This window comes from Paenibacillus catalpae (assembly GCF_900112695.1).
GTDB classification, from domain to species: domain Bacteria; phylum Bacillota; class Bacilli; order Paenibacillales; family Paenibacillaceae; genus Pristimantibacillus; species Pristimantibacillus catalpae.
Window position 1 is genome coordinate 427,493 of record NZ_FOMT01000002.1, and the last position, 57,671, is coordinate 485,163.

Consider the following 57,671-nt stretch of genomic DNA (forward strand, 5'->3'; position numbering starts at 1 on the left):
CCCGAATCCGGCATGCCTGCTCGCTGCTGCGCAAGACAACCTTGCCCTTATCGGAAGTCGGTTATCGGGTAGGGATTGCGAATCCTTCGTATTTCAGTAAAATTTTCCGCCAAATCATGGGCGTAGCACCGCTAAATTATAGGCAGCATTTGATCAAATAGCAGTAGAAAGTGGAAATAATAGGGAAGTATTGCTACGATGATTATAGAACTCTATAGAACAGGCGGTGTCCGCGCGCATGAGCAAAGCACGAAAGGTTCAAATGTTTATCGCAACAACTCTGGACGGTTATATTGCAACAAACGAGGATTCGTTGGAATGGCTGTTTGAGGTGGAAGGCGAAGGAGATAACGGTTATTCGGAGTTTTACGAAAAGGTAGATACCGTGGTGATGGGGCGCCGGACGTACGACTGGCTGATGGAGCAGGACCCTGAGGAATTTCCTTATATAAAGAAAGAGTGTTATGTCTTCTCGAGATCGCTCGCCGGACAAAAGAATGAGTATGCGATTTATGTAGATGATAACGCCAACACGTTTGTAGAGCAGCTGCGCCACAAGGACGGCAAGAACATCTGGATCGTGGGCGGAGGTGCTTTGCTGGAAGACTTCCTGCAGCATAAGCTGATCGACGAGCTCTACATTACCGTTGCTCCGGTCCTGCTTGGCGGCGGGATTCCGCTCTTCCAGGGAGAGTATGGGCAGCAGAAGCTTAAGTTGCTCGGAACCAGAACATTTAATCAGTTTGTAGAGCTTCATTATGAGGTGAAGAGATGATACTTTTCCAAGAAAAAGAGATCAGTCTCCGCTTGCTCGAGCCGGAGGATGCGGGGCTGCTGGTCCGATGGCTGAGCGACCCGGTTGTGCTGGAGTATTATGAAGGCAGGGACAGGCCGCATGATGCGGAGCTGGTACAGAAGCATTTTTACGAGGATCGGGAAGAAATCACGCCTTGCATCATCCAATTCCAAGGCGCCGACATCGGCTATCTGCAATTCTATGAGATTGTGGAAGAGGAGAGGGAGACGTATGGTCTCTCGGACGATTCTGGTGTGATCTACGGGATGGATCAGTTTATTGGCGAGCCCGGCTATTGGAACAAAGGAATTGGCTCGGAGCTGATCAAGGAAACCGTCCGTTTTTTGACCGGAGAGCGGGGAGCACGGAAGATCGTCATGGACCCGCAGGCCTGGAACACGAGAGCGTTAAGGGTGTATGAGAAGAACGGCTTCAAGAAAATAAAGCTGCTGGAGAAGCATGAATGGCATGAGGGAGAATACCGGGACTGCTGGCTGATCGTGTATGACGCATAACACACTTGATGCCCATTTTTATAGTGCAAAATGCGCAAACGGTTGCTCAAAATTTTGTCATTTCTGTCGAAAAGTAAATTTCTTCTACCTCCCCATTGACTGTAAAGCGTTTTCATAATAGGATGGAAATAACTAATACATGCTGATAAATGCCTAATTTAAGGGCAATGCATTCCGGTTTTTGCTGAAAATGCCGGAACAACCCCGCTATCTCTTCTAACCCAAGGGATAGCTTTTTTTATCAGCAGGAAAGGAGTTTCTACGTCTATTTGTGCAATCGTTTGCTCATATCATATCATTTGTATGCTTATGTTTGCGAAGCAGTAATCGAACAACTAGCATAGCCAGAGCCAGATAAGTTGCCATTCTTTTAAGGAGGTTTACGCGCATATGATGAGGCATGTAAGGAGCAGGAAACAGACAAGAATATGGTCGCTGCTGTTGGCTGTCATGATGGTTATTCAGGTGGTGGGGCTGATGCCTAAACAGGTTCATGCGAGCGCGGTCAGCGGGACGTATGCCGAGGATGGAACGATTCATTTTGTCCTGCCGAAGTCCGCGGTCAGTATTACGGCCAAAGGTGACTTCAACAGTTGGGGCGATCCGGCTGTTGCGCTGACGGATGAGGACGGGGACGGTACTTATACCGCAGAAGTAACCGGTGACGAGCCTAACAAAGCTTACGGCTACAAGTTTCTGGTGAACGGCAACTGGCTGGATGATCCGAATCTGAGCGTTACTTCAGACGAGAACAGCATCATTCATCTCAGCTATATGCCGCATTTCAAGGTGGCGGGAAGCTTTGATGCCAATGCTTTTGTAGATCAGCATGAGATGGTGCTTAGTGAAGGCAACTATACGTTTGCGGCAGATTCGCTGGCAGACGGCACTTATACGTATAAATTTATTTCGGCGGCAGACGGGGTGCCAAACATTTGGTTCCTTGATCCTGTGAATAATGCGACTTCGAACGGGAACAGCGAAATTCTCGTTGGTGAACCGCCAGTTGACGCACCAAAGGCGGACGTGTTTGCGAATCAGCCCGGCGGCAGCAACAAATGGGTGGTAGTTGGCTCCTTCCAGGGCTGGAACAACGCTTCGACGGAAACCCGGATGAGCCATCTGGTTGGCGAGTTCTATGCGTATTCGACCGTGCTCGATCCGGGACGTTATGAGTTCAAGCTGGTACGCCAAGGGACATGGGATGGATACTCGGATAACGGCAACAATTATATTTTTGAACTCGCCGCTCGATCGAAGGTGAATTTCTATCTGAATGATGAGCTCGGACAAGTTCGGATCAGCGTGCCGGGGGCAAGCGGCATCTCGCAATATGTACCTGCCCTGGCTGCGGCGGAATGGCCTCGTCTTGTCGGAGATATTCAGACCCAATTCGGGGAGCCCGAGTGGGCACCGGATCAAGCGAACCAAATGTTCGTTGACTACAACTTCGACGGTTCGGTCTATAAGCTGCAGCGCACGCTGCCGGCCGGCCGTTATGAGATGAAGGTAATACAAGGCGACAACTGGTCGGTTAACAATTACGGAGCTGGAAGCGACAATTTCATTCTGACAACGCTTGATCCGGCTGATATTACATTCAGTACGGTGCTTGCAGAGCGTGCGATTGTGACGAACTACAAACCGGCGGACAGCCAGTTTGATGGGATGATTAAGCGGGATAAGCTGCTGTTTGACTCCCGGTCGGTTACTTACAAGAAGCCTTTTGGCGCTATTAAAGAAGGCATCGAGGATGTGACTCTACGTATTGCAACGGAAGCAGGCGACGCACAGGTTGTGCGTGTTGAACTGAGCAATCCGGAAGGCATGGCCTCGGCGTTTGATATGCACAAAGCCACTTCTTTTGATGACAAGGATTATTGGGAAGTGACGATTCCCGGAGCCGCGTTCCAGGGAATTGGCGTATGGGGCTATAAGTTTATCTTGATCGACGGAACCGCAAAGATCGAATTCGGCGATGACGGCTCACGAGGCGGCACGGGCACTACAGCAGACGAAGGCGTACTGCCTTACGATCTGACCGTCTATGATAAAGATTTTACGACGCCGGATTGGATGAAGAATGCTGTTGTGTATCAGATTTTCCCTGACCGGTTCTACGACGGGGAGAAATCAAATAACCGCGCGAAGACAGAGGACGGCTATCGCGGCCCTGTCGAAGGCGAAGAGACGACTGCGGGCGTAACCTCGAAAGGCGGTTATGAGCTGCAATACTTCGACGGCGGAGTGACGAATGATCCGACGCCGGATCAGGTTGAGGGCACATGGACTACGGCGCCGGAAAATCCGGACCGGATTACACCGGAGCAAAAGCCGTACTTCCCGGATGCCAAGTCTGACGGTGTCTGGACGAATGAGTTTTACGGCGGCGACATTCAAGGGGCATCACAAAAGCTCGACTACCTGAAGTCAATTGGCGTAAACGTGATTTACTTCAACCCGGTTGCCTGGGCAGCCTCGAACCATAAATATGATGCAACGGATTACGAGCATCTTGATCCGATGTTTGGCGAGCCGGTGTACAATACGCCTGGCGATCCAAGCTCCGGTCTGGATTACGAAGCAACAAGGGTTGCTTCCGACCGCGTATTTACGGATTTTGCGAAAAAAGCGCATGACATGGGGATCAAGCTGATCGTTGACGGCGTGTTTAACCATGTCGGCGATGACTCGATTTATTTTGACCGTTATGAGAAATATCCGGAGATTGGCGCTTACGAGTTCTGGGCGAAAGTGTATGACAAGGTCAACGACAATGGTGCAACGCTGGAAGCGGCGAAGCAGCAGGTCATTGATTCCTTTACGGCTCAGATTAACCCGGCGACAGGAGAGCATTATGCTTATCCGGAAGATTTTGATTTTACAACATGGTTTACGGTATCCAATGAAAAGCTAGACGGGCATTACAAATATGAGGGCTGGTGGGGCTACGATTCCTTGCCCGTCATCGATGCTCCGGCACCGGCAGCAGGCGATGACGAAGGTCTTGAAGGCAACCATGAATGGAACGTGCAGGGCTACCGCGACCTTGTCGTCGGCCATGATCTGACCGGCAAATCGGATGAAGAAGCTTCGGCTATGATGCAGGAAGCGAACTCGCAGCGTTGGGGCTGGATGGGAGCGAACGGCTGGCGTCTTGACGTAGCGCCTGACGTGTCGCCTGGTACCTGGCAGAAATTCCGCGAAGCGGTGAAGTCAACGGAAGGGCGCAAGGACAGTAACGGCGAGACCATTCCCGAGCCTATTATTCTTGGTGAAGAGTGGGGCGTCGCAACGAAGTTCCTGCTTGGGGACCAGTTCGATTCCGTTATGAACTACCGCTTCCGCGGTGCGCTTCAAAGTTTTATTATTAGCGGCAACGCCCAACAGTTTAATGATGCGCTGGAGTCGATCCGCGAGGATTATCCCGCTGAAGCCTGGCAAGTAATGCTGAACCTGGTCGACTCCCATGATACCATCCGCTCGATTACGAAATACGATAAGCCGGAATGGGAAGAGGAGCATTTGGCCATTGCGCCGGAGTCTTCCGACAAAGCATTGCAAATGCAAGCTTTAACGGCGATTTTCCAAATGGGCTACCCGGGCGCTCCAACGATATATTACGGCGATGAGGTTGGTCTGACCGGTACAAAAGATCCGGATTCCCGCCGTACGTTCCCATGGGAGCGTGTAGCCGGCACAAACGGTACGTATGAAGGCGTCGGGCGATATGCATCATTGTTCGACACGTATCAGAAAGCAGGAAGCGTTCGCGATAACCATGAGGTCTTCCGTACAGGCGAGCTGAAGACGGCTTACAATACGGGGGACGTGATCGCTTATGCGCGTAAAAATGACAGCCAGGGCGGCCTGGTTGTGGTCAACCGCGGTTCGTTGGACGCGACGATCGAGGCAGATGCGGCAGGCTTCTTGCCGGAGGGTCTGATGCTTGAGGATCAGCTGGGCAGCGGTATTGAAGCATCGGTCGCAGGCGGCAAAATCTCATTAACGGTAAAAGCGATGACTGGTCTTATGATGGTCTCTACTACAGAGCTTGTGCAGGTACCTCAAGTGAAAAATGTTCATGCTGCAGGCGGCAACGGGCAAGTGACGCTGACTTGGGATGCTTCGGCCGGAGCGACCGGCTATAATGTGTACCGAGCAGCGATTGAAGGCGGTCAGCTGCAGCTGGTTGGACAACAGGCCGATCCAGGCTGGACCGATTCGGATGTCGTCAACGGCAAGAAATATTACTACACCGTAACGGCTGTAACGGAGGACGGCGAAAGCCCGCTTAGCGAATACGCGGCGGCAACCCCATCATTCCCGGTCGAAAGCATAGCGGTGACGAAGCAATCGGAGGAAGTGACATTAGGCGTTGGCCACAAGACTTCCGAGATTGAAGTAACGATTGATATTCCCGGTCTGACTGATCATGAAGCTTATGCCGGCAAAGAAGCGCCAAACGTAATCGCACGCCTTGCTTTCTATAAGGATGGCGCAAACAAAGCGAATGCAGAAGATACAAAGCTTCGTTACAAAGCGGATACGGAAGACGGCAAAAAGGTATACTGGGCGGCTTTTGAACCAACGGAAGCGGGAACGTATCACTATTTTGCCAAGGTATCAACGGATAATGGCGAGTCATATTCGGAATCGGCTGATGCTGCCGTGACCGTCCGGGCGGACAGCTCGGATACTGCGGCTCCGATAGCGCCGGTGCTTGCGGATATTGCGGTAGAATCGAACCGCGTTCTGCTGAACTGGACGGAGGATGCCGAAGAAACGACGGTGGATCATTTTGACATTTACCGGAAGACTGCGGATTCGGATTTTGTGAAAATAGCTTCGGCCGCGAAGACAGCTGTGTCGTATGTGGACTTCACGATCAGCAATGATACGGCGTACACGTATAAAGTAGCTGCCGTAGACAGCGCGTATAACCGCGCTTTCTCAGGCGAGCAGTCCGTTACGCCAAAGCTGGTTATGGTCGATGTGAAGCTCCGCGTTCATTTGCCAAGCTACACGCCGGTTCAAGACGATATTTACTTGGCGGGCGATCTGAACGGCTGGAATTCATCGGGCAATAAGCTCAATGTTCCAAGCGGTGCCACAACACGTGATGTGGTGGAATACAGCTTCAAAATGATGGCCGGTAAAACCATTCAATACAAATATACCCGCGGTACATGGGAGACCGAGGCGTTCACCTCGCATACCCGAGTAGCGAATGATACCGTTGATGCCGGCAACTATGCGTATTCTTCGACGGATACGAATATGAGGCTGACGATTAAGAATCAGGGCGGCAATGCGATGGTTGTTGACGATTATGTGCTGCGCTGGGTGGATATGCCGATGATCGTCACGATGCCGCGTATCTCTTATGGCGAAGATATTTCCTATGAGACAAACGAGGAGTCGTTTACCTTGCGCTCGAATGTGCCGTACGGCGTGGACTTCACGATTAACGGGCAGCCATTAGCAGACGGCGCAATGGATGCTTACGGCAATGTGCTTGTAGAAAATATGCCGCTTAAGTCAGGCGTGAACCGTTTTACGCTTCACATTGAACCAAGCGCGGAGACGCTGGCGCAGGAGTGGTATACCGATAAAGGCCGTGCCAGCCAAGCGACCAAAACGATAGAGCTGGTCATTACGAGGGACGGTGGCGATGATGGAAGCGGCAACGGCAATGGTAACGGCACTGGTGGCAGCGGTGGAGTAACGCCGGATAACACGACTGTAACGGTGAGCGAGCAGCAGCTGAAGGATGCGGTCAAACAGTCTGGAGACGGCAAGGTTACGATTGCTGTTGAAGGGAAGTCGGAAGTTCTCTTGCCGGTGAATACAGCGGAGCTGCTTGGCGGTAAGCCGCTGGAGCTGAAGCAGGGAGATCTGACACTGCTTGTGCCAAGTGCGATGCTGCAAGAGTTGGTTAAGCAGGCAGGAGCAGGCTCTTCCTCGCATATCGTTCTGCAGCTTAAGCCTCTGGATGAGAAAGCTCAGGCTGCGCTACTGTCCAAAGCAGCTGCGGCAGGTGACGTGGAACTGAAATCAATATCGTCCGTATTTGACTTCCGCCTTGCCTTGGTGGACAGCAGCGGAAAGGAAACGGCTGGGCTCAGCACGTTTGAACAGCCGCTTAAGCTGACATTTAAGCTGGATGATGAAGCCAATAAGAAACTGACCGGCATTTACTATGTGGCGGATAACGGCAAGCTGGAATATGCCGGCGGGAAATTAAATGCAGACGGCACAATGACCGCGGACATTTATCATTTCTCCAAATATGCGGCATTGGAATATGTAAAGCAGTTCGTTGACGTATCCGTATCCCACTGGGCTGCGGGGATGATTAAGGAGCTGACTGCTCAGCATATTGTGACGGGTGTAACGGCAGACCGATTTGAGCCGGAGCGCAGCGTTACCCGTGCAGAGTTTGCGGCACTGCTCGTTCGCGCGATGGATTTGGCGGCGGCGAAGCCGGCCGGATTCAAGGATGTAGCGGCTGGCAGCTGGTACGCGGATAGCGTTAATGCGGCTTCCGAAGCGGGCATCATCCGTGGCCGCACGGCAACAACCTTTGCGCCAAATGAGGTAATCACACGTGAAGAGATGGCTGTAATGCTCATGCGTGCGTATGAAGGGAAGAGCGGCAAGAAAGTGGAAGGCAGCGGGGAAGTAACCGCCTTTACCGACTCGGCTGCAATTCATGATTGGGCCAAAGCGTCCATTGAAGCAGCCGTGAAGCTGGGCTTCGTGAGCGGCAAGGGCCAAGGCCAATTCGACCCGCAAGGCAACACTACCCGCGCCGAAAGCGCGAAAGTGATTTACAAGCTGCTAGGATTATAGACGGAAAAGCTGTCCCTCTTGGGGGACAGCTTTTTTGTTATCTCACATACGGATTTTGTCGGATCATCTGCACGAGGTTCTTAGCCGAGGCAGGAAGTGATTCATTCTTGCGGGTACAGATGGCAATCGTGTTCTTAAGATTAATGCCTTCAACATACACGCGGGCGAGCTCGCCGCGCTCGACGTATTCGCGTACGACGAGGGAAGAGACGAAGTTTGCGCCATAACCTGCGACGACGGCAGTAATCGCTTCATGCAGTCCGTTAAATTGCAGGGAGATGGTTGGAACGGAAGAGTTATATGTGCGGCATAGTGATAAAAGCCTCTCCCGCGTAGAGCTCCCTTCCTCCCGCATTACAAATGGCTCCTTCATCATCTCGGGCAGCGTTACTTGTTGATTGGCGTACCGGTGGCCCGGCGCAACGACAAACCATAGCTCGTCCTGGAACAGCTCTTCCGTCTGAATCGCGTCCGGATAATTCTCGGCGATTCCTCCAAATATCGCGATATCGGCTTCTACATCCAGCAGTTGCTGTAATGCCCCACTGGAGTTGGTTGTTGTAATGTTCATCTCCACCTGCTCGAATTGCTGCTTGAACTTGGCGATCCAGGCGGGGATCAGGAAATGGGCAGGCAAATAAGTGGCGGCAAGCCGAATGCTGCCGATGGTGCCGCTGCGATAATTTAACGCAAACTGCTCGATCTGATGCTCCACGGCAAATAGTCTTTTGGCCAGCACGGCAAGCTCTTCACCAGCATCAGTTAAGGCGATTCCCCTTCCTTGAGGCTTTAAGAGGGAGAGCATCAGCTCTTTTTCAAACTTCTTGATTTGTGCCGTAATCGCAGGCTGGCTGATATTCAGCAGCTCCGAAGCGCGGGTTACACTTCCGACCGAGGCAATGGTATGGAACAAGCGCAAGGCATGCAAGTTCAAGGCTAAGAGCTCCTTTCTAAACTCATATACTTCATTTATAAGTTAAAGAAAAACATATATTATTCTTATCATTATAACTCGCTTACTATAGAAGTAGAAGTTATCCCACAGCGAGGAGAAGTGGTAGGTATGAATTCATTACACACTTGGGAAAAGGTTGATGCTTACATCACGAAGCGTCTTATTCAGCAGGATTCTACTTTAGAGCAGGTGCTGTTGAACAATGAGCAAGCTGATCTGCCTGCTATTGATGTAGCACCTAATCAAGGGAAGCTGCTCAATCTTTACGCACAAATGATAGGTGCAACACGCATATTGGAGATTGGAACGCTTGGCGGCTACAGTACAATCTGGATGGCAAGAGCGCTGCCGGAGCATGGCCGGCTCATTACCTTGGAGCTAGATCCCCATCATGCAGCGATCGCGGGTCAAAATATAGCGCTAGCCGGGCTAAGTCAACGGGTAGACATAAGAGTCGGAGAGGCATTGGAGCAATTAGCGAAGCTGGAGGAGGAAGGGACGGCGCCGTTTGATCTCATTTTTATTGATGCCGACAAACCGAATAACCCTCACTATCTGCAATGGGCACTGCGATTTTCCCGTCCCGGCACGGTTATTATTGGCGATAATGTCGTTCGAGATGGAGAAGTAACGAACAAACACAGCACGGATCCCCGTGTGCAGGGCGTGCGTAAATTTATGGATCTGCTGGCCGACGACCCGCGCATAACGGCAACAGCCATCCAGACGGTTGGAGCTAAAGGCTATGATGGTTTTGTGATGGGCATTGTGCAGGGATAGCTCCGCCCGATTTGGTCTAACCTCATCGTTTCCGTTACAATAAAAGAAACGAAACCGAAGGAGTGGAGGCAAGATGGATCACTTTCGCGCATTAGTAGCTGACAGTAATGGGGAGGAGCAGCCAAAGCTTGCGATCAGAAGTCTGACCGCAGCGGACCTGCCTGAAGGAGAAGTAACCGTTCGAGTAGCCTACTCCAGCGTTAATTATAAAGATGGCATGGTTGGCATTTTGGGGAGAATGGTGAAGAGTTACCCTCATATCCCGGGAATTGATCTATCCGGAACGGTAGCCGAATCAAGCGATTCGCGCTATCGGCCGGGCGATGAGGTTATTGTGACAAGCTACGGTCTTGGCGTTACGCAACATGGCGGCTACAGCGAGCTGGCGCGTGTTCCTGCAAGCTGGGTTGTACCTTTGCCAACCGGACTGACACTCCGCGAAGCTATGATTCTTGGAACGGCGGGTTTTACAGCGGCATTATCCGTTCAGCGGCTTGAAGACAATGGACTGTCGCCGGGCAATGGCCCGGTTGTTGTTGCAGGTGCGAGCGGCGGAGTGGGCAGTGTTGCGGTTAATATTCTTGCCAAACGAGGATACGAGGTAACGGCGAGCACGGGCAGATTAAGCGAAGAAGCGTATTTGAAGGAGCTTGGCGCTGCGCATGTCATCCACCGGGATGAACTGACAGAATCGGAGCGCAAGCCGGTTCGGCGTCCCCAATGGGCAGCAGCCGTTGATCCGGTTGGAGGGAAAACCCTGTCCTACCTGCTCAGTACTCTGCAATACGGCGGTTCTGTCGCAACAAGCGGATTAACTGGCGGGATCGAGGTCGAGACCTCTGTATATCCTTTTATACTAAGAGGGGTGAATTGGCTGGGTATCGACTCGGTAGAATGCCCGATGGAGCTTCGCCGCAGGGTGTGGGAACGGCTTGGATCTGATCTTAAGCCAACGATGCTCAGCTCCGCGATCGTAAATGAAATAACATTGGAGCAGCTTCCGGAAGAGCTTGCTCATATTTTGCAAGGTCAGGTGCGCGGCAGAACAATTATAAAGCTCGGCTAAAAACAGAAGACCCGCATGAACAGCCCTGCCATGTATCGGCTGTTCATGCGGGTTTGTTTCATTTTTTCCAGTTCTGCTCAATAAATTCATCGCGGCCGGATTGGGCGCGGTCTTCCTTGTAATGCTTCGGATTCTTCTTATGGAAATCCTGATGGTAATCTTCCGCCGGATAGAACGTCTCGGCCTCCCGGATCTCCGTCACAATGGGCTTATCGAAGCGGCCGGACTGCTCGATCGCAAGCTTGGAAGCAAGAGCAAGCTCACGCTGCTCCTCATTATGATAAAAGATGGCGGTACGGTATTGGCTCCCGCGATCCTGGAACTGTCCTTCGGCATCGGTTGGATCGATCTGAGGCCAGAACAGCTCAAGCAGGCGTTCATAGGGGAATACCGCCGGGTCGAATGTAATCTGAACGACCTCGAGATGACCGGTTGTCCCTTTTTTGACTTCCTCATAAGTTGGGTCAGCAAAATGGCCGCCCATATAGCCGGATACAATTCCGTGAATACCGGGAAGCTCCTCGAATGGCGTAACCATACACCAGAAGCATCCTCCGGCAAAAGTAGCATGCGTTAGTGGCATCTTACCTAACCCTTTCTTGTTGCGACTTGCTTGCCTTTCTTCCTAAAAAGAATGATCGCACAAACAGCTAAGAATAGGCTGCTCGTGATGATTCTTCCCTCTTTAAGCATAAGCTAAAAGTAACTTGTCCCGCGCAAGAAGTCAATTTCACCATACCGATCAAACACGCTAATAAGCCTCATTGCGTCCATATTCAGCGGGACAGCGATGAGGCTTACGATTTTAAGCGATGGCTCCGTCTCTAATATATAGAACCCGGTCTGCGTACGACGCCACCGCCTGATCATGGGTGATCAGGATAATGGTGTGGCCTTCGGCATGCAGCTTGGCTAGCAGGGCCATGATTTCTTTTCCTGTATGTGAATCGAGCGCACCTGTAGGTTCATCCGCGAGCAGTATCGAAGGATTTGTTGCAAGCGCTCTCGCAATTGCGACCCTTTGCTGCTGGCCCCCCGACAATTCCGCCGGGCGATGGTGCAGATGTCCGCTCAGCCCAACCGATTCGAGCGTCTCCAGAACCGCTTGCTTCCTCTGGTTTGCAGGGACTCCCCGGTAGATTAACGGAAGCTCCACATTATCATAGGCCGTTAAACTTGGTATCAGATTATAATTTTGAAAAATAAAACCGATCCGCCTGTTCCTTACATCCGCCAGTTGGTTATCGCTCATTGCTGATACCCGTCTGCCTTCCAGCATATAAGTACCGCTGTCGGCAGTATCCAGGCAGCCCATGATATTCATGAGCGTTGATTTACCGGAGCCGGACGGTCCCTGAATCGCAACAAACTCGCCTTGCTGCACTTCCAGGGAAATATGCTGCAGCGCGGTAAAACGCTGCCCGCCCATGCGGTAATGCTTCGTAATCTGCTCCATTTGAACGATGGCCATGTTTTGATCCCTCCTAAAAGAATTGACGAACGCTTTTGCGGCAATTCTTACTACGTAAGCATTGACTTAAAGAATTGACGAACGCTTTTTGCGGCAATTCTTACTACGTAAGCATTGACCTACTATAGAGGCTATTCAAACAGCTTGTTCAAAATATCAGAAAGTATCAGTTTTCCGGCTTGTTTCTTAATAAGGTCTGCGGGCATTCAGCCTGCGCAGCTGCATAATGCGATTGTACATCGTTTTGGTCGGGAGTTTCTCGAAAGGAATGGCTTCAGGGGTTGTATTTACTTCCAGAATCCAGGGATGCATCCGATGATCCAGCGCAATATCGAAGCCAAGCTCGGTTAAGAACGGATACTTTGCCTTGAGCAAATGCGCACAGTCGACGCATAAGCTATGCAGCTCGGCATGCAGCTTCTTGGCGAGCTCTGCACCGCCATGGGCCGCAATAACGGAGTTATAGGTGTACACATCCGCGCCTAGCGCACCGTTCGTTACGGCCATTCCGGGTTGAGCCACCCGAGCAAGCATGCCGGTAATTTGCCAATTCCGGTTCTCGTTCAACTGCACCTCGATGCGCAGGTCGTAAATCCGGTTTTTGAATCTCGACAAATGAATGCCCCGTTGAACGAGGTATGTGGTGCCTTGGATTTTGTTTTTTAAGGAATGGAATAATTGCGGCCACGTCAGATTTCTTCTCTTTCTGGCACCGAGCTGATAGGAATAAGTGCCGTTCTTATGTTCAACGCGCATAACGCCGACGCCATGGGAGCCGGAATTTGGCTTGACATAGACCATTTGATAGAGCTGGAGCATTCTTTTCAAAGAGTTTTCACTAAACAGGAGAGTATGCGGAACATGACTGCGGATTGAAGCTTTTTGATTAAGAACAACGGTTTTAGCCCATTTGTTATAGACGCCTCTTCTTTTTCTCATAGGGAAACTATCTTCCTCCGTCTTTCTGACATGATAGTCTTACAGAGATAACATATGCTTGCCTTTTCTTTTGCGAGTGGGCTTTATGCGGGGCGATTCTGTTTTGGGGCGCATAGGATGGAAGAATGATAGACCGAAATGGAGGATGCTTCATGCCTATTTCTATGAATAATGTCTCTCTCCGCGCCAAATGGGAGGAAGTGAGACAGCTGTATCCTTGGTATAAAGAGATGACCGGGGATAGTAACGATTTCAATTGGGAGGACGTTCCGCTGCTCACCCAGGACAGATTACTTCCCTATTACGAGAGTGATGAGGTTCCGCAGGATTGGAATGTATACCGGACATCAGGTACAAGCGGCAATAAACGCAAGGCAATCTACTACGACGCGATAGATGAAGAAGCCTATATTCAGTATAAAAAAGAGATGTTCGCGGAGCTCCTTAAAGGTTATAACGCATCCCGCGCGCTGAGCGATATGGGGACAGGTCATGCGGAGGCTACAGCCGTACAAATATTTGAGGAACTGGGTCTTGCTTGTGAGTCGGTTCCGTTTGGCTTGCCTGCTGCGGCCCATCTGATCCGGATTGCCGACTATAAGCCGGATATGCTGTATACCATGCCTTCTCTTATGGATGGCATGCTGCGCGTTGCTCCGCCGGATTTCAATTGGGGTTTGCAAGGCGTCATACTGGTCGGGGAACCGGCACCTCCTGCATGGAGGCAGCGGGTAGCGGAGCGGCTCGGCATCACGGAGCATGATGTGATGGATACACTGGGCAGCATCGAGATTGGAACGATTGCTTATTATGACCGGTCAATCGGAAGGTATGTCGTCATGGATGGCGTTTTCGCAGAAGGCGTCACCCCAGCCGAGGCGGGCTTGCCTGAAGTAGAGCTTCCTGAAGGCGAGCAGCTGCTTGTGTTGACCTCTCTCGTACGGCGGCGTTTCCCTGCTCTTCGTTTTGTCACTTATGATGTAGTGCGGGATTTAAGAGTGGAGCAGCGGGACGGAAAGCTGATCACTACCTTTGAGGCCATAGTGAAGCGGGTTGGGCCGGAGCTGAAGCATGGGGAAAAAATCAGCGTTTACGATATCGAGAACGCAATCTTCAAGCATGTCGGGCAAGCGGTTGTGAAGGTGCTGGTGAATGGCAATAAGCTGCAGGTTCGGATTACAACGACGGATAACCTGAATGAGGAAGTAAAAGCTGCGGTTCGTGATGAGCTGCACAGCACGATTCCGGCTATTGGAGCGATGGTTCGCGGCGGTCTTCTGGAGCAGATGGATGTTCTGTTTTATGGCAAGGATACGGATTCCTCCTTATCGGAGGGAACGGGGAAGAAGCCGATTAAGCAGAAAAAGCTGTTTGTGCAGCAAGCCAGCGAAGGAAGGGATCGTGAATGAGCCTTTACGATAATGTGGCTTCCATGATCGGCAATACTCCAATGGTGAAGCTTGGGAGGCTGTTCGAGCATGCCGGATTTGACGTATACGCCAAGCTGGAGATGCATAATCCCGGCGGCAGCGTGAAGGATCGTCCCGCGAAAGCGATGCTGCAGGCAGCACTTGAGGAAGGCCGCATTAAGCCCGGCTCCGTTATTGTGGAGTCCAGCTCCGGCAATCTGGCTGTAGGGCTTGCACAGCTGTGCAACACGATGGGCTTCACGTTTATTTGTGTCGTGGATCCAAAGACGACGGAAGCGAATCTTCGCGTCCTTCGGGCATATGGCGCGAGAATTGATCTGGTTGAGAAGCCGGACCCCGAGACAGGAGAGTTCGTTCCTGCAAGACTTGCCCGTGTACGCCGCTGGTTGAAGAGGCTGCCGGATGCTTTCTGGCCGAATCAGTATGGCAATAAAAACAATGCTTTGTCCCACCAGCAGACGACGATGGCGGAGATAGCCGCCGATCTTCCGGGGCTGGACTATTTGTTTTGCGGCGTTAGTACCTGCGGAACAATCCGGGGATGTGTGGACTATATCCAGTCTAATGGACTCCGGACGAAGGTGATAGCGGTTGATGCGGAGGGCAGCATTATTTTCGGAGGGGAGAAAGGGAAGGTTACCCGCATGCTGCCTGGGCTGGGTGCCGGGATTAAGCCGGGGCTCTGTCCGGATGAGGGGATTCATGAGGTTGTTAGAGTGAATGACCGGGACTGTATTGCCGGCTGCAGGAAGCTGGTTCGCATGGAATCCATCCTTGCTGGAGGGTCCTCTGGCGGAGTGATAGCGGCTGTCGAAAAATTTAGTCCGTTCATCGAGCCCGGCTCAACCTGTGCGGTGCTGCTGCCGGACCGGGGAGAACGATATTTGAATACCGTTTACGACGATGTCTGGGTGTCACGGTTATTCGGCAACAGCTTTGCAGCCAGTCTTCATAAGCAAGGAGGAGTGATCAAGAGATGATTTATTTGAACGAACACAATTTGGAGCAGATCGGCATTGATTGGCCGGCACTTGCGTCTCTTATTGAAGAAGCTGCCGCTGCATTCGCAGCAGGGGAGTGTGCGCAGCCGATCAAGCCCTACCTGAAGTATGGCGATGAACGCAACCGCATTATTGCGATGCCGGCTTATGTCAGCCGTCCGGTCCGCGCGGCGGGTCTGAAGTGGATTGCCAGCTTTCCTGGCAATATTGATATCGGATTGCCGAGAGCAAACAGTGTAACGATTCTGAATGACCCGGATACCGGCGTTCCCGTCGCTATGGTGCAGGGCAGTCTTATCAGTGCGATCCGCACGGCGGCTGTCAGTGGCGCTTTATTGCGCAAGCTGGTTGCCGGAGGGGAGAAGCCGCTGCGTGTGGCGCTGATCGGCATGGGACCAATCGGGCGAATGCATGTGCATATGCTGAATGGTCTGCTTGGCGACCGGATTAGCCGGATTACCGCTTTTGACCGGCGGGATGTTGATGTGGAGGAATGGCTGAACGGTGTTCCGTCCGTCATTCCTGTCGAGAAGGCGGCGTCCTGGCAGGAGGCATACCGCGGAGCGGATGTCGTGTTCACCTGTACGGCCGCGCCGGAGAGGTATATTGACGAAGCTGCCAAGCCGGATGCCATCCTGATGCATGTCTCGCTCCGCGATTATAATTTGGATGCCTTGGGCAATGTAGGAACCGTCATCGTCGACAGCTGGGAGGAAATCTGCCGGGCGGATACGGACACGGAGCGTCTTCATCTGTATGCCGGCCTGCAGGCTGAGAGTACGATGACTTTGGCCGATGCGCTGGCGCTTCCGCAGGAGCGGGTGATTCGTCCGGAAGGACCAACCTTGTTTACGCCGATGGGTCTTGCGGTATTCGATGTTGCGGTAGCGGCGCATTATGCCGAGGCGGCGAAGCGGCTTGGAGTAGGCTTGAGACTGGAATAGAGGAGCGGGCACTGGGGATTATTTTTCGAAAAGCTTTATAAGATCAGTACAGACAAGGTTGTTCAATCAAACCGCAAAAATGCCTGCAAGAAAGTATTTGGACTGTTCTAGATACAAAAATAGCAGCCTGGGCATGTAGCCCAGGCTGTTTTCTATTTCCTATTATTTAGCTGCTCGCAAGTAGAAACGGCTCGAGTTCTCCCAGATGCCGCCCGGCTCCAGGCTGACAAGACCAATCTCGTCTGCAGGCAGGTCAACATTTGGCGCATTAACCAGGTTAAGCTGCGGTTCGGGGCAGAAGAAGCCTTTGGTGCTGTTGTTGTTCCACACCATCCATTGCTTGAAGGCAGTGCCAACATCGTATACAAGCGACACTTGCTCGCGGGCATCCGTCAGCACCATTTGGTTGCGGCCGTTACGCGGCTCTGCCGTGTAATGGTTGTCCATGGCTTCCCAATACGTAGGAACGCCGGTGGTTTGGATGGCTTGCTCTCCTTCTGACAACGGAAGGAATTGGCCGGTAGGCAGCATGCGCTCGCTCATTTCCCAACGCTTGCCGATCGTTATCGTGAAGGAACAGTCTTCCGGCTTGCTGTTAGGCGCGAACGGAGCGTTAACAGCAGTATGGAATGCGACCATACAAGGCATAGCGTCTTGTCCTTCATTATGTACGGAAATATGCTGAAGAAGTCCTGTATCGTTTAAGGCATAACGAAGACGAAGGGTAAATACATGCGGCAGGAATTCGAAGATCGGATGCTTCTCGTCTACCGACAGTTTTAGAGAGACATAGCTTTCCGTTTTGTTTACGCCATAATCTTCAACGGTCCAGACTGCTGTATGGGCAAAGCCATGCAGATGGTTGCCGGTTTTCGGCTCGTTGATCGGGAAGGTATACGTTCTGCCATTAAATTCAAAACGGCCGTCTTCATAACGGTTAGGCGGGAACAATACCGGAATGCCATGAACGCCGGGGCTTGCCTTGAAAGCTTCCATTTCTTGCTCGGCAGGCTCGCGGAGAATATGATAACCTTTGCTTGTGTCGCGGAAGGCGATCAGATTCGCGCCAACTTCCGGCAGCACAGCAGCTTCATAAGAGCCCCATTGGAGCCATACAGCTTTCTCGCCTTGGTATAATTCCTCAAATGCTTTTCCTTGCGTGCTCATGATACTGCCTCCTTATTATCAACCTTCCATTAGAATAACAGGATGGTCTTGAACAGACAACCGCCGCATTCCCGGAATGGAAATGCGGCGGTTGTCTGTTCAAGTCGAGCTTATGGCGTTATTCGCAGCTCGTTGTTAATTTCGCGCTGTGTGAATAGCTGCTGCAGCACGTATTGTTTACGTCTAGGTACCGGTACTTGCTTCGATTCATGATACTCGGAGCCAAAGTATACGACGCCGCCGGCAATGGACTTGATCTTGCCGATATTAATGTAGCAATTCGTATTCACCGGATAAAAGCTGCTATTTGCGGTTAGCTGCTGAATCTGCTCGGCAGTCATTCTCTTCTTTATGTTGTAGTTTCTGCCGTGAAAGCTGACTAAACCAAGAGTACCAAGCTTGAAGTAAAGCACATCCGATTCCAGTTCGAAATCCTCATAGACATTCCGGCCGCTCAGCGTAGTATTCATCATTCCGATTCCCCCTTAGAAATGTGAACTACTGATTTGATAGCGCTTACATTATATCACGCCTATTCATGGATGAAAAGACATTTTTTCTAAAGGCATTGTGAAGACGATTGGCATGTGCTATGTTCACTTTACTGTACACTACTGATTGTACTCTAATGAAGAAAGGTTGTTGAGGAATGAGCAAGAACCAGACTTTTGAAGACACTTTATACATTGGCTCTTACGGAACGGAGTCGGAAGCAACAATTCGCGTTTGCGCTTTTGACGGTGCAGCAGGCACGATTACCGTCAAACAGGAAGTTGCCGGAGTTCAGAATGCATCCTATTTGGCTGTGGACCCAGCGGGCCGCCATCTGTATGCCGTAAGCGAAACCGGCCAGACCGGAGCCGAAGCGGGAGGTTCCGTCGTATCCTTTGCGGTTGAAGAGGGAAGCGGGACGCTGACAGAGCTGAACCGCCAGCTGTCGCATGGCGCAGATCCTTGTTACATAACGGTTGATGCCGATCATCACGCTGTTCTAGTCGCCAACTATACGGGAGGCAACGCAGCACTTCTTCCTATTAAAGGAGACGGTACAATTGCACCGGCAACATCGGTTGTCCGGGAGGATGCACCGCTTGGTTCAATTACAGCACGTCAGGACGCTCCTCACGCCCACGCCATTGTTGTAAACGGCAATTATGTTTATGTAAATGATCTGGGCACTGATCTTATTCATACCTTCAAGATTGAAGACGGAACCCGGCTTGTGAAGCAAAGCTCGTGCAAGCTTCATTCAGGCGCGGGCCCACGCCATATTGTTTTCCACCAGAGCTTGTCATGCGCTTATGTGATGAATGAGCTGGATTCCACAATTACGTTGCTGAGCGTATCGGACAACGGGGAGCTGGCGCCGGTTCAAACGGTATCCGCATTGCCGGAAGGCTTCTCCGGTTACAATGATGCAGCAGATATTCATCTGTCGCCATCCGGCCGTTACTTGTACAGCTCGAACCGCGGTCATAACAGCATCGCTGTGTTTGCTGTAGATCAAGCGGATGGCAGCCTGACGCTTATTCAGAATGCTTCCTGTGAAGGCGATGCGCCTCGTAACTTCCTGGTGCTTCCCGGCGGCAGCCAGCTGCTTGTTGCCAATCAGAAGACGGGCAATATCGTATTATTCACGGTTAATCAAGAGACGGGGCTTATTCAATCAGAAGGTACTATACTCGAAGTGCCAAGCCCGGTATGCATACGTTTAGGTGCTGCCAAGCAGCTTGGATAAAAGAAAGAAGGAATTCGAATGTCCGCTAGCAATTCGGCGAAAATCTCTCCGGCTGTCAAGCTGGGGACGGTGTACTCTATTCTTTTTGCCATCAGCTCTGTCCATTTGCTTAATGATGCGATGCAATCGGTCGTATCGGCATTATTCCCGATTTTCGAAGATTCGCTTGGTTTAAAATTCGGCCAGATTGGCTGGATCGCTTTTACCCTTAACATGACCTCTTCGGTGCTGCAGCCGGCCGTAGGCTTATTGTCGGATAAGAAGCCTGCGCCTTGGATGCTTCCGGTCGGGATGGCCTGCAGCCTTGTCGGCATGGTTGGCCTTGCTTATGCGCCAAGCTTCTGGATGCTGCTGCTCGCGGTTGTCTTCGTAGGTTTTGGTTCGGCCGTATTTCACCCGGAGGGATCCCGTGTCGTATTCTTTGCTGCGGGTGAACGCCGCGGTCTTGCGCAGTCGATCTATCAGGTTGGGGGCAACTTCGGCCAGGCGCTTGCTCCGCTGATGACGATCTATATTTTTGTTCCGCTTGGTCAGCGTGGCGCAGTTCTTGGTACCTTCTTGGCCATTGCCGCAATTATCGTATTGCTCAGAGTTGTTCCATGGTACGGGGCACAGCTTGCAGCGAATGGTGCGCTCGTTAAGAAAAAGGCTGGTGCCGCCCCGGCGGTAAAGCCTTACAGCAACAAAGTGATTGCCTTCGCTCTGACGCTGCTGCTTGTTCTCGTCTTTGCACGTTCTTGGTACGCGGCCGGAATCAGCAGCTTTTACAATTTCTATATGCAGGATAATTACGGCTTGTCCATTAAAGCAGCCCAGGTACCGCTCTTTATCTTTATGGCGGCGGGTGTGCTGGGCACCTTCCTCGGAGGGATTTTGTCCGACCGGTTTGGCCGGAAACGGATGATGCTCTTCTCGATTGCCGGCTCTGCGCCATTCGCCCTGCTGCTGCCGCATGTATCGCTTGGCTGGGTTTATCCGGTTATCTTCTTGCTTGGATTTATCCTGCAATCGGGCTTCTCGGTCAGCGTCGTTTATGCGCAGGAGCTTCTGCCGGGCAAGGTAGGCATGGCGTCAGGACTCATTACGGGTCTTGCCTTTGGTATGGGCGGACTTGGTTCGATCGTACTCGGAACCGCAGCTGATCACTACGGCATTCTGGATACGATGGTTGTCTGCAGCTTCCTTCCGTTGATCGGCCTATTATCTATTTTGCTTCCGAAAGATCGTAGAGAATAAAGATGACAAAAGTTTGGCTTCGAGTCAAAAATCAGGGTATTGCCAGGCTGGTAAGGAGACTGCCGCAATCGAACGTGTTTTGCTGGCACCGGGGCGCTGTCGCGTGACCATTAAGGCCGAAGGCGGTCCTCTGACAGTTGAGTGGGTTAGGCTGGAGGCCTAGTAATATTCTATTAAACGGTAACATTTGACAAAAAATGATAGTATACGCTATTATAAAAATAATTTTTGAGCGAAGCACGCCAAAAGCCTTACGGGTTTTTTGTGTGCTTTTTTGCTATACAAATATGCGTATGCGGGGGAAGCAGGCAATAACCAGGGGCTTAAGAGAGCTTGAAAATCGTAGAGGAGATGATAGATTGTGAGAAAAGCATGGGTTTCTATTGTACTGGCAAGTGCGGTTACGGCGGGGAGTATTGTTGGATTGGGATTGACCGGTAGCGGACAAAGTGCCGAGGCAGCAGCCAAGCCTTCGTTCACCGATATTGACGGACATTGGGCGGAATCATCCATTGAGACGGCGGTTCAAGCGGGCATATTGAATGGTTATTCAGATGGCACATATAAACCGAACAATACGATTACCCGTGCTGAGCTGCTAAAAATGATGGCTATGACATTCAAGGTTGAAGTGGGTACGGGGGGTTCCACCTGGTATGCGCCTTATCAAACAGCTCTGGCAAAAGCCGGTGTCTATATGGAAGGTGACTATCCGGGTAATCTGAACAATCCTGCGACACGTAACGAAATGGCCAAGCTGGCCGTGCGGGGCGAGTATGCGGAATACCGGAACAAAAAGCTGAGCGCAGCAGAGCTGATGTTCCGCGCGGTGAACAAGGGGATTTTGTCCCGTTCCGGGACGAAGGCAGAGACAATTAACACAGAAGGCACGACGACTCGTGCGGAAGCCGCGGTACTAGTAACACGGTTGCTTAAGCTGGCTAACGGCGGAATGCTGACGGTTGACCAAGGTGCGTCCAGCGCAGCGGAGATTGCTTGGCATCGGCATAATATGATTACGATGTTTAATCAGAATGATCTGGTGAAGCTGCCTTATTCGGTGGATATAAGTAAGAAGTATAACGTGACGATTGATAAGTTGATTATCCTGGATCCTGCAGATACGAAGGGGTATTATGCGGAGTATTTGAAAGGGACAACATATTTCCCGGCAGACCAATCACTTAAGCCAAGTGATCAGTATATCTTCGCTTATAAAATAATCGGAAAAAACCTAGTAGCTGATGGTTCGGGACAAATTATGCGTACAAGCTTTGAAATGTATACAGAAGGTAATACAGGTACAATTTTGCTAGGAGATCCATTTGTTTATGAAGATGGTAAATTAATTGAAAGAGCGGGATTATTCTATAACAATCAAGAGTTTGCTTTCCACAAAATGAACAGTACAGCACACAACTTTGTCTTTAAGACAGTTTCTAAGAAATATATCCAATCTCAAATTCAGAAATATGGCGGGGTATCAATTCATTTAATCCCTTATAATGTAGCGCTAGGAAGTGGAGAACAAATTTATCTGACGGGTGTCAAAGGTAAATGAATGATTTCAAAAAATTAACACTATCGATCATTCTTGTATTAGCTATATTAAGTAGTTTGTTCAATATCGCTCCAAAAGCTAACGCTGCGACTAGTCAATCAGTAGCACAAACTAAATCGTTAACATTTAAATCGAGTGAGAAATATAACGCGAGCGCTACTCTGCCAAACATATCTGTTTCTTTGTCTGTACCTGCAGGATACAAACCCAAATCATATCAGTTGTGGATGATGGTAGCAAATAGTAGCGGAAAGTTAACACTAACTCAACAATCAACTGGGGCGGTTAGTAGTAACAATTTAGTATTAAATAATGTAAAGGGAACGAAAATTAAACTTACTGCTAGTGGACAGCCTTCAGAAATGTACGCTGTAATCAATCGAAGATCAAATGGTAAGCAGTGGATTATTGAAGGGAATGGAGTAGGTCCTTATAATGTAACGCCTCAGTCTGGTGATTCATGCTGGAGTGGAAATTTGTCAGTTTGTGCAGGATATTTGCCAGCAAAAGATGATAATGGAGTAATGATTAGTAATAAAATCAGAACAGAAGATGGGCGAATTCTTTCCGTAAGTGATGGAGTAAGTAGTCCTGTATATTTTACCTCACCAATTGATAGCTCAGATGTTTATAAAACAGGATTAGTACAGGATTCGGTTACTGTTACAAAAGCGACACCGTCCGGATATGCGCAACATAGAGTAGAGAGTTTTGGAAAAGGCACAACTGGTAAAGGTCTGTTGTCGGTATCTATACCTCCGGTTAAATCTTCAATTCTTGACAATGCAGATTGTTCAGGATGTTCAGGTAATGCAATCGCTAAACAATATACAATGGAAACAAAATTGGATTGGTCAGCAGAATCCTATTATTACGAGGGCGAAGTCCGAGTCACCTACGAACCAATCCCACCGACCAATACACCAACCGTATCCTGCGATTGCTCAGCCGAACCTGACAACATCACTTTCGCCGACAAAGACGTTCCAGTCACGGCAACGCTGACGGCTTCTCTCTCCGGAAAAGGAACAAAGGCTGTCAAGAACTGGACGGTCTATGGCCGAGCTGAAGGCGGCAGTCAATATACAACTGTAACCGTAGGGTATGGATTAGATAAGATCGAGCAGAAGTTTAACTTCACTATAGCCAAGACAAAGCTTGATGGAGTAGACAGTTATACGGAGACTTGGGTGATGCGAGCACGTGTGAATTTCACCGATGGTACAACGGCCGAGCAGCCGATTGAATGTACGACGACCGTGACAAAGCCGGGAGCGGAGACGCCAAATCCCGGAGCAACACCAACTCCGCCGCCGGCTCCACCTGTCACTGCGGATATTGAGTTTATACCTAAAACCATTATTACAGGTGACACATCAACACTAGATAATAACTCTGATGGTTATTCATCCATGAGCTGGACGTTCACAAGCAACTTGCAAGAGGTCATAACGGATGACAGTCAATATCGATACCCTAATGTGAAGTTTGACAAACCTGGCTTCTACCAAGCAAAAATAATGGTTACCAACGGCACAGAGACGAAGTGGGACACAGCTTCGCTGCAGGTCCTTAATCCAAAGCCGGTTGCCGTGGTAACAGGGCCAACTAAGGTGATTCAAGGACGGGATTTTTCGAGCATCTTCCATCTATATAATTCTTACACACCGCTAGCTGATCGTGGCGTAACCATTGATTTTACTAAGGATCAAATGCGATACAAGAAGGTCAGTGATCCTGGATATACCGTTGGCTGGCCATCAAAAGGGCCAAGCGTTCTTGGTGATTATTCTGTAGAAGGCAAGGTTTTCGATTCTCATGGACGCGAGAGTGATTGGGGGACCCATCTCTTCGAAGTTGTTCCCGATCAGCCGCCAATCGTAAGCATCATGGCTCCGGAACAGACTTACCGATTTAACGAATCTATGGTCTATATTGATGCGGAAAGCGTGGATGGCGATAAACTCGCAAGCATGGAAATCGAAGAACGATATGACCATGATAATGATGGAAACTATGAAGAAGAGCCTTGGACAACCGTATATACTGGTCCATTTAAGGATACTTATCCCGTCACTTATACGAGTGTAGGGAAGAGACAATATCGGGTAAGCGTCACAGAGGATTATGGATTATCGGCTACTTCTGAGATAGCTGCAACAAATGTCCTTAATTATGCACCATTTGTTGATTTTGAAGTGTATGGTCTGACGCAGCAGCCAGATCAAGGGGATGACAGCGCACCGGAAGACTTAGCATATACAGGCGAGTCCATTATTCGGTCATGGAAGTTAATCCAACCTTATACGACGAGCACCAATACACCAATTGGCTGGAAAGCGAACAGCGGTGCATTACAAACCAAGAATGCCAAGATGGCTGATTTCTTTATTAAGTATCCGAATATGGGTTTAGGCGCGAATAGCCGGTCTAAATACGAATTAGCAAGTGATTTGACAAATTTACCAGGCTGGGGATTACCAACCGGTACGGTAGCTGTTCCGTATATCTATGCTGGTCATCGGTTGTATTCTCGTGAAGGTGACTACATGGTTGAACGGAATGCCAAAAACGGAACGGAACTAAGAAAGTTTTCTTTGAGTGCGGTTAGCGGTTTTGACTATTTAGGAGCAGACAAAAATGAGAATTTTTATTACGGCGCGAATGTAGATCCGGCCTCTGGTAAATATGCGGTTAAAAAGATCAATAATCAAGGAGAACTGGTTGGCAGCTACGATATTCCAACTCACGTCGGCAATTATAACATGTTGACCTTTGAAGTCTCTGATGACGGGAAATACATTTATAGTTCATGGCGGTTTAGAAATCCAAGCGATAATTACTATTACACCATCCACGCCATAAAGTATTCCATGGTGGACAAGTCCATTCAGTGGGATGTTAAGACGGGGGATTTGGAGTACAGTCCTACCTTCTTGCAGAACTATAAAGGGGTTATCGATTCGGATGGTGACTTCTATTTAACGTGGACTACGCAAACGACCTATGATGGTTATGAGTTTTATGCGATGGCTGTCAATGGCAATACGGGAGCCATGGGATATCAATCGAGAGGGACTTACAACGCTGATATATCCTATATGGTTGCTACACCTGAATTCGACTATCGCGGAGATGCAGCCAAATATTTATATTTCACGGTTTCAGGTTACGCCCAGTATTCAAAAGACAGTAGTATGGGGACTAGTATTTATGGTTTTATGTTTAATAAAAAAACAGGATACCTGTCCAGGATTAGTTACCCTGATCTCCCTGATCCCACATCTTACGGCCTTGAATCTTGGAATACGTGCGAAACGTGGTGCGATAAGATGAGCTGGGAGGATACCTGGGGAGTAGGCACTCCCATTATTTATCCGGACGGTTCCGTTTACGCAACGGTTCGCTATGCGTGGGGAGATTATAAATTTGACAAGTATTTAAACCTGATCAAGAAGAACACGGAAGGTAACTTGATTCCGAATACAAAAGCTTTTTTAATGCCAAGCGGTAATATTGCTTTTCCGGATAATGGAGCGTATGCGGTATATGGTGGAGCCTATACACCTTACGTTTCAATTACAGCAAACGGAAGGGCTCCTATTGATCAGAATTATAACTACTATGGCAGTAAAACGTATCACAGTGAGGTTACGGATACGAAAGGTGACTGGCTAAGCAGCGCCTTAAAAGATCCGACCTTAAACACGTCGATTTTACCTGATGGATCTTTTTATGGATTTTCGAAGCCTGGTTCAGGATCTGGTATTCAGTATGTATTTCCATTTGTATCTGCAAGCGGCAAGAGCGATTATCCAAAAGTAATCGATAATAACACCATTGAAGTTGTTGATTCAACTTGGGCTGGCCTATGGTATGATCCGGCAACTAAGCTGAAGAACGATCGTCTTTCCTTCAATGTTGCTGTCAATGACGCAACAAATGATAAGCCGGTTGGTGCTGCAATTCATGTTCAGGACGGCAAGAATATGTACGCAGCGGAGTGGACCAGGGACAGGCTTACACTATACAAGGTTGGAGCAGGCTCAAAAACGGTGCTTCAATCAGTGGATTTTCCAAGAGCTCCATTCATCACGTATCCGTTTGAACTTGAAGCCAGCAACGGCAGTTTGCGAGTCTACATCAATCACGCCAAATTAATTGAAATTTCAGACAAAACGTACAAACAAGGCTCGGCAGGTATCATGTCTATTGGTCAGCAGCAAGCGAAGTTCAGTGATGTGAAGATTAAAAACTACGGAGACTATTACGTAGAAGAGACTAAAGAATCTGTTCTGGTCGGAGAAGAGATCAAGTACGACATACTCTTTGACGACATCGAGAAGGATCCGGAGAAGTTAGAAAATTGGACCTATCAGCATGATCCAAATTATTTCGCCAACTCGCTTGGGTTAAGTGTATTTGACGGCAAAACCTTCGATACAAAGCTTTCAACGCTGGATAGGCCGGGCCTCTATAACATTACGTTTAAGGCAAAAGATAGTCCGGGAATGGATGAGTATGCGGCATGGTCTGAACCGGTAACGAAACAAATTTACGTTCACCGCCGGCCGATTGCGCAACCAGATGTCCGGTTCACTGGTATTGTGTATCCGGAAGGGGAGACGCTTAACTACACAACCTACGATACTTCTTATGACCCGGATATTCCGGATTACCTGGCAGATCGATCATTTCGGACGCGATGGGCAGATGAAACAGCTTGGACGCCCGGAAAGCGGGAGCTATACACCAGGCCTGGCGTGGAACTCATTATTCAGGAGCAAGTGCAGGATGGTTTTGGGGTATGGTCCTATTGGGTTGAAACGAGGGTCTACAAGGATGCACTCCCGCCTGCCAATCAGCACCGGCCGCAGATGATCATTACGTACCCAAGCGGCACTTTGTCCAGTCCCACTTTGCTTGGCGGCGAGCCAACCTTGCAGTGGACATACAACGATGCTGATCATGATCCGCAGGAGCAGTTCCGCTTGAAAGTCTCCTATGCGGACAACGGAGCAACGATAATGGAAGGCACGTATCCGGGTAACGACACGTCTTTCATTCTGGATGAAGGAATCCAGCAGGGGCGGAAAGTAAAAGTACAGGGCCGTGTCTATTCAAAAGGGTATTGGTCGGATGACAGCAATATCGTGTACTTTATACTGAATACGCCGCCTGTGACGCATCTGCTTTCTTTTAACGGGGCAAAAGCTTCTGCACCGGTCTATACAAATAATAATCGGCCGCAGCTTAAAGTGTCCGTGACAGATGCGGATGGACAGCCGTCGTCTAAAGTAGATTACGAAATCTTCTACAACGCTACTTCAGAGCTGGTGGCAGATACGAATAATGCAGTCAGCACAACAACCTACACGCCTCCCGCGCTGCAGGAAGGTCTTCATAACTGGAGGGCTAGAGCGAGCGACAACTTCGCTTGGGGCGGTTATTCGGAAAATGGCTATTTCTTCGTAGATACCGTTCCTCCGGATGATACGAATGAACAGCTGGAGATAAAGCCTACCTCGGTAAAAGTCACCTTTAACCCGTTCAGCGATGCAGCCCCGTCATCGGGTCATGCCTCTAGAGCGTTCTATATGCAAAAGGTTAATGAAGACGGTTCAACTACCAACATTGACTTGAATGGCAACGGAACAGCGGAATATAACATTCCTCTTCCGAATGGAACAACCAGTTACACGGTGGGAGGACTACTAACCGGAGCTAAATATCGGCTGATGGTCGTAGACTGGGACGTAGCGGGAAATATGGGGCAGTATCAATATATTTATTTCACAACGAACCGCCCGCCAACCGCTGATTTTGACTGGTCGCCAAAGCCTGTCTATGAAGGAGATACGACAGCTTTCACCACTGCGGTAGACGATCCGGATGGAAATGATCTGTCCATCATGTACAAGCTGACAAGTCCAAGCGGCGTAGCCAGAAGTTTCAACTATACGTACAAGAGGCCATATCCGACAAGCGGTCCAAGCTATCGGATGATGGAAACAGGGGAGTGGACGATGCTGCTCACCGTAAGTGACGGCATGGAAACGGTACAAACCGAGAAAAAAGTGAAGGTGCTTGCCCTTGGACTAACAGGCTACGTGAAGCATACGGAGCAATGGGATGATTACCGGAAGGAATTTAACAAGAAAGAGAGCGGCAACGAGAATTCGCCTCGGGGATATAACGTATTCTGGGCCGGAGAGAAATTCCTTCTCTCAGCGGCAACAACGGCTACGGGAACAGCTGCCAAAGCGGACCGGGTTGAGGTGAAGATGAAAAGCTACTCCACCTCACTAACCTCTACGAATAGTTCTCGTTCCAGCTGGCAAGGCGAGCTTTGGGAAAACGCGTTCTCGGATTTCAAGAAAGGACCGCTAAACTTTGAGTTTACTGCTTATTACAATAATGGGATTGTGAAGCGGGACACCGTGACAATACAGATTGAAGGAAATGTCTACGATATTGTAGGCGTGCATCGGTTGAAATAGTGAAACGAAATAAGACCCTGCGAGGGTCTTATTTCGTTTATGCAGCAGCTATAAGTTGACGGATACAAGGGTCCCATGGATGTGAGTCGTGATCAGACGCCTTGAACCTCCCGGCTTATCCGGCTTTTATTTTCGTGAAAAACTTGCTGATCGCATAATACGCTGCGCCGCGGACAGCGGATTGATCCTGCAGCTCCGCGAACAAAATCTTGAGCCGCTCGCGGTGATAAGGCAGTGTCCGGCGGGCGACCGAGGACTGAACCGCTTCCTCCAGCCAAGTCTTCGCACGGCTCATCCGGTTGCCGATAATAACGACATCCGGGTTAAATACGTTGACGATATTTGAAATGCCCGCACCCATATATTCGCCAATCTTATAGAACAAAGCGCGGACCTCTTCATTGCCGGCATCTGCCGCTTCCAGCAGATCCTCAAGACTATCGAATCCAAGCGGAGCAGCCTGCTCGAGCAACGCATTCTCCGAAGCATACAGCTCCCAGCAGCCTTCATTCCCGCAGCGGCACGGCTTGCCGCTATATTCAATGGACAGATGCCCAAGCTCGCCGGAGAAGCCGGTCGCCCCTTTATATAATTCTTTATTAAGTATGATACCTGTACCAATACCAATCCCGACACTGACATAGATTTGATGAGCGATGCCGCGACCGATGCCGTATTTCTGCTCGCCTTGTGCGCCGGCGTTTGCTTCATTATCAATGGTAACAGGAAGCTGGAAGCGTTCCTCCAGCATGTGCTGCAGCTCGACATCCCGCCATTCCAGATTTGGAGCAAACAGAATTGAACCTTGATCATCCACGATACCCGGCACACCAATGCCGATTCCTACAATGCCATATGGACTAACCGGTGCTTTGCCAATTAGTTTTTCTATACATTGAACCAGTTCCTTCAGGGTAAACTCAAGCTGATGCTTCTTGAGGCTCTTCTGCAGCTCGGCAACAACATTGCCCTCAAGGTCGGAAAGCACTCCGCGAATGTAGTTAACGCCAAGGTCGATGCCTACGGCATAACCGGCTTGTCCATTGAACAGGAGCATAACCGGTTTGCGGCCGCCGCTCGATTCCCCGGGACCAATCTCTATAATAAGATCGCTGTCGATCAAATCTTGAACCAAGTTGGAGACCGTTGCTTTGTTCAACCCTGTAAGCTCGGAAATCTGCGCCCTTGAGAGGGGGGCGTTTTTCAGCACGGCTTCCAGCACGATGGATGTATTTATCTTTTTAATAAGGGTCAAATCGCCTGTCGTTGTTACTTTCAACTGCAATTGCCTCCGTCCATGTCGTCCATTCAGCCTATTGTATCAGAATTTGCCTGCGTTTGGCTGTTGAAAATATTTTAACATAAAAACTTAGTTTGTTTAATAGACAAACTAAGTTACCCATGCTATATTATTGGTGAGCGTTTTCAAAACACATTTAGCTAACGAGAAGATTGAACTTATACTCGTACATTTTAAAGGAGGATATTCATCTCATGACGTATTTCGCTAACATCGGCAAGATCCAATTCGAAGGCAAAGGCTCCGACAATCCGCTTGCATTCAAACACTATGATCCAAAACAAGTGGTTCTGGGCAAAACGATGGAAGAGCATCTCCGCTTCGCAGTTGCTTACTGGCACACTTTTAACGCAAACGGTACGGATCCATTCGGTAATGCAACGATGTTCCGCGGCTGGGACAAATTCGACGGCCTTGACCGTTCGAAAGCACGCGTAGAAGCAAACTTCGAATTCCTTGATAAAATCGGCGCGCCGTTCTATGCATTCCATGACGTGGATATCGCTCCTGAAGGTGCAACCCTGCAAGAATCGAACAAAAACCTCGACGTAATCGTCGCTATGCTGAAAGACCAACAACAACAATCCGGCAAAAAATTGCTATGGAATACAGTTAACATGTTCTCGAACCCGCGTTATGTTCACGGTGCAGGCACGACTTGCAACGCCGACGTATACGCGTACGCTGGCGCACAACTGAAGAAAGGTCTTGAAGTTGGTAAAGAGCTGGGCGCGGAAAACTATGTATTCTGGGGCGGCCGTGAAGGCTACGAGAACCTTCTGAACACAGATATGGGCTTCGAGCTTGACAACCTGGCTCGTCTGTACCACATGGCAATCGCTTATGCGAAAGAAATCGGCTTCGACGCACAATTCTTGATCGAGCCTAAGCCAAAAGAGCCAACTAAACACCAATATGACTTCGACTCCGCTACAACTATTGCATTCTTGCAAAAATACGGCCTGAAAGACTACTTCAAGCTGAACCTTGAAGCAAACCATGCAACACTTGCCGGCCATACTTTCGAGCATGAAATCCGTACAGCCGCAATCAATGGCATGCTGGGCTCGCTTGACGCTAACCAAGGCGACCTGCTTCTTGGCTGGGATACTGACGAATTCCCAACTGACCTGTACTCGACTACACTGACGATGTTTGAAGTTCTGAAAGCCGGCGGTCTGACACGCGGCGGCGTTAACTTCGACGCAAAAGTACGTCGTGGTTCGTTCGAAGCAGAAGATCTCTTCCTGGCTCACATCGCCGGTATGGATTCCTTCGCTTGGGGTCTGAAAGCAGCTGCGAAGCTGATCGAAGAAAGAATCTTCGACAATATCGTTGAAGATCGCTACAGCAGCTTCAAAACAGGAATCGGCGCTGACGTTGTTGCAGGTAAAGCATCCCTGGCTTCCCTGGAAGCTTACGCTATGCAAAACAATCCAATCGTTAACAAATCCGGCAAGCAAGAGCGCATGAGACTGATGCTCAGCGAAGTTATCTTCAGCGTTTAATCGCTGAAAGTAACCGGATAACGGGAGGATAATGTCAATGAGTTATGTGGTAGGTATAGATTTAGGTACTAGTGCTGTAAAGGCACTGCTCGTTGACAAGAACGGAACGGTAGCTGCGGAAGCATCCCGCAGCTATCCGCTGTTCCACGAGCATTCCGGCTGGAGCGAGCAAAAGCCGGAAGACTGGGTGACCGCTACGATTGAAGCGCTTCATGAGCTTGCATCGTCTAACGGTATCTCTGCGAAGCAGATCGAAGGCATCAGCTTCTCCGGTCAAATGCACGGTCTTGTGCTGCTGAACGAAGAAAACAAGCCTGTCCGCAACGCTATTCTGTGGAATGATACGCGTACGACTGAGCAATGCCGTGAGATCGAGCGTACGCTTGGCGACAAGCTGCTTGGCATTACTCGCAACCCGGCGCTTGAAGGCTTCACGCTGCCGAAGATTTTGTGGGTTCGTCAATACGAGCTGCAAGCCTTTGAGCAAGCGAAGCTGTTTGTGCTGCCGAAGGACTATGTTCGTTATGCATTAACAGGCGAGCTGCACATGGATTATTCCGATGCTGCAGGTACTTTGATGCTTGATGTAGCGGCAAAAGAATGGAGCAGCGATGTGCTGTCCGCATTTGGATTGCCGGCAAGCTTCTGCCCGCCGCTGGTAGAGTCGCATGGCCTCGTAGGCACATTGCTGCCAGCAATTGCAGAGCGCACTGGCCTGGAGCCATCAACGAAAGTATTTGCCGGCGGTGCCGACAATGCTTGCGGCGCGATTGGCGCTGGCATCTTGTCCGAAGGCTTGACGCTGTCGAGTATCGGTACATCCGGCGTTATTCTCGCTTATGAGAATGACAAGAACAAGGACTTCCAAGGCAAGGTTCATTTCTTCAACCACGGCAAAGAGAACTCCTTCTATGCGATGGGCGTTACTTTGGCGGCAGGCTACAGTCTGAGCTGGTTCAAGAAAACCTTTGCTCCAAACGAATCGTTTGATGAAATGCTGCAAGGAGTAGGCGAAGTTAAACCTGGTGCAGGCGGACTGATCTTCACGCCTTACCTCGTTGGCGAACGTACGCCGCATGCCGATCCGGCAATCCGCGCCAGCTTTATTGGCGTAGACGGCTCGCATGAGCGCATTCATTTTGCCCGTGCGGTAATGGAGGGAATTACGTTCTCTCTAAACGAATCCGTTGACATGTTCCGAAGCGTTGGCAAGACGGTTGATAAAGTCGTCTCCATCGGCGGCGGCGCGCAAAATCCGGTATGGCTGCAAATGCAGGCGGATATCTTCAACGCGACCGTTGTCGCGCTGGAGAACGAGCAAGGCCCGGGCCTTGGAGCGGCTATGCTCGCGGCTTATGGCTGCGGCTGGTTTGAAAGCCTGGAGGCTTGCGCGGACAAATTCGTGAAGCATGCTGCTTCGTATGAGCCGCAGCCAGAGGCTGTTGAGACGTACAAAGGGCTCTTCCGGATTTATCAGCAAGTGTATGCACAAACGCGCGGCATGAACGAAGCGCTTGTTGCTTACCGGGGTTAATAGCTTTCATTAATATCGCGAGTTGATACCGTTTTTTCCGGGTTCCCCCGGAAGGAGCGGTTCTTTTTTGCAGGTAGTACGTTGGATTTCGTCCAGCATAATGGCGTGCCGAGGTCCGGTAACGGCTTCTACATTGGATTCTATCCAACTGGAAGGAGCACATTTGGGTTGGAAGGCATTATGGCATACTCACTGGATGAAATCCAACGAAGTTGACTAAGTCGGAACCACAGCTGCACGGGATCCTAGCAGGATGGAATACATGAAAAGAGGCTGTACCCAGCTATAAAGGGTACGGCCTCTCTTTTGCATCAATAGCGGATTAAGATTTGCTTTCGGATACAACTTCTTCCTTCGAATCGGATACTAATTCCTTCGCGGAGGTCTTGAATTCATGAAGCGTGCGGCCTACTGCACGGCCAAGCTCAGGCAGCTTAGAAGGTCCAAAAATGATTAATACCACAACTAAAATCATCATGAGACCCGGGAAACCAACGTTTTGTAACATACGATCATCTCCGTTCGATTTTTATTAGTCTTTTTTATGATTACTTGGGTAAGTGGCAACGGCTTCAATCTCGATCAGCCAATCCGAGTTGACCAGACCGCCTACGCCAACGGTAGAGCGGGCAGTCTTGGTCGGATTTTCTTTTGTATTGAAATATTTGGCGTAAGCTTTGTTCCAGCCGTCAAAATCGAATTTGCCGTCTTTAGCGGCATCGGGCGCTATGTATACGCGCAGATAAGTGACGTCCTTCATTGAGAGACCTTGCTCTTTCAGCAATGTTTCAATATTTTTCAGAACGCTGAGGCCTTGCGTCTCTGTATTGCCATAACGTTCGTAGATCGTCTTGCCATCCTTGTTAATGACAGAAGGTACCGTGCCGCTTGTCTCGAAGGTTGCGGCACCTGCCGGCATAGCAACGGCACTTGAGATCGAGGACGAGGGGTTACCGTAAAATTCAGGCTCGTGAATCGGGGCGAGCGGATATTTATTTGGCGTAACCGCGGCATATACGCTTGCCGTAGCTGCAAGGCAAGAGATAATGACCGCACCGGCGATAACTTTCATTTTTCCAGTCATCTTCATAATTGACCCCTCCTAGGTTATTCCTTCATGACGCGTTCATGGATGTCCGTGACAACCTCGCGCGCCGATTCAATACCGCCTGCCATCCAGGCTGTAATGTAGCTGATATGCTCGCCGGCAAGATAGACGCGGCGGTCAGGCTTGCAGAGCACCGGATAGTTGATCTTGCGGTCATCAGCCGAGTAGGAGACCCAAGCACCTTCGTTGTATTTGGTCGTCTTCCAGTTGACGGAAAACGAGGATTCGAACTCTTTGTAATATTGCGGGTGAATTTTGCCGCCTTGAGCAAGAGCGTGCGCTTCGCGCTCCTTAAAGGATAAAGCGCCAATCTTATCCGCGTTGGAGCCTTGGGCGTAATAACCGAGCAGAAGACCCTTCTTGGCAAAATAATTCGTTGGCGGGTAATAGATCGAAGAGATGTCCATATTCGTCAGCGTATTGCCGCCGTAGATTTGATCGTCTTCCTCCCAGAACCGGCGCTTGAACTGCAGGCCGATTTTGCCGGCGCTGGCGTATTTCGTATTGTTGATCGCATTGGTCATTTCCGGAGACAAATCATGCTTGATGTTCTTCAGCACGGACAGCGGAATCGTGCAAATGAGGTAATCGCCCTCGATCTGCTTCGTTTCGCCATTCAAGAGATCCTTGTAGGTGACTTGTACCTGGTTGCCGACATGCTTGAATTCACTCACTTCGGAGTGGAATTTGATCCGGTTGCCAAGGCGCTTCTCGAACGCTTGCGGAATCGCGTCCATCCCGCCGACCGGATGGAACATCATCATTTGCTGGTCGTAGCTGTATTCACTGGAGAAAAAGTTGCCGAAGCCGGAATTAATAATAGCCTTCATGTCAAACGGATCGCGTATGACACCGGCATCAAGTCTGGAGCCCGGTTCATCCTTGTAACCGCCGCGGGATGAGCCTTTATAGAACAGATCCGCATCGAGGTTGCCTTCGGAGCGGAGATAAGCGACGATTTTCTCCTTTTCTTCCGCTGTAACAGGCAGGTCCAGTCCAGGCTGATTGATGGATTTGGCGAGCAGCTCGTTTACGTAGCCTCTCACATCGGCTTTTGCGGCCCGTTTGCGTACACGGGTATTGGATAATGCACCAACATTCTCATTGTAATAATAGGCACTCTCATTCACGTTGTTGAATGGCTCCATTGCGATTCCAAACTCTCGGCAATAGTCCATCGTAACGTGGAACTGCGGGATACGCATCGGACCGGCATTGAGGTACATGCCGTCATCGAATCGTGCAACCTGCTTTTGTCCGCCGATCTCCGTCACCGTTGTTCCGCGGCGTACCGACCAGTTCCGTCCTCCGGAACGGGCGCGTGCTTCAAGAATCGTACAATTATAGCCTGCTTTGCCGAGCTCATAAGCAGCTGTCAGGCCGGCGATACCGGCGCCGAGGATAACGATTTTTTTGCCTGAACGGTTCGTACCCTTGAGGTCCCAGCCGGATGGAGGTTCGTACTCGGCTGCTTTAAGTGTCTCTGGCGTAAATAACCCCATCGTTCCCATTACACTAAATACAGCGGCGGCCCCGCCGATTTTGCCGACTGTCGTCAGAAATTGTCTGCGTGACAGTTCATTGGGTGTCTCCTTCGATTCCATGCCCCTTCAGCTCCTTCACTTGATCGTTTGCCCGTCTCGGAAAGAAATGTAGCATGAATTTTCGACTCGCCGCCAATATTTTGTTAGGAAGTCTGACATAAATAAAATTTATATGTCCAATAAAATTAATTAATTAAATAACAGCCGATAGGTAATTATAACCATTTATAGTTGTGAATTGAGACCGTAAGTTTCATAAAAACACAAGGATTTCAAGCAATTGAACACTCTTAATGTTCATTTTGTTCCATTGTTACATCCCGTAACGGACAAGCAGACCAGGGCAATCAGTCCCATTGACGAAGAGAGAGCACACTGATAAATTCGTAGCGAGAGGTTTAATGTCAGGTTATATTACATATCCGTTTGCGGGAGGCGTTAGACGATGAAGGACAAAGTGATGAGTATTGGAATCGTTAGCGACTTAACTGGTTTGACGGAAAGACAAATTCGATATTATGAGGAGAAACAGTTGGTTTTCCCGGTCAGGACTAAAGGGGGCGCACGCAAGTATTCATTTGCGGATGTAGATCGGCTGAAGGAGATTAATGACAAGCTGAGGGATGGCTTTCATACCTTTGAGCTGAGAAAACCCGGAAGGTTGTGCGGCGAATGAAAAGAAATGAAGAGACAATGACGCTGCTTGCTCATCTGACCGAGCTGCGTAGCCGGATCTGGCGGAGCCTGGCAGTCGTATTGTTATCGCTTGGGGGCGGGTTGTATGTATCTCCGAAGGTGCTCCGTTATTTGAAGAGCATACCGCCGGGTTCCGAGATGACCTGGAATGTATTCTCGCCTTGGGACGGCATCCGAATGTATATGTCGGTTGCGCTTGTAATCGCGCTGGCGGTATCGCTGCCGTATATTTTGTATCAGCTGTGGGGCTTTGTGAAGCAAGGGCTTCATCCAACGGAGCAGACAGCGGCTTTACGCTATGTTCCGTATAGCGTAATCTGCTTCTTCACGGGTCTGGCGTTTGGTTATTTTGTCGTCTTCCCGATGAGCTTCTCGTTCACTTCCAAGATAACGAAAAGTATGGAGCTTGTAGAGACATATGGCGTAGCGCAGTATTTCGGCTTTATGTTTAATATTATTCTCCCGCTTGCCATCGCCTTTGAACTTCCGGTTGTCGTTATGTTCCTGACGAAGATCGGGATTCTGACACCCAAGGCGCTTCATAAAATGCGGAGGTATGCATATCTGGTGCTTGTTATTGTAGCCAGCCTGATCTCGCCTCCCGAGCTTATCTCTCATCTGTTAGTATTTATTCCGCTTGTGGTACTGTACGAGATTAGCGTATTGCTGTCCCGCATTGTATACGGACGAAGGAAAGCAGCGGCGGTGGCCGAAGCTTCCGGAGCATAGATAGGTAATTCATTAGCAGTCTCGGCTTAATGCCGGGGCTGCTTTTGTTATGTTTTCGCCTTAATTATGGAAGAAAGAGGCCATTTATTTAAAGCTTTTACTTTTTATCCGCTAATTCGCCTGCTGCAGACATAATGCGAGCAAGTACGGCAAAAAGACGGTTTTACTGCATGCTTAAGACGTTGGTTGTTATTTGTATGTAAGATATACTAACATCATAGTCGAGCGGGTCCAGAGGAGGGCTTTATATGCAGCAAACATTCAGGAACAAGCGGAAGTGGAGAATCTCATTGAGCCAGAGACTGACCTTATCCTTCCTTGCGATCGTCATTCTTATGGCGGTGAACGGCATGCTCAGCTTTGACCGGATGGGGAAGCTTACGAATAACGCGCAGGAAATATCACAGGTATGGCTCGCCAATATTAAGGCTATCAACGAGATCAATTATTTGAACGAGCATATGCTGACCATTCAATACAAGATGGCGGGAGAGAGCAATGCATTGAAGCGCAAAATGCTGGAGGAGGACGGCGAATATACCGTTGTCATTTTGCAGCAGAAGCTGCAGGCATTCATGTCTCTTCCGAAAACAGGCGATGATATGAACTTGTCCCGTAACCTGGAGGGAGAATGGAAGGCTTATCTGGCTTTGTACCGGAATGTGATCCGATACTCGAACCAGCAGGACGAGAAGCAAGTCGGCGATGCCTTGATGGCATCGGAGCAGTCCTTCAGCACGATGCAGTCTTACATTAATACGCTAATCCGGATGAATGAGGAAGGGGCGAAGGCTGCGGAGAAATCAAGCGAAAGCATTAACCGTGAGGCGGTATTGACGATTGCCTGCGGTCTTGGCGCTGCCTTGATCCTGATTCTGGCCCTTCTGTATTATGTGCGCAGAACCATATCGCTTCCAATTAAGCGCTCATCGGAAGTGCTTGCTGAAGTGGCAGGCGGCTCCTTGACGGTAACCATTCCCAAGGTCAGAAACCGGGACGAGATTGGTGTCATGGTGCATGCGCTTGAAGATATGGTCGAATCACTTCGCAAGGCGATGCAAAGCGTACAGGCGGCATCAACCAATATTTCGGCTTCGTCGGAAGAGATGCTTGCAGCATCTGAACAGAATGCCGGTGCGGTCGAACAGGCGTCAACGATGTTCCGGGAAGCGGCATCGGGTTCGCAGGAGCAGCTGGACAGCTTTGAGGAAATTGGCCGTTCAACCGAAGAGATGGCACATGGGACACAGCGGATCGCGGAGAGCAGCTCGGTCGCGGCAGAGCTGTCGTCAAAGGCGGAGCGGCAGGCGAAGGAAGGAGCAGAGACTATCAGTCAAGCCGTCCAAACGATGGCCGTCATTGACGAAACGGTTCGATCGGCTGCTGAACATGTGAAGCTGCTCGAGAGCCGTATGAACAACATAGGCAAGATAACCGATTTCATCGGTTCAATATCCAAACAGACGAATCTGCTCGCGCTTAATGCGGCTATTGAAGCAGCAAGAGCCGGAGAAGCAGGTAAGGGATTTGCTGTCGTGGCGGAAGAGGTGCGCAAGCTGTCGGTTCAAACCGCGTCCTCGGTCTCCGACATTGCCGGCGTTATCGGGAAGATTAAAGAAGATACCATTCTGACCGTGGATAAAATGAACGCAAGCCGTGCGGAAACGATAAAGGGGCTGGAAAATGTCAATGCGGCTGGCCGTTCATTTCGTCAAATTACGGCTGCAGCCGGCGATGTATCCGGCAAGATTGAGGAAGTTGCCGCTGCTGCCGAGCAGCTTGCCGCAAACTCGGAGGAAGTGTCGGCTTCCATTGACCAGCTGACTGAGATTGCCCGCCGAACTTATGATATGGCAAGAACGGTCGCGGTTAGTGCAGACAAACAAACCGCCTCTGCCGAAGAAATTGCTTCAGCTGCGGGCGGTTTGACGGAGATTGCGCAGGATTTGAATGATCTGGTTATGAAGTTCCGTTTTTAAAGACGTTTACTAACGGCTAAAGACGTTTGCCAACGGCTAATAACGTTTAAAGCCGCTCCAAATCGTTTCCGGCTTAACCCCCAGCTCTCCGGCTATTAATTCAGCCGTGAGGCGCTGGGGCTTTTTGATTTTACCGTTGCGAATCTTGGAGATGGTTGTAAGGGAAATAAGCGTGGACTGAGCCAGGGACGTCGCGGTAATGTTCTTGTTCAGCATAAGCATGCGGAGCTTGTAGGCGGCGTCTTCTTCCCGGGCCGGCTGCAATATTCCGGTCAGCAGGATGACGTAGCTTTTGAATTCTTTGTTGCCGGAGTAGAAGGGCTTAATCACAGCTGTTGTCATCCGCAATTGATCTCCAACGAATAGACGGATATCCGCATGTTCGGTTGTTCCGTGGGTACGCGAGTATTCCATGATGCGGCGAAGCGATTTGCGGCTTTCTTCCGCCACGTGGTCGAATACGACTTGATTAATCAGGTTGGCGCCCCGCTGTTTGAATGGGGAGTAATATCTGGTGGCGCTTGTAATCCGGAATTGATCGGACACTCCAATGCTCATCAGAATCTGATTATCCATGGCGAATTCCTCGATATACTTCTCCTCTGAATAGTCTTTGCAGATAATAATATAGCAAGTTTGCTGGCTGGAGGGCAGCCGGCGGCAGGTGAATCGTACGGGAATAGACGCTGTTGTCTTGGAGATCAGCTCTTGTTCGACAGTCTGCTCGTTGTCGTCGCCAAGCTGAGTCATGAGTCCGCCAAACGTATATCCTCTTCTTAATAATCCGTCAGGATCGGCATCCGCCAATTCTGCTTTCTTATATCCGGTCAACTTAGTGAAGGCATAATTGATGTCACGTATATACCAGCGGTTATGCTCAAGCTCGACGATAAACATCGGATCAGCTAATAAATAAAACACATTATCCATCGCTCTGTCACCTTCCTGGAAGTTATTGATTGGATCACCAATCTAATATAACATATAGTGTCAAGAAAACTAACGCGTAATAGTATAACTTAAATTATATAAACTTTTGTTGAAATGACAACAGCTTTTAATCATAAATTTCGGTAAAGTTAGGGAATCCTAATATTCGAGAGCCTATTGAAGGAGATGAGACGATGAGTTCGGCCATTTTATTTGATTTCGCAGACTCCTTTAGCGCTGCGCTGGCACGGGATACCCTGCAGGAGCTGGGTTATGAACCTCTCATGCATGAGGGGAACCGCCTTCATATTCATGTGGATGGAACCGATTTGACTTCAGCACTGGAAATTGCCATGTCTCACGGAGGTCAGCTGGTGGAACAGTCTGCGATCCAGAATGGGGCAGTCACTGATTCCGCGTATTCCATGAACGCGATCACGATTCCGGCACATATCGTCAATGAGGACTGGGTCGGGGCAGAGGAAGCCTCGGGGCTGCATAACCGGGATGATGATGCGGATACAAGCAATGAGTTTTTGCCCGATCCGGGAGAATACGGACATTTCTCCGGGGATGTACACATTTAATCAAGGAAAAGGAAAAGCGCGGCGTCAGCTGCTTAAAGCAGCCGATGCCGCGCTTGTTCCTGCGCTGTGGCCCGTCGTAAATGCGGCCGTAATATTGTAGCCTCCCGTATAACCGTGGATATCGAGCACCTCTCCGCAGAAGTAAAGCCCCTGGACAAGCTTCGACTGCATCGTCTTCGGATCAATCTCCTTCAGATGTACTCCGCCCCCGGTTACAAAAGCTTCTTCGATTGATAAAGTCCCGTTTACAGCCACAGGGAATTGCTTTATTCGTTTTGCCAGCTCGCGCCATGGCTCTCTTGGAATATTATCGTACGTAATATCGCCGTTGATCTCGCATTGGTGGAGCAAAAGCTCCAGCAGCCGTTCCTGCAAATAGCCGCGCAGCACGTTTTTGATAGCCTTTTTAGGCTCGAGCTTGGACAGCTTTAAGGTCTCTTCGTAAATCTCCGCTTCCGATTGGCCAGGCATCAAATCAATAGTGACTAATACGGTACGTTTGCCGTCTTCGCTTTCAGAAGCTTTCTTAAGCTCCTTAACGACAAACTGGCTGCAGCGCAGCGCCGCAGGTCCCGATAAGCCAAAGTGGGTGAAGATCATATCTCCGTCATGGGAGACAAGCTTCTTGTTCTTGGCATTCCAGACGGTAAGGGTAACATCGCGCAGCGACAATCCCTGCAGCTCCTTGCTCCGAATCCACGGCTCAGCCGACGTGAGAGGAACCTCCGTCGGGTACAGATCCGTAATCGTATGCCCGGCTTTTTTCGCCCATGGATAGCCGTCACCGGTGGAACCTGTATGAGGAACGGATTTGCCGCCCGTAGCGATAATAACGGCCTTGGTGTTGATGATTTCGTTAGAAGCAAGCCGGATGCCCGTAACAACACCGTCCTCGTACATCACTTCTTTCACCGGCATATTCGTGCGGATCTCGACACCTTGCTCTCTCACCTTGCGGATCAATGCATCAACAACCGTCTTCGCCTTGTCTGACACTGGGAACATCCGTCCGCGGTCTTCTTCCTTCAAGGCAATGCCCATGCCTTCAAAAAAGGCGATAATCTCCCGGTTGCCGAATTGATTCAAGGCGCTGAACAGAAACCGCCCGTTTCCCGGAATATTACGGATTAATTCATCCATTTCATTCGCGTTGGTTACATTGCACCGGCCTCCGCCGGAAATCCCCAGCTTGCGGCCGAGCTTGTCTCCTTTATCAATGAGGAGGGTAGACGCGCCGGCTCCGCTGGCTGCCACAGCAGCCATCAATCCGGACGGTCCGCCGCCGATAATAATAACATCAAACATGGTTCGCATTGCTCCTGACTTCATACTTTTTCTTCTTTTTGTATTGTAACATTCTTTTTTGAAATTTAAGAATGCATAAGTTCATTTTTCCGCAAATGAAATATAATGATGACAAGTTAACCTAAAAGGAGCGGAGCGCGGATGAAACGGACGGACTGGCGGTTCAGCGGAGCAAACGGCACTGACATTTACGCAAGAGAGTGGCTTCCTGACGGGAAAGAGCCAAAGGGCGTTATATGTATTGTGCACGGAATGGGTGAGCATGGGGAACGATATTCGGCGGTAGCGGAGAGACTGACGGGCGAAGGCTATGCGGTGCTTGCCCATGATCAGGAGGGACATGGCCTTTCTGCCGGACAAAGGGGACATCTTTCATCTATAGAAACAGCTGTTCATAATGCGGGGCTCTTGCTGGAGCAAGCCGGAACGCGCCATCCGCAGCTTCCGTCCTTTCTTTACGGCCACAGCATGGGAGGCAATGTTGCCCTTAATTGCGCGCTTCGGCTGCAGCCAAACATCGAAGGTCTCATCCTGAGCAGTCCTTGGCTGCGGCTTGCCAAAGGCCCCAATGCTGTAATGAAGGCACTTGCCCGGCTTCTTGTGCGGGTTATGCCAAAGCTGTCGTTATCCACCGGGATCAGCCCGGATGATCTATATCGCCCAGGCTACGAGCACGCCATAACGTTCTTGGGCGATCCGTTATGCCATAGCTCCATCACGATCCGGACCTTCCATATCATGACCGATGCCGGCGAGTGGGCGATCGCGCATAGCAAGGAGCTTCAAGTTCCCGTATTGCTGCTGCATGGCACGGGGGATAAGGTAACTTCCTTTGAAGCAAGCAAAGAGGTAGCGGAGCATCTCGGAGACAGGTGTAAATTTGTTGCGTATGAAGGCGGTTATCATGAGCTGCATAATGATATTTTTGCCGTACATTTATTAAATATTGTTACTAACTGGATAACTAGGCGATTGTAAAATACTGAGAGTTGTGATTTAATCGGACTATCAGATGAATAGGTAAAGACAGGTTAATTTAATATAACATGAGTGATTCGTTGTTGGGGAGACTGATCGTCCGTGTTGAAAGAATTGATGTTACAATTCTTTATTACGCTAGTACCTGCCTTTGCCTTCCAGTTATGGCATAATTCAAGCCGTAATTGGCGGAAAATTCCCGTGATGATGGGGTTATCCAACTGTGTGGCTATGGCACTTTGCATGATTTTTACGAAAGACTATCACGGATGCGAACTGAATTTCCGGCTTTTGCCCTTATTAATCGGTTCATTGTACGGAGGGCCCTACTATCTTCTATTATTAAGCGGCGTATATACGGCGCTTCGAATAGAATATCTCGATAGTATAGGGGAAACGGTTGTATTTGTTGTTTTTATCATTATATATATTGCCGTATTACTGGCTGTCCATGGTCCCTTCCAGCGGGCTGACCGGCGCCGCAAGATCAGGATCGTGATGATGCTCATTTCGGGCATGTGTGCTTTTGTTATCCTTTCTTTTGTCGTGGCCGTTGTCACGACCGGTATGCCCGTGACGTTGGAGTTTGTTCTGCTTACTCTTCTTACCGTTGTTATGACGATGATCTCGGCATGGATCTCGGTCTACGCGGTAGAAAGCTTCAAGGAGAATGCCCAGCTGCATTATGAAGTGACGCGGATGTCTCTGAGCTACCAGCAGGAAGTGGAGAAGCTGGAGCAGTTTATTGATCAGACGAAGATTGCGGTCATTCTGGTGAATCAATATGGCAAAATCACTCATCTGAACGAGATGGGCGTTCAAATGCTCGCCGGTGGCCAAAATATCATCGGTCAATACTTCTATGATTTCTTTGGTGACGGAAAGCAGGATACGAATGTGAAGCTGCTTCGCGAGGCGCTTAATGGACATAGTCTAGTGCGGGAGCTTCCCCAAGTGGAGAACGGCCGGACCTTGCTGAAGACGGCCTTCTGCATTCGCAATCTGCAAACGGATGCAGTGACCGGGGCCGTTCTGACCGCGCATGATATTTCGGAATTGTCACTGCTCCGGAGCGAGGTGGGACGGATGGAGCGCCTCAGCCTGATTGGGCAGATGGCGGCCAGCATTACCCACGAGATCCGTAATCCGATGGCCGTAATCCGCGGTTTCGTGCAGCTTATGCGGGAGCGAAGTCCGGATAATCAGCAGACCTACTTCGGGATTGTGATGGACGAGCTGGACCGGGCGAACACGATCATTAGCGACTTTCTGTCGCTAGCCCAAAACCGGGCGCTAACGATGGAGGAAGGCTCGCTGCATGATATTATCCGGGAAATGATTCCGCTCTTGAATGCGGATGCCAATCTGCGGGGCCAGACGATCGAAGTGGAGCTATGCGACTTTATTCCGTCCATTCAACTGAATGAGAAAGAGATCAAGCAGCTGCTTCTGAACCTGGCGCGCAACGGTATGGAAGCAATGAACGAGAAGGGCTGTTTGTCGATACATACCTCTTACCTGGCCGATAAAGAAGAAATTGTGCTTCGGATACAAGATCAAGGCGTAGGCATATCCGAAGAGCAGAAGCAGCGTATCTTTGATCCGTTCTTCTCGACCAAGACGCAAGGAACAGGACTTGGACTTCCTCTTTGCGTCAGCATCGCGGAGCGCCATAATGGGCGAATTGACGTTGAATCGGAGCAGGGAGTCGGAACGAGCTTTATCGTCTCGTTCATCCGGCAGTCGGCGTGAGAAGGGACATAAAGCTTGTGCCTAACGTGCATACTATCGTTTGAAGATCAGTCATATACAGGAGGACTTCTACGATGGCAAAAAACAAAAATGGCAACTCAATGGAGCAAACCGAGCAAGAAAACAAAAATAAAGCTGGGGCAGCCGCTCCAGGAGAAGCGGGCTTTGATAAAAAGCTGGATGGGCCAAACCGCCCTTCGATTTAAGGGTAAAGGTGATGGGCAAGGGCAAAGAGGACGATCCGTCACTTGATCCGTTCGAAATCTCTTTTCTCCCGGAATTCCGTGAGGGCAGAGGCCCGCGCGAACCGTTCGTTAACGAGCATGGCGTTGTAATTGGGGATCATCATTATGATTCGCCGGACTCTCCGCTTAATCAGTGGAGTACCGACACGGACCCGGCCGTAATGGCGGGGGACCAGTGGGTTCATCCTTATAAGGATATCGGGTTTCTAACCGCCGAGAACCGGGATTATTTCGAACGGGGAATTCCGCCTCAGGCGGGTATCTTTATGCATCAGGACAAGAATAGCGCTTACCGGGCAGGAGATCGTATTCCCAACTCGGAGGAAGTACAGCAAAAGCAACCGGAGTGAGTGCGCTCCGGTTGCTTTATTTTCATAACGGGCGGTATAATAGTAACTAAAATTAGGTTATTACAAAGGAGTGTGCTTCAAATGTCGATGTCATTTGAAAGATATATGCTGGATATGGTTCAACCTATGCGTGACGACTTGACCCGAATCGGGATCAAAGAGCTTCGTACCCCTGAAGAAGTAGCGGATTCGCTGCCGGATGCAAAAGGAACAACTCTCGTAGTCGTTAACTCGGTTTGCGGCTGTGCTGCAGGTCAATGCCGTCCAGGCGTTGCTGAAGCTCTGCAGCATGACATTACACCAGATCACCTGTATACCGTATTTGCAGGTCAAGATAAAGAAGCAACGGCGAAAGCACGCGAGTACTTCGCGCCATACCCGCCATCTTCCCCGTCAATCGCTCTGATGAAAGACGGCGAGCTTGTGCATTTCATCGAACGTCATCAAATCGAGAACCGTTCCGCAGCGGAAATTGCGGCTGATCTGACGAACGCATTTGACCGTTACTGCCGTTAATCGGCAGTTGGAGCAGGGAGAGACAAGTGCTATGAGTTTACAACAGGAAATAATCGAGCGCTTCGGCGTCCAGTCGGAGATTGATCCCGCTGCGGAAATCCGGAAGCGCGTTGACTTCTTGAAGGAGTACGTTAAGAAGTCGGGCACAACGGGCCTATTGATTGCGATTAGCGGCGGTATCGACAGCGCGGTTACGACTGGCCTGTGCAAGATGGCAACGGATGAATTGTCTGCTGAGACCGGCCGGGAATATATGACGCTCGGCGTATTTCAGCCTTATGGGGAGCAAGTGGATATTCAGGACAGCTATGCTACAGCGGAAGCCTTCCATCTGAAGCATAAGGTGGAGACGAATATTGGCGAAGCGGTGGATGAGATTGCGCTTGAGACCGAGCATGCGCTCAAGGCAATCGGAATCTCGCGTCACTTAAGCCGCGGCGGCAAGGGCAATGTAAAGGCAAGAACGCGGATGGTTGTTCAATACGCGCTTGCTTTTGACCTTAATTTGCTTGTTGTTGGTACGGATCATGCGTCCGAGGCGATCACCGGCTTCTTCACGAAATGGGGCGACGGTGCGGTCGATATTACGCCGCTCAGCTCGCTGAACAAACGCCAGGTCCGCCAGCTCGCAAGCGTGCTTGGCGTACCGCAAAGTATTCTCGACAAAGCACCAACCGCAGGGCTTTGGGATGGACAGACCGACGAGTCGGAGCTGGGCATTCTCTATGACGAGAACAGCGCTTATCTCGAAGGGAAAGAAATCGGAGCGGAAGCGAAAGCGAAGCTCGAGAAGCAATATCTGCGTACTGAGCATAAGCGTTCCCCGATTCCGGGAATCTGATCCAGACGATGATTGCAGGGATCGGGCATGATGTGACGGACATGGACCGGATTACCGTGCTGCTTGCGGGCAAAGCGGGTGAACGGTTCCTGAACCGCATATTGACGAGTCGGGAACGGGATCTAGCCGGCAGCTATGAGAGCAAGCGTCTGGCGCAATTTACGGCAGGAAGATTTGCGGCGAAGGAAGCTGTGGTCAAGGCTTTAGGCTGCGGGATCGGAGCCAAGGTCGGCTTTGCCGATATTGATATTTTGCGCGGACCTGAGGGGAAACCGGAATGTTATTTGTCCGGGGCAGCCTGGGAGCGGCTTGAATTGGCGTCTGAGAGGTACCGTATTCATATTACGATTACACATGATCGCACAATCGCATCTGCAGTAGCGATTATGGAACAGATATAATAGAAAAAGGCTGATCGTCAAGCGGCTGCTGGAGCTGCTTATCGGATCAGCCTTTTTCTGTTTGTATAACGGAAGGCTACTTCTTGCCTGCAAGCCAAGCGGCAAGGCCGGCAATCTGCTCGTCCGTCAGACGTTCTTCGAAGGGCGGCATAGAGCCTCCGCCATGCTTGATTTGCTCAGCCATTTCCTGTTCGGTCATACGTGCGCCAACCTGCTGCAGGTTGGTCTGCGCTCCCATTCGTCCTTGCAGGTCAGAGCCGTGACAGCTGACACAATTCGCTTTGTAGACAGCTCCTGTCTTCTCCGGTGCATCCATATGACGGGTTGAGATGGAAGATCCGTTGCTGCCGCTATTCCCGCAGCCTGCAAGAAGAACAGCAACCGTGGCAGCGGCGACTAAGGATTTTATAAACATGTACAGTTCCTTCTTTCTTATGTCCAGTTTAAAATAAATCTAAATAGATGATTTAACTTCCAATATGATTTTGTCGCCATAGCTTATATAATAGAGTAAATAATTTGCGAAAACTAGACAAGACAACAGGGGTAGTCATGGATACGAATGAAAGAATATTACAACGGCAAATTGCTCTGCTTGATCCAGAGGTTATTATGGCTGCTTATTCCGTGAAAGATGTTGGCTGGACCGACAATCGGGACGGTATCGACTTTTATCGGTTTTGTTATTTGCAAGAAGGAACAGCCGTTGTGATAATGAATGGCAAGACCTATGACGTAGAACCAAAGAAATTGTATTTGTTACGGCCTAAATTGTTTGAAACCTATGAAGTAATCATGCAGAAGAAAGCAAAGATTTACTGGTGCAATTTCCGGGTGGAAACACAGGATTTTAAGTATATCAAGCTGCTCAGGCTGCCGCTTTCCTCCTCTATTCCAATTGAGGATGAGCAGTATGTGATCAGCATTGTAGAGCGGATGATTCAGGCCCATTCTCAAGAGACGATTACCAGCAGCTTGAAATTAAAAGCAGCAATACTGGAGTTATTGTCTTATTACATTGATAACAGTGCATTAAGGCTATCCAAGGATCCTTATTATGAATGCCTTGAAGGCGGAGCGAAATGGACCGAAGTCATTGATTACATCGAGAAGAATTTGCACCATAACATTCAGATTGAAGATTTGGCAAAGGTAGCGTATCTTCATCCGAACTATTTGATTACGTCTTTCCGAACGATTATGGGCTGCTCCCCTATCCAATATGTAACGGAGCGGCGTCTGGAGCTGGCGAAGAAGCTGCTGAAGGAGACCGATCTCCCGATTTCCGAAATTGCAGGCAGGGTGGGGATGCTTAATCATTATCTGCCGAGACTGCTCAAGCGACAGACGGGAATTACTCCTAAGCAATATCGTCGCTTTATGCGGGCTGAACTTTTAAGGGCGCAAGAAGGCAAGGTAAATAAAGAGGTGACAGAATAGTGGAAGCCATTAATAATGAAGTGGCCAAAGCCTACTTCAGCCAAGAGCTGCTTACCTGGTATAGAAGGATAAAGCGGGATTTGCCATGGCGGATGAATCAGGATCCATACCGGGTATGGGTGTCTGAGATTATGCTGCAGCAGACCCGTGTAGACACGGTTATTCCTTACTATGAGCGGTTCATGAACAAGTTTCCGACCGTGCGCGCGCTTGCTGAAGCGCCGGAGCCGGAAGTGCTGAAATGCTGGGAGGGACTTGGCTATTATTCGCGTGCCCGGAACCTGCAGGCTGGAGCGCGCGAAGTGGTGGAACGGTACGGTGGCGTTGTGCCGGATGACAAAACAGCGGTTGCTGGCTTAAAAGGCGTTGGCCCCTATACAACCGGGGCTATTATGAGCATTGCCTTTAATCGCGCGGAGCCTGCGGTTGACGGCAATGTCATGAGGGTTCTGTCCAGATATTTCTGTCTGGAGGAGGATATTGCGAAGCCGGCCACACGAGTTGGTATTGAAAAGCTAGCGGTATCTCTGATTCCGGAAGGGGCTGCAGGGGATTTCAATCAGGCACTGATGGAGCTGGGAGCGCTTGTCTGTACGCCAAAATCGCCAAGCTGCCTGCCATGTCCGGTAATGGAGCATTGCGCGGCGCGGCTGGCCGGCCGGGAAACAGAGCTGCCGATCAAGACCAAGGCGAAGCCGCCTCGTCCGGAAAAACGGGTAGCTGTCATTATTACCGGCACTGGCGTAAATGAAGGCAAGATTCTGGTCCGGCAGCGCCCGGAGACCGGATTGCTTGCTCAGATGTGGGAGTTGCCTCATCTGCTCGTGCCGAAGGACCGGGAGTCCGTTATTGAAGCTGCTGGGGAAGAAGGCGGTTTGAGCGCGGCAGAAGCCGGGGAATGGTTAACCCGCTCGATGGATGAGGAAACTGGCCTTCTTATCCGTCCGCGGCGCTGGTTCATGGATTCGGATCATATCTTCAGCCATATTCATTGGAAAATGCGGATTTACCTGGCTGATCTTGGTGCTCATGCGGAGCTGGCAGATGCTGCTGGCGCAAGCTTGGCTGCGGAGACGGCTGCTGCTTACGAAGCTGAAGGCAAACAAGGGGAATACCGCTGGATTGGTCCGGCGGATATGGAGACATTAGCTTTTCCGAATCTATTCCTCCGCATATTGCGGGATTATTGGACGTAAAGGGGACAATAACATGAGTAAGATGCTGGATTTGCTGCTTGAGAATAAGATTGTTGCGATACTGCGGGGAATTGAAGACTCTGATGCGGATGCGGCCGGACAAGCTTTGATTGATGGCGGTATTCGTATGATGGAGATTACGATGAACACGCCTGGCGCAGCGGTGATGATTAAACGCTGGCGCAGCCGGTTCGACGGGCAGGCGGCAGTAGGAGCCGGCACTGTGCTTGATGTGGAGATGGCGAAGACCGCAGTCGATGCAGGGGCGCAGTTCCTTATTTCGCCGAATCTGGATGAAGAGGTTGTCCGTTACGGACATGAGAATGGCGTATCGGTATGGCCCGGCGTTATGACGCCAACAGAAATCGTGAAAGCCTGGAAGGCCGGTGCCGAAGCGGTAAAGCTGTTCCCGATGGGAACGCTTGGCACCAAATACTTAACGGAAATCCGCGGACCGCTTGATTCCATTCCGATTATGGCGACCGGCGGCGTGGATCTTCATAATATCGCCGACTATTTTGCCGCAGGCGCCAATGCTGTCGGAATGGGAGGCAAGCTGCTGAACCTGGAATGGGTCCGTGAAGGCAGGTTTGACCTGATCACCGACCGGGCACGCCAGTTTGTGGAGGCCGTCCGTTCTTTGTAGAATTTAGTTGTGTTTGTGTCCGATATGACGGTCCAGCCACAGCTTGGATTGCTCCAGCATCTTGAGCGTGACGTGATGATTGACTCCGCTGTATTCAATCATATGAAGTTGCTCGGATGATACATGGGACATGTTAGTCATGAAATACCGCTGGCTGTCGATCGGAACGGTTGTATCTTCTTTGCCGTGAAGCAGCAAGAGCGCCCGCTGATCCTCAAACGTTAATTGCGTAAAAGGGTCATGGGCTTTAAGCGCCGTTCTCTCCTCTGGAGTGAGCGGCGTTTTTCCCATATATTCAAGGTATTTCTCCTCGAATCTCAGCCACGCACAGGAGCCGTTGATAACGACGCCCGCTTGCAAGGAGGCATGTTTGGCAAAGGTGCCTGCAGCGATAAAACCTCCGGCCGAATGCCCGATGATGCCGATACAGCCGCTCGATGCAGAGAGCTCGTCTATGATCGACCGGGCTTCTTTTACCCCTTGCAGTACAATCTCCAGGAACTGCTTCTCTAATACTTCCGGATTCGCATAATCCAGCTTGCCGCGTTGTCCGTGATGCAGCAGCTCCGGAACAACAACTTTATATCCCCAGCCTGCGATCAACGATGCAAAGAACTGGTAGCTTTCCATGGAAGAACCCCAGCCATGATATAAGAGAACGGTGCCGATTGGCTGCCCGGCAGGCTCCACGAGCAGGCAGGGCACATCTGCAATACTGATTTGATTAGGATTCATAATTCCCCTCCGACAAGTATCAATCACTTCATTAGACTATCATCATTTCCCGCGAAAAGCTTCCTAAACTTCGATGACTTTATAAAAAACAAAGAGCCTGCGGCACGGGGGCCGCAGGCTGCAAGAGAGAAATATAATAAAGGGGGGTCATGTCTATTATTATAGTTTGTGTAAATGAAAGGAATCTGAGTGCAGTGTTACAGGAAGATTACAATGTAGTGACTCTATGAGCATTTACTCAGATAGGGAATCATTTTTCACAGAATGTTTCAACCGTCCATAAAGAGTGTAATAACTAGGCACTGAATAGGATTGGACGCGGATAACAGCTATTCTCAAGCAAGCAACACCTTAATCTTGTACATATGGCATTTTTTGCGCACTATTCGGAAAGTCTAAACGTAAGAAAATTCGGAGGTTGAACAATAGATGATCCGATTCGAGAACGTCAAAAAAACATACGATGACGGCTTTGAAGCATTAAAAACAATAAATCTGGAGATTAAAGAGGGCGAATTGACGGTATTGATTGGTCCCAGCGGCTGCGGCAAGTCCACCCTCATGAAGCATATTAACCGCCTGAACAATCCGACGAGCGGCAAAATCTATATTCGGGACAAGGACATCTCCAGTATTGATCCCGTTGAGCTGCGCAGAAGCATCGGCTATGTTATTCAAAATGTCGGTCTATTCCCGCATATGAATATCGCGAAGAATGTAGCGGTCGTGCCAAGACTGCTGAAGTGGGATAAAGAGGTTACCGCGGGCAAGGTTGATGAGCTTCTCAGCATGGTAAATCTGAACCCTGATGTCTACCGCAATCGGTACCCTTCGGAGCTGAGCGGTGGACAGCAGCAGCGGATTGGCGTTATCCGAGCGCTTGCAGCTGACCCTGACGTTATTTTGCTGGATGAGCCGTTTAGCGCACTTGATCCGATAAGCCGGGAACAGCTTCAGGATGAGTTGATCCGCCTTCAGCAGGAGCTGAAGAAGACGATTGTATTCGTAACGCATGATATGGATGAAGCGATCAAAATCGCCGATACAATCGTTCTGATGAAGGATGGCAAGGTTGTGCAAACCGGTTCACCTGAGCATATTTTGAGGCATCCGGCGAATGAGTTTGTCACAAGCTTTATTGGAAAGAAGCATCTGACGAGCGATACGCTTGACCCTGGCCTAACCGTTGATGACGTCATGTCGCTCAACCCGGTTACGGCTTCTCCTGAACGAGGGATGGCGGCAGCGATCCAATTCATGGAGAGGCATCGGGTCGACTCCTTGATTATTGTTGGTAAAAAAAGAGAGCTGCTCGGTTATGTTTCTATATTCAACGTACTGAAAGGATATAGACATGAAGACACTCGTCTCGCCGATATCATGAAGCCTTTTGTTCATGTGGTGGAATCCGGTTCCTCGGTTGCGCTTGCCTTGACGCTGATGAATGAGCACGGCTTGCCTTACGTGCCTGTTGTCCGGGATGGACATCTGGCAGGACTGGTTACGAGGGGGAGTGTCGTGCGGCATATGGCAGAGATCTATAATCCTGATGAAATGAGTCTGGAGGAGCTTACTGCGGAAGCGGAGAAGCTGAAGGAGGAAGCTCCGAGTGAGCCGGCAGAGACCCATCAAGATGATGAAAGGGGAGAGCGCTCATGATGGACTGGCTGTCTGAATATGCTTCCTTCTTGACGAGCAGGCAGGAGGATATTCTAATTGCTCTTCGCGATCATATTTATATTTCTGCCCTTTCGATCATCCTGGGTGCGATTGTTGCGATCCCTGCCGGAGTATGGCTTGCGGGAAGCCGGATGGGCTGGCTTAACAGCGTTGTATTTACCATTGCCAATGTGCTGCAGACGATTCCGAGCCTGGCGCTGCTCGCCATATTGATTCCGCTGCTTGGAATCGGACGTGCGCCAGCTGTCTTCGCGCTGTTTCTCTATTCGATTATGCCGATTATGCGCAACACGTACTCCGGCTTCAAGGCCGTTGATCCTAATGTGATGGAAGCGGCCCGCGGGATGGGCTACAGCCGCATGCAGCGACTTCTCCGCGTGCAGCTCCCGCTGTCTTTCCCGTACATTATGTCGGGGCTGCGCGTCACAACGGTATATATTATCAGCTGGGCAACGCTTGCGACATTAATTGGAGCCGGCGGTCTGGGACAGCTCATCTTCTCCGGTATGGGTGTCAATAAGAAGGAACTGATTGTAACCGGAGCTATTCTGGCCGTTATTCTCGCGCTTGCGGCAGATTTTCTGCTGGGACTCGCGGAGAAATGGGTGACGGCCAAGACGAGAAGCGCACCGGCATCCGGTACGGTATGACAGCAGGAGGAATTGGAAATGCGACATAGGCAGATGCCAATACGGATGAAAGGCATGGCAAGACATGCAACATTCGCGCCGCTAGCCGCTGCGTTAATCGCTGTTTGTGTCTTTCTATCAGGCTGCGGTAACGGCAACAGGATTATCATCGGGACGCAGACCTTCTCTGAACCAAAGATCCTCGCGAATATGTATAAGCTCCTCATTGAGGATCGGACGAATATGAAGGTGAAGGTTATGCCTGATCTGGCGACAAGCACGGTTGTGCTTGATGCCTTAACAAGGGATGACATTCAGATGGCGTCGCTCTATTCGGGGATCATTCTGGATAATTATTTCCCGATTGAGCGCACGAATGACCGGGCCAGTATTTTGAAGCAGGCACAAGAGGGCTTCGATAAGCATTACGGGCTCAAATGGTTTGATTCCTATGGCTTCGAGAATACGTATGCGTTCACGGTCCGCAAGGAGCTGGCGGAGAAGGAGCAGCTTCATCAAATATCGGATGTGAAGGACAAGGCACAGTCGATGAGACTTGGCGTCGATACGTCGTGGCTGGAACGTGAAGGTGACGGCTATGAGGATTTTCAGAAGGTGTATGGCATAACGTTTGGCAAGGTATATCCGATGGAGGTTGCGCTTGTCTACAATGCGATTGCAACCAATAAAATGGACATCGTAGTCGCTTATTCCACAGACGCACGCCTCAAGCAGTACGAGCTCGTTACGCTCGAGGATGACAAGCATTTCTTCCCGCCTTACGATGCTTCTCCTGTTATTCGCAAGGAAGTATTGGAGAAGCACCCGGAGCTGCAGGAGGTCATTGACCTTCTCATCGGCAAGCTGGATGCCAAGACAATGATTGATCTGAACTACGAGGTTGATGTAAATAAACGGAATGAGAAAAGGGTAGCCGAGGAGTATTTGAAAAAGGTTGGATTGCTGAAGTAATGGAGTGAAGCGAGATGGAATTGTTTTTCCGCTATGTGCGAGAAAATTGGGTTGATCTGCTTGTATTCACAGGGCAGCATATTATGATGGTGCTGATTGGCTTGCTGCTAGCGCTTGTCGTTGGCATTCCTCTTGGGATAATGGCATCGCGAAACCGGGTGAGCGCGCGGATTATTCTAACGGTAGCGAATATCATACAAGTATTCCCGAGTCTGGCGCTCCTGGTGCTCTTGATGGTTGCCTTTGGGCTTGGGACAACAACCGTTGTTGTTGGATTGTTCTTATATTCGCTGCTTCCGGTCATTCGGAATACGTATGTCGGGTTAACCCAGGTGGATAAGTCTATTATGGAGGCTGGAAAAGGCGTCGGAATGAGCCCGCTGCAAATTATGATCAATGTCCAGCTGCCGCTAGCCCTGCCATTTATGCTGACGGGAATACGAATCGCAGCGGTTATTGCAATTGGTGTAGCAACCATAGCCCCGCTTGTTGGCGGAGACGGTTTGGGACGAGAAATTTATTCGGGTATTAACATGAATAACTCCGCTCGTCTGTACGCAGGAGCTATTCCTGCCGCAATTCTTGCACTGCTTGCTGACTTAGCGCTGGAGCGCCTGCAGAATGCGACCCGAGTTGCCGGAAGATAGATAAAAGAGAAACCAGCGTCTGTTCCAGATGCTGGTTTCTCTTTGCTTTCAATGCTTATTAATTGTCCGGCTGCCGCTTGTTGGAGTTCTCCAGATTTTTGAAAAAACCGATTTTTTCGTCGATTCTATCCAGCGACCTTTCGAGCTCCGCCATTTGTTCGACAACTTTCCTGCGGTAACTCTCTATGAATTCCCGCCTTGCTGTTAGGGTAGGAACTTCTTCGCTATTGTTGAAGGAGGCATACTCCTGCATCTCCCGGATAGACATCCCGATTGTCCGAAAATAATTGAGAACCTGGAACCATACGATATCGGATTCAGAATACTGGCGATATCCATTATCGTCCCGTGCAATCCCATCAATTAAACCGATTTGCTCATAATACCGCAAGGTGTGAATGCTTAACCCGGTTCTTTCAGAGACTTGTCTGCTCGAATAATATTTTTCCATTTTTTAATTATAGCATCGAATGAAAAGGTATTGCTATCGAGTGCGCTCTATACTTTATTCTTACCTTTGTAAGTGAATCATTTCATTCCGGGAGGTATTTATAAATGCGTATTTTTGTCACTGGAGCTACCGGTTTTATCGGATCGGCGGTTGTTCGCGAGCTTCTCGCCGCAGGGCACGAGGTTGTCGGGCTTGCCCGTTCGGATAAGGCAGTCGAAGCATTAAAAGCCAATGGAGCGGATGTACATCGGGGATCCCTGGATGACCTTGAGAGCCTGCGTGACGGAGTCGCCGCGGCGGACGGCGTCATTCACCTCGCTTTCAATCACGATTTCTTGAATTTTGCGGCTTCTGCCGAGACGGATCGGCTGGCGACCGAGGCGATCGGAGCAGCACTGAAAGGAACAGGAAAGCCGTTCGTGGGTACCTCGGGTACGTTAATGCTTCCAGCAGGACGCCTTGGGACGGAAGAGGATGCTCCGATTCCGACTACGCCTCGGCGTTCCGAACAAACAGCAATGAAGCTGGTTGAGCAGGGAGTGCGGTCATCGGTTGTTCGCCTGGCACCGTCTGTACACGGCCTTGGTGATCATGGTTTCGTCAAGGCTCTTATCGACATCGCCCGCAGCAAAGGCATCTCTGCTTATATCGGCGACGGGTCTAACCACTGGCCGGCCGTGCATCGCCTTGATGCCGCGCGATTGTACCGGCTGGCGGTGGAAGCCGCACCGGCTGGCGCACGTTTGCATGGGGTTGGCGATGAAGGTATTCCGTTCCGTGATATCGCGGGTGTTATCGGCCGCCATCTAGACCTGCCGGTAGTTGGTATTTCCCCGGAAGAGGCAGACAGTCACTTTGGCTGGCTTTCCTTCGCCGCCAAAGCCGACAACATGGCGTCGAGTACGCTGACCCAAGAAAGCTTGAACTGGCGTCCTGTACATGTTGGATTGATCCAGGATCTTGAAGAGGGGCATTATTTCAATTAACCATGCTTGCGTGTAATAGGCAAACAACCTCCAAGCCCGTTCAGGGCTTGGAGGTTGTTTGCTGTTCATTAACTACTTCAAATTGATTTTTTTGATTTTCTCCATATCGATCTTTGGTTCGCGCGTAATGGTGAGTAAGCCGTTAACTTCCTGCTGAACGTCGGTCAGCTGCGTATAGCAGTAGCCGCTGACGTAATCCAGGTTCTTGATCGCTTGGGTGATGCCTTCATATCGGGCCAGGAAATCTTCTTCGTTCTTCACCTGGTTGCCGTAGCCCCATCCAGACTCGCTCGTAAAGGCGATACCACCGTATTCACTGATGATAACAGGCTGCCCTTGGTAGCTGTACCCGTTAGCGAACGGGTAACGGTATTTATCATGGGCGAAGTCATTGCTGAGCAGCGCGTCCTTATCTTTATAACGCGCTTCGAGCACGGAACCAAGCTCCTCATAATCATGCAGCGTAATGATATCCGAGATGGTGTGCTCCCAGCCGTCATTAACAACAACAGGTCTCATCTGGTCATACGACTTGGTCAAATGATAGATCGACTCCGTGAACTGCTGCTGCTTCCGGTCCGTGAATATTTGTCCGACGCCCCATGATTCATTAAAAGGTACCCAAGTCACAATACTTGGATGGTTGTAATGCTGGCGGACAACTTCCATCCATTCTTTGGTGAACCGTTCTACCGCATCGTCCCCAAACTCGTAAGTGGCAGCGATCTCCGACCAGACGAGCAGGCCCTTGCGGTCAGCCCAGTACAGGTATCTCGGATCCTCAAGCTTCTGATGCTTGCGCACGCCGTTGAAGCCAAGCGCCAGCGTTTTCTCGATATCTTCAATAATCGCTTCCTCAGAAGGCGGCGTCAGATGAGTATCTTCCCAGTAGCCTTGATCAAGCAGAAGGCGCTGATAAAGCGGCTGCTTGTTCAGTAAGATGCGGTCGCCTTTAATTTGGATGCGGCGCATGCCGAAGTAACTGTACACGCTGTCGACCGGCTGGCCGTCTTTCTTCAGAATAACCTCTAC

Annotated in this window: 50 protein-coding genes (2 of these 50 running past the window's edge); 34 read left to right on the forward strand and 16 right to left on the reverse strand. The window is 50.0% G+C overall.

Features of this window, described 5'->3' with window-relative positions; genetic code table 11:
- From BM200_RS09585 to BM200_RS09600, 4 genes are all read left to right on the forward strand, one after another.
- Positions 1 to 161, forward strand: partial view of an AraC family transcriptional regulator gene (locus BM200_RS09585; protein WP_091184401.1) — the 3' end only. Its footprint begins 676 nt before the window's first position; 161 of the gene's 837 nt are visible here — the last part of the coding sequence; the start codon falls outside the window, past its left edge; it ends in the stop codon at positions 159 to 161.
- A gap of 77 nt (positions 162 to 238) precedes the next feature.
- A complete protein-coding gene (locus BM200_RS09590; RefSeq protein WP_091184404.1) occupies positions 239 to 775 on the forward strand; it encodes a dihydrofolate reductase family protein in 537 nt (178 codons plus the stop codon).
- Complete coding sequence (locus BM200_RS09595) at positions 772 to 1,311, forward strand: GNAT family N-acetyltransferase (protein WP_091184407.1); 540 nt, start codon at positions 772 to 774, stop codon at positions 1,309 to 1,311. The genes BM200_RS09590 and BM200_RS09595 overlap by 4 nt, the downstream gene beginning before the upstream one ends.
- Positions 1,312 to 1,701: 390 nt before the next feature.
- Positions 1,702 to 8,166, forward strand: coding sequence for an alpha-amylase family glycosyl hydrolase (locus tag BM200_RS09600; RefSeq protein ID WP_175532815.1), 6,465 nt, complete (start codon positions 1,702 to 1,704; stop codon positions 8,164 to 8,166).
- Positions 8,167 to 8,203: 37 nt separating this feature from the next.
- On the opposite strand, the gene BM200_RS09605 is transcribed toward BM200_RS09600, so the two are convergent.
- The gene (locus BM200_RS09605; protein WP_091184408.1) at positions 8,204 to 9,100 is read right to left on the reverse strand and encodes a LysR family transcriptional regulator; all 897 of its coding nucleotides are present in this window, start codon (positions 9,098 to 9,100) and stop codon (positions 8,204 to 8,206) included.
- A gap of 129 nt (positions 9,101 to 9,229) precedes the next feature.
- On the opposite strand from BM200_RS09605, the gene BM200_RS09610 reads away from it, so the two are divergent.
- Positions 9,230 to 9,901 (forward strand): O-methyltransferase, encoded by a 672-nt coding sequence (locus BM200_RS09610; RefSeq protein ID WP_091184411.1) that lies wholly within the window; start codon positions 9,230 to 9,232, stop codon positions 9,899 to 9,901.
- Positions 9,902 to 9,974: 73 nt separating this feature from the next.
- Positions 9,975 to 10,967 (forward strand): NADPH:quinone oxidoreductase family protein, encoded by a 993-nt coding sequence (locus BM200_RS09615; protein ID WP_091184413.1) that lies wholly within the window; start codon positions 9,975 to 9,977, stop codon positions 10,965 to 10,967.
- A 58-nt stretch (positions 10,968 to 11,025) separates the two neighbouring features.
- On the opposite strand, the gene msrA is transcribed toward BM200_RS09615, so the two are convergent.
- The 3 genes from msrA to BM200_RS09630 all read right to left on the reverse strand — a co-directional run bounded on the left by msrA (position 11,026) and on the right by BM200_RS09630 (position 13,377).
- A complete protein-coding gene (msrA, locus tag BM200_RS09620; RefSeq protein ID WP_091184415.1) occupies positions 11,026 to 11,550 on the reverse strand; it encodes a peptide-methionine (S)-S-oxide reductase MsrA in 525 nt (174 codons plus the stop codon).
- Between the two features lie 222 nt (positions 11,551 to 11,772).
- Positions 11,773 to 12,438: an ABC transporter ATP-binding protein gene (locus BM200_RS09625; protein ID WP_281248359.1), complete on the reverse strand. Its 666-nt coding sequence runs from the start codon at positions 12,436 to 12,438 to the stop codon at positions 11,773 to 11,775.
- 186 nt (positions 12,439 to 12,624) lie between these two features.
- Positions 12,625 to 13,377: a YheC/YheD family protein gene (locus BM200_RS09630; protein ID WP_091184418.1), complete on the reverse strand. Its 753-nt coding sequence runs from the start codon at positions 13,375 to 13,377 to the stop codon at positions 12,625 to 12,627.
- Between the two features lie 152 nt (positions 13,378 to 13,529).
- On the opposite strand from BM200_RS09630, the gene BM200_RS09635 reads away from it, so the two are divergent.
- The 3 genes from BM200_RS09635 to sbnB are packed head-to-tail and all read left to right on the forward strand — an operon-like array spanning position 13,530 to position 16,752.
- Complete coding sequence (locus BM200_RS09635; protein WP_091184420.1) at positions 13,530 to 14,786, forward strand: phenylacetate--CoA ligase family protein; 1,257 nt, start codon at positions 13,530 to 13,532, stop codon at positions 14,784 to 14,786.
- On the forward strand, positions 14,783 to 15,787 hold the full coding sequence (gene sbnA, locus BM200_RS09640; protein ID WP_091184422.1) for a 2,3-diaminopropionate biosynthesis protein SbnA: 1,005 nt from the start codon (positions 14,783 to 14,785) through the stop codon (positions 15,785 to 15,787). The genes BM200_RS09635 and sbnA overlap by 4 nt, the downstream gene beginning before the upstream one ends.
- Positions 15,784 to 16,752 (forward strand): 2,3-diaminopropionate biosynthesis protein SbnB, encoded by a 969-nt coding sequence (sbnB, locus tag BM200_RS09645; RefSeq protein WP_091184425.1) that lies wholly within the window; start codon positions 15,784 to 15,786, stop codon positions 16,750 to 16,752. Before sbnA ends, sbnB begins: the two co-directional genes overlap by 4 nt.
- A gap of 162 nt (positions 16,753 to 16,914) precedes the next feature.
- On the opposite strand, the gene BM200_RS09650 is transcribed toward sbnB, so the two are convergent.
- Complete coding sequence (locus BM200_RS09650) at positions 16,915 to 17,919, reverse strand: aldose 1-epimerase (protein WP_091184427.1); 1,005 nt, start codon at positions 17,917 to 17,919, stop codon at positions 16,915 to 16,917.
- A 110-nt stretch (positions 17,920 to 18,029) separates the two neighbouring features.
- Positions 18,030 to 18,392, reverse strand: a complete 363-nt coding sequence (locus tag BM200_RS09655; protein ID WP_091184429.1) for a LytTR family DNA-binding domain-containing protein — start codon at positions 18,390 to 18,392, stop codon at positions 18,030 to 18,032.
- A gap of 176 nt (positions 18,393 to 18,568) precedes the next feature.
- On the opposite strand from BM200_RS09655, the gene BM200_RS09660 reads away from it, so the two are divergent.
- The 4 genes from BM200_RS09660 to BM200_RS09675 all read left to right on the forward strand — a co-directional run bounded on the left by BM200_RS09660 (position 18,569) and on the right by BM200_RS09675 (position 28,954).
- Positions 18,569 to 19,657, forward strand: coding sequence for a lactonase family protein (locus BM200_RS09660; protein WP_091184432.1), 1,089 nt, complete (start codon positions 18,569 to 18,571; stop codon positions 19,655 to 19,657).
- Between the two features lie 18 nt (positions 19,658 to 19,675).
- The gene (locus BM200_RS09665; RefSeq protein ID WP_091184435.1) at positions 19,676 to 20,893 is read left to right on the forward strand and encodes an MFS transporter; all 1,218 of its coding nucleotides are present in this window, start codon (positions 19,676 to 19,678) and stop codon (positions 20,891 to 20,893) included.
- 361 nt (positions 20,894 to 21,254) lie between these two features.
- Positions 21,255 to 22,454 (forward strand): S-layer homology domain-containing protein, encoded by a 1,200-nt coding sequence (locus BM200_RS09670; protein ID WP_175532816.1) that lies wholly within the window; start codon positions 21,255 to 21,257, stop codon positions 22,452 to 22,454.
- Between the two features lie 845 nt (positions 22,455 to 23,299).
- The gene (locus BM200_RS09675) at positions 23,300 to 28,954 is read left to right on the forward strand and encodes a hypothetical protein (RefSeq protein WP_139230770.1); all 5,655 of its coding nucleotides are present in this window, start codon (positions 23,300 to 23,302) and stop codon (positions 28,952 to 28,954) included.
- 115 nt (positions 28,955 to 29,069) lie between these two features.
- Here BM200_RS09675 and BM200_RS09680 read toward each other — a convergent pair whose 3' ends face one another.
- Entirely contained in the window at positions 29,070 to 30,233 is a 1,164-nt protein-coding gene (locus BM200_RS09680; RefSeq protein WP_091184441.1) for an ROK family transcriptional regulator, read from the reverse strand.
- A 215-nt stretch (positions 30,234 to 30,448) separates the two neighbouring features.
- On the opposite strand from BM200_RS09680, the gene xylA reads away from it, so the two are divergent.
- On the forward strand, positions 30,449 to 31,762 hold the full coding sequence (xylA, locus tag BM200_RS09685) for a xylose isomerase (protein ID WP_091184443.1): 1,314 nt from the start codon (positions 30,449 to 30,451) through the stop codon (positions 31,760 to 31,762).
- Positions 31,763 to 31,799: 37 nt separating this feature from the next.
- Positions 31,800 to 33,296, forward strand: coding sequence for a xylulokinase (gene xylB / locus BM200_RS09690; RefSeq protein WP_091184447.1), 1,497 nt, complete (start codon positions 31,800 to 31,802; stop codon positions 33,294 to 33,296).
- A 322-nt stretch (positions 33,297 to 33,618) separates the two neighbouring features.
- On the opposite strand, the gene BM200_RS09695 is transcribed toward xylB, so the two are convergent.
- Genes BM200_RS09695 through BM200_RS09705 form a run of 3 tightly spaced genes read right to left on the reverse strand, consistent with a single transcriptional unit; the run spans position 33,619 to position 36,008 of the window.
- Positions 33,619 to 33,804, reverse strand: coding sequence for a twin-arginine translocase TatA/TatE family subunit (locus BM200_RS09695; protein ID WP_091184450.1), 186 nt, complete (start codon positions 33,802 to 33,804; stop codon positions 33,619 to 33,621).
- A 24-nt stretch (positions 33,805 to 33,828) separates the two neighbouring features.
- Positions 33,829 to 34,386, reverse strand: coding sequence for a RidA family protein (locus tag BM200_RS09700; RefSeq protein WP_091184452.1), 558 nt, complete (start codon positions 34,384 to 34,386; stop codon positions 33,829 to 33,831).
- A gap of 17 nt (positions 34,387 to 34,403) precedes the next feature.
- On the reverse strand, positions 34,404 to 36,008 hold the full coding sequence (locus BM200_RS09705) for a flavin monoamine oxidase family protein (RefSeq protein WP_091184454.1): 1,605 nt from the start codon (positions 36,006 to 36,008) through the stop codon (positions 34,404 to 34,406).
- A 385-nt stretch (positions 36,009 to 36,393) separates the two neighbouring features.
- Here BM200_RS09705 and BM200_RS09710 point away from each other — a divergent pair, with 385 nt between their 5' ends.
- The 3 genes from BM200_RS09710 to BM200_RS09720 all read left to right on the forward strand — a co-directional run bounded on the left by BM200_RS09710 (position 36,394) and on the right by BM200_RS09720 (position 39,352).
- Entirely contained in the window at positions 36,394 to 36,624 is a 231-nt protein-coding gene (locus BM200_RS09710; RefSeq protein WP_091184457.1) for a MerR family transcriptional regulator, read from the forward strand.
- Positions 36,621 to 37,373: a twin-arginine translocase subunit TatC gene (tatC, locus tag BM200_RS09715; RefSeq protein ID WP_091184460.1), complete on the forward strand. Its 753-nt coding sequence runs from the start codon at positions 36,621 to 36,623 to the stop codon at positions 37,371 to 37,373. Before BM200_RS09710 ends, tatC begins: the two co-directional genes overlap by 4 nt.
- A 248-nt stretch (positions 37,374 to 37,621) precedes the next feature.
- Positions 37,622 to 39,352 (forward strand): methyl-accepting chemotaxis protein, encoded by a 1,731-nt coding sequence (locus tag BM200_RS09720; RefSeq protein WP_091184462.1) that lies wholly within the window; start codon positions 37,622 to 37,624, stop codon positions 39,350 to 39,352.
- Between the two features lie 36 nt (positions 39,353 to 39,388).
- Here BM200_RS09720 and BM200_RS09725 read toward each other — a convergent pair whose 3' ends face one another.
- Entirely contained in the window at positions 39,389 to 40,282 is an 894-nt protein-coding gene (locus BM200_RS09725) for a helix-turn-helix domain-containing protein (RefSeq protein WP_091184465.1), read from the reverse strand.
- Positions 40,283 to 40,476: 194 nt separating this feature from the next.
- On the opposite strand from BM200_RS09725, the gene BM200_RS09730 reads away from it, so the two are divergent.
- The gene (locus BM200_RS09730) at positions 40,477 to 40,869 is read left to right on the forward strand and encodes a hypothetical protein (protein WP_091184467.1); all 393 of its coding nucleotides are present in this window, start codon (positions 40,477 to 40,479) and stop codon (positions 40,867 to 40,869) included.
- 24 nt (positions 40,870 to 40,893) lie between these two features.
- On the opposite strand, the gene BM200_RS09735 is transcribed toward BM200_RS09730, so the two are convergent.
- The gene (locus tag BM200_RS09735; RefSeq protein WP_091184470.1) at positions 40,894 to 42,174 is read right to left on the reverse strand and encodes a BaiN/RdsA family NAD(P)/FAD-dependent oxidoreductase; all 1,281 of its coding nucleotides are present in this window, start codon (positions 42,172 to 42,174) and stop codon (positions 40,894 to 40,896) included.
- Positions 42,175 to 42,315: 141 nt separating this feature from the next.
- Between BM200_RS09735 and BM200_RS09740 the strand changes: the two genes are divergently transcribed.
- The 7 genes from BM200_RS09740 (at position 42,316) to acpS (ending at position 47,257) form a co-directional block, all read left to right on the forward strand.
- Positions 42,316 to 43,152, forward strand: a complete 837-nt coding sequence (locus BM200_RS09740; protein WP_091184471.1) for an alpha/beta hydrolase — start codon at positions 42,316 to 42,318, stop codon at positions 43,150 to 43,152.
- 102 nt (positions 43,153 to 43,254) lie between these two features.
- A complete protein-coding gene (locus BM200_RS09745; RefSeq protein ID WP_245772966.1) occupies positions 43,255 to 44,904 on the forward strand; it encodes an ATP-binding protein in 1,650 nt (549 codons plus the stop codon).
- A gap of 74 nt (positions 44,905 to 44,978) precedes the next feature.
- Positions 44,979 to 45,110: a hypothetical protein gene (locus tag BM200_RS30590; RefSeq protein WP_281248362.1), complete on the forward strand. Its 132-nt coding sequence runs from the start codon at positions 44,979 to 44,981 to the stop codon at positions 45,108 to 45,110.
- Positions 45,111 to 45,121: 11 nt separating this feature from the next.
- Positions 45,122 to 45,499, forward strand: coding sequence for a DUF3905 domain-containing protein (locus BM200_RS09750; RefSeq protein ID WP_091184474.1), 378 nt, complete (start codon positions 45,122 to 45,124; stop codon positions 45,497 to 45,499).
- Positions 45,500 to 45,580: 81 nt separating this feature from the next.
- Complete coding sequence (locus BM200_RS09755) at positions 45,581 to 46,015, forward strand: BrxA/BrxB family bacilliredoxin (protein WP_091184476.1); 435 nt, start codon at positions 45,581 to 45,583, stop codon at positions 46,013 to 46,015.
- A 31-nt stretch (positions 46,016 to 46,046) separates the two neighbouring features.
- Entirely contained in the window at positions 46,047 to 46,856 is an 810-nt protein-coding gene (nadE, locus tag BM200_RS09760) for an ammonia-dependent NAD(+) synthetase (RefSeq protein ID WP_091184479.1), read from the forward strand.
- An 8-nt stretch (positions 46,857 to 46,864) separates the two neighbouring features.
- Positions 46,865 to 47,257 carry a holo-ACP synthase gene (gene acpS / locus BM200_RS09765; RefSeq protein ID WP_091184481.1) on the forward strand — a complete coding sequence of 131 codons (393 nt, stop codon included), beginning with the start codon at positions 46,865 to 46,867 and terminating at the stop codon, positions 47,255 to 47,257.
- Positions 47,258 to 47,333: 76 nt separating this feature from the next.
- On the opposite strand, the gene BM200_RS09770 is transcribed toward acpS, so the two are convergent.
- Positions 47,334 to 47,672: a c-type cytochrome gene (locus BM200_RS09770; protein WP_091184484.1), complete on the reverse strand. Its 339-nt coding sequence runs from the start codon at positions 47,670 to 47,672 to the stop codon at positions 47,334 to 47,336.
- Between the two features lie 137 nt (positions 47,673 to 47,809).
- On the opposite strand from BM200_RS09770, the gene BM200_RS09775 reads away from it, so the two are divergent.
- Genes BM200_RS09775 through BM200_RS09785 form a run of 3 tightly spaced genes read left to right on the forward strand, consistent with a single transcriptional unit; the run spans position 47,810 to position 50,539 of the window.
- Entirely contained in the window at positions 47,810 to 48,697 is an 888-nt protein-coding gene (locus BM200_RS09775; protein WP_091184487.1) for an AraC family transcriptional regulator, read from the forward strand.
- Positions 48,697 to 49,893 (forward strand): A/G-specific adenine glycosylase, encoded by a 1,197-nt coding sequence (gene mutY, locus BM200_RS09780; protein WP_091184490.1) that lies wholly within the window; start codon positions 48,697 to 48,699, stop codon positions 49,891 to 49,893. Before BM200_RS09775 ends, mutY begins: the two co-directional genes overlap by 1 nt.
- Positions 49,894 to 49,906: 13 nt before the next feature.
- Positions 49,907 to 50,539 (forward strand): bifunctional 4-hydroxy-2-oxoglutarate aldolase/2-dehydro-3-deoxy-phosphogluconate aldolase, encoded by a 633-nt coding sequence (locus BM200_RS09785; protein WP_091184491.1) that lies wholly within the window; start codon positions 49,907 to 49,909, stop codon positions 50,537 to 50,539.
- 3 nt (positions 50,540 to 50,542) lie between these two features.
- Here BM200_RS09785 and BM200_RS09790 read toward each other — a convergent pair whose 3' ends face one another.
- Positions 50,543 to 51,274 carry an alpha/beta hydrolase family protein gene (locus BM200_RS09790; protein ID WP_091184494.1) on the reverse strand — a complete coding sequence of 244 codons (732 nt, stop codon included), beginning with the start codon at positions 51,272 to 51,274 and terminating at the stop codon, positions 50,543 to 50,545.
- Between the two features lie 429 nt (positions 51,275 to 51,703).
- On the opposite strand from BM200_RS09790, the gene BM200_RS09795 reads away from it, so the two are divergent.
- Genes BM200_RS09795 through BM200_RS09810 form a run of 4 tightly spaced genes read left to right on the forward strand, consistent with a single transcriptional unit; the run spans position 51,704 to position 55,202 of the window.
- A complete protein-coding gene (locus BM200_RS09795) occupies positions 51,704 to 52,933 on the forward strand; it encodes an ABC transporter ATP-binding protein (protein WP_091184495.1) in 1,230 nt (409 codons plus the stop codon).
- The gene (locus BM200_RS09800; RefSeq protein WP_175532817.1) at positions 52,930 to 53,604 is read left to right on the forward strand and encodes an ABC transporter permease; all 675 of its coding nucleotides are present in this window, start codon (positions 52,930 to 52,932) and stop codon (positions 53,602 to 53,604) included. The genes BM200_RS09795 and BM200_RS09800 overlap by 4 nt, the downstream gene beginning before the upstream one ends.
- 54 nt (positions 53,605 to 53,658) lie before the next feature.
- Positions 53,659 to 54,555, forward strand: a complete 897-nt coding sequence (locus tag BM200_RS09805) for a glycine betaine ABC transporter substrate-binding protein (RefSeq protein ID WP_175532857.1) — start codon at positions 53,659 to 53,661, stop codon at positions 54,553 to 54,555.
- Positions 54,556 to 54,569: 14 nt separating this feature from the next.
- On the forward strand, positions 54,570 to 55,202 hold the full coding sequence (locus BM200_RS09810; RefSeq protein WP_091184498.1) for an ABC transporter permease: 633 nt from the start codon (positions 54,570 to 54,572) through the stop codon (positions 55,200 to 55,202).
- Between the two features lie 58 nt (positions 55,203 to 55,260).
- On the opposite strand, the gene BM200_RS09815 is transcribed toward BM200_RS09810, so the two are convergent.
- On the reverse strand, positions 55,261 to 55,653 hold the full coding sequence (locus BM200_RS09815; protein WP_091184500.1) for a MerR family transcriptional regulator: 393 nt from the start codon (positions 55,651 to 55,653) through the stop codon (positions 55,261 to 55,263).
- 104 nt (positions 55,654 to 55,757) lie between these two features.
- On the opposite strand from BM200_RS09815, the gene BM200_RS09820 reads away from it, so the two are divergent.
- Positions 55,758 to 56,639 carry an SDR family oxidoreductase gene (locus BM200_RS09820; RefSeq protein ID WP_091184502.1) on the forward strand — a complete coding sequence of 294 codons (882 nt, stop codon included), beginning with the start codon at positions 55,758 to 55,760 and terminating at the stop codon, positions 56,637 to 56,639.
- A gap of 72 nt (positions 56,640 to 56,711) precedes the next feature.
- On the opposite strand, the gene BM200_RS09825 is transcribed toward BM200_RS09820, so the two are convergent.
- A protein-coding gene (locus tag BM200_RS09825; RefSeq protein ID WP_091184504.1) for a glycoside hydrolase family 2 protein crosses the window boundary here: on the reverse strand, positions 56,712 to 57,671 show its 3' portion. 804 nt of this gene lie beyond the right edge of the window; 960 of the gene's 1,764 nt are visible here — the last part of the coding sequence; the start codon falls outside the window, past its right edge; it ends in the stop codon at positions 56,712 to 56,714.

Excerpts from the sequence above, each read along its gene's own strand:
- BM200_RS09590 (WP_091184404.1), top strand. The coding sequence starts at position 239 with ATGAGCAAAGCACGAAAGGTTCAAATGTTTATCGCAACAACTCTGGAC.
- BM200_RS09595 (WP_091184407.1), top strand. The coding sequence starts at position 772 with ATGATACTTTTCCAAGAAAAAGAGATCAGTCTCCGCTTGCTCGAGCCG.
- BM200_RS09600 (WP_175532815.1), top strand. The coding sequence starts at position 1,702 with ATGATGAGGCATGTAAGGAGCAGGAAACAGACAAGAATATGGTCGCTG.
- BM200_RS09610 (WP_091184411.1), top strand. The coding sequence starts at position 9,230 with ATGAATTCATTACACACTTGGGAAAAGGTTGATGCTTACATCACGAAG.
- BM200_RS09615 (WP_091184413.1), top strand. The coding sequence starts at position 9,975 with ATGGATCACTTTCGCGCATTAGTAGCTGACAGTAATGGGGAGGAGCAG.
- msrA (WP_091184415.1), bottom strand. The coding sequence starts at position 11,550 with ATGCCACTAACGCATGCTACTTTTGCCGGAGGATGCTTCTGGTGTATG.
- BM200_RS09625 (WP_281248359.1), bottom strand. The coding sequence starts at position 12,438 with ATGGCCATCGTTCAAATGGAGCAGATTACGAAGCATTACCGCATGGGC.
- BM200_RS09630 (WP_091184418.1), bottom strand. The coding sequence starts at position 13,377 with ATGAGAAAAAGAAGAGGCGTCTATAACAAATGGGCTAAAACCGTTGTT.
- BM200_RS09635 (WP_091184420.1), top strand. The coding sequence starts at position 13,530 with ATGCCTATTTCTATGAATAATGTCTCTCTCCGCGCCAAATGGGAGGAA.
- sbnA (WP_091184422.1), top strand. The coding sequence starts at position 14,783 with ATGAGCCTTTACGATAATGTGGCTTCCATGATCGGCAATACTCCAATG.
- sbnB (WP_091184425.1), top strand. The coding sequence starts at position 15,784 with ATGATTTATTTGAACGAACACAATTTGGAGCAGATCGGCATTGATTGG.
- BM200_RS09650 (WP_091184427.1), bottom strand. The coding sequence starts at position 17,919 with ATGAGCACGCAAGGAAAAGCATTTGAGGAATTATACCAAGGCGAGAAA.
- BM200_RS09655 (WP_091184429.1), bottom strand. The coding sequence starts at position 18,392 with ATGATGAATACTACGCTGAGCGGCCGGAATGTCTATGAGGATTTCGAA.
- BM200_RS09660 (WP_091184432.1), top strand. The coding sequence starts at position 18,569 with ATGAGCAAGAACCAGACTTTTGAAGACACTTTATACATTGGCTCTTAC.
- BM200_RS09665 (WP_091184435.1), top strand. The coding sequence starts at position 19,676 with ATGTCCGCTAGCAATTCGGCGAAAATCTCTCCGGCTGTCAAGCTGGGG.
- xylA (WP_091184443.1), top strand. The coding sequence starts at position 30,449 with ATGACGTATTTCGCTAACATCGGCAAGATCCAATTCGAAGGCAAAGGC.
- xylB (WP_091184447.1), top strand. The coding sequence starts at position 31,800 with ATGAGTTATGTGGTAGGTATAGATTTAGGTACTAGTGCTGTAAAGGCA.
- BM200_RS09695 (WP_091184450.1), bottom strand. The coding sequence starts at position 33,804 with ATGTTACAAAACGTTGGTTTCCCGGGTCTCATGATGATTTTAGTTGTG.
- BM200_RS09700 (WP_091184452.1), bottom strand. The coding sequence starts at position 34,386 with ATGAAGATGACTGGAAAAATGAAAGTTATCGCCGGTGCGGTCATTATC.
- BM200_RS09705 (WP_091184454.1), bottom strand. The coding sequence starts at position 36,008 with ATGGAATCGAAGGAGACACCCAATGAACTGTCACGCAGACAATTTCTG.
- BM200_RS09710 (WP_091184457.1), top strand. The coding sequence starts at position 36,394 with ATGAAGGACAAAGTGATGAGTATTGGAATCGTTAGCGACTTAACTGGT.
- tatC (WP_091184460.1), top strand. The coding sequence starts at position 36,621 with ATGAAAAGAAATGAAGAGACAATGACGCTGCTTGCTCATCTGACCGAG.
- BM200_RS09720 (WP_091184462.1), top strand. The coding sequence starts at position 37,622 with ATGCAGCAAACATTCAGGAACAAGCGGAAGTGGAGAATCTCATTGAGC.
- BM200_RS09725 (WP_091184465.1), bottom strand. The coding sequence starts at position 40,282 with ATGGATAATGTGTTTTATTTATTAGCTGATCCGATGTTTATCGTCGAG.
- BM200_RS09730 (WP_091184467.1), top strand. The coding sequence starts at position 40,477 with ATGAGTTCGGCCATTTTATTTGATTTCGCAGACTCCTTTAGCGCTGCG.
- BM200_RS09735 (WP_091184470.1), bottom strand. The coding sequence starts at position 42,174 with ATGTTTGATGTTATTATTATCGGCGGCGGACCGTCCGGATTGATGGCT.
- BM200_RS09740 (WP_091184471.1), top strand. The coding sequence starts at position 42,316 with ATGAAACGGACGGACTGGCGGTTCAGCGGAGCAAACGGCACTGACATT.
- BM200_RS30590 (WP_281248362.1), top strand. The coding sequence starts at position 44,979 with ATGGCAAAAAACAAAAATGGCAACTCAATGGAGCAAACCGAGCAAGAA.
- BM200_RS09750 (WP_091184474.1), top strand. The coding sequence starts at position 45,122 with ATGGGCAAGGGCAAAGAGGACGATCCGTCACTTGATCCGTTCGAAATC.
- BM200_RS09755 (WP_091184476.1), top strand. The coding sequence starts at position 45,581 with ATGTCGATGTCATTTGAAAGATATATGCTGGATATGGTTCAACCTATG.
- nadE (WP_091184479.1), top strand. The coding sequence starts at position 46,047 with ATGAGTTTACAACAGGAAATAATCGAGCGCTTCGGCGTCCAGTCGGAG.
- acpS (WP_091184481.1), top strand. The coding sequence starts at position 46,865 with ATGATTGCAGGGATCGGGCATGATGTGACGGACATGGACCGGATTACC.
- BM200_RS09770 (WP_091184484.1), bottom strand. The coding sequence starts at position 47,672 with ATGTTTATAAAATCCTTAGTCGCCGCTGCCACGGTTGCTGTTCTTCTT.
- BM200_RS09775 (WP_091184487.1), top strand. The coding sequence starts at position 47,810 with ATGGATACGAATGAAAGAATATTACAACGGCAAATTGCTCTGCTTGAT.
- BM200_RS09785 (WP_091184491.1), top strand. The coding sequence starts at position 49,907 with ATGAGTAAGATGCTGGATTTGCTGCTTGAGAATAAGATTGTTGCGATA.
- BM200_RS09790 (WP_091184494.1), bottom strand. The coding sequence starts at position 51,274 with ATGAATCCTAATCAAATCAGTATTGCAGATGTGCCCTGCCTGCTCGTG.
- BM200_RS09795 (WP_091184495.1), top strand. The coding sequence starts at position 51,704 with ATGATCCGATTCGAGAACGTCAAAAAAACATACGATGACGGCTTTGAA.
- BM200_RS09800 (WP_175532817.1), top strand. The coding sequence starts at position 52,930 with ATGATGGACTGGCTGTCTGAATATGCTTCCTTCTTGACGAGCAGGCAG.
- BM200_RS09805 (WP_175532857.1), top strand. The coding sequence starts at position 53,659 with ATGGCAAGACATGCAACATTCGCGCCGCTAGCCGCTGCGTTAATCGCT.
- BM200_RS09810 (WP_091184498.1), top strand. The coding sequence starts at position 54,570 with ATGGAATTGTTTTTCCGCTATGTGCGAGAAAATTGGGTTGATCTGCTT.
- BM200_RS09815 (WP_091184500.1), bottom strand. The coding sequence starts at position 55,653 with ATGGAAAAATATTATTCGAGCAGACAAGTCTCTGAAAGAACCGGGTTA.
- BM200_RS09820 (WP_091184502.1), top strand. The coding sequence starts at position 55,758 with ATGCGTATTTTTGTCACTGGAGCTACCGGTTTTATCGGATCGGCGGTT.